Genomic DNA, 57,671 nt, shown 5'->3' on the forward strand with positions numbered 1-57,671 from the left:
CTCTCCCTGGTCGGTTTTCACCGGCACGCCCGAAGCGACGTTTGCGGCGCTGAACCGCTATATCCGCCCGCTGGTTTTGGGCGCGCGGGTGGCGGATCGCGCGGCGATCATGGCAAAGACGGCCAATGCGGTTGCCCATTGCACCGAAGCAAAGGCCGCGCTTGAAAGTGCGCTGCTTGACCTGACCGGGCGCATCAGCGGCCTGCCGGTCTGGGCGCTGATGGGCGGTAAGTGCCGCGACACGATCCCGCTGAGCTGTTCCATCGCCAACCCCGACTTTCAGCAGGACATCGCGCTGCTGGAACGGCTAAAGGACGACGGCGTTCAGATCGTCAAACTGAAAACCGGGTTCAAGGACCACGCGTTTGACATCATGCGGCTGGAACATCTGGCGCACCACTACCCCAAGTTCTCGGTACGTGTTGATTACAATCAGGGCCTGTCGATTGAGGACGCCCCGGCACAGGTCCGGGATGTTGCGCAGTTCGAACCGGATTTTATCGAACAACCCGTACGGGCACATCACTTCGCGATGATGGCCAGGCTGCGAAATCAGATCGACATCCCCCTGCTGGCCGATGAAAGCGTGTTTGGCCCCGAAGACATGGTGCGCGCCGCGCGCGAAGGCATTTGTGACGGTGTCTCGGTCAAGATCATGAAATCCGGCGGGCTTAGCCGTGCTCAAACCATGGCGCGTATCGCTGCCGCCCATGGGCTTAGCGCTTATGGAGGTGATATGTTCGAGGCCGGGCTGGCCCATCTGGCCGGAACCCACATGATCGCCGCGACCCCTGAAATCACCCTGGGGTGCGAATTTTATCAGGCTTCCTACTTTCTGAAACAGGACATTCTCGAAGACCCCTTTCCCGTACAGAACGGGCAGGTGATCGTACCGGACACACCCGGTTTGGGCGGTCGCCCGGATCGCGACAGGCTGAACCACTATGCCGTAGTCAAGGCGGTGGCGGCATGAGTGAGCGGAAAACCATCGCCATCATCGGTGCTGGTATCGTGGGGGTTTCAACCGCGATCTGGCTGCAACGCGATGGGCACAACGTGATCCTGATTGACAAAGCCGGACCCGGCGAAGGGGCCTCGCACGGGAATGGAGGGGTTCTGGCGTCCTGTTCGATTATTCCCGTCACCGTTCCAGGGTTGCTGAAAAAAGCGCCCGGGATGCTGTTCAACCCGACCCAGCCGCTGTTCCTGAAATGGGGCTACCTTCCCAAGCTGCTGCCCTGGCTGCTGCGTTACATGAAACATGCCAACGCAAGCGACGTTGAACGCATCGCCGCCGCCCTGACCCCGATCGTGGGCGACAGCCTGAACGATCATCGGGCGCTGGCTGCTGGCACCGGTGCCGAGAAATGGATCATACCGTCGGATTACCTGTTCCTATATGAGAGCCGAAAGCACTTTGAAGGCGACGCGCTGGGCTGGGATATCCGCCGTAAACAGGGGTTCACGTGGGAGGAGCTCGAAGGGCAGGCTTTTCACGATTATGACCCGGTTTTCAGCAAGGATATCGGCTTTGCCGCAAAGCTGGGCGACCACGGTCACATCACCGATCCGGGGCGGTATGTCAAAGACCTGGCCGCGCATGTCCAGGCCAGCGGTGGCCAGTTCATCCGTGCCGCAGTTGATGACGTGGTGCGCGAAAACGGCAAGGTGACCGGCATACGCGCAGGCGGTGAAACCATCGCCTGCGACACCGCGATTGTGACGGCAGGCGTCTGGTCCGGCCCTTTGGCACAGAAATTGGGTGTTTCTGTTCCTCTGGAAAGCGAACGTGGATATCATCTTGAATTGGTGGAACCTTCTGCGATGCCCAAAAGCCCGGTTATGGTAGCTTCGGGTAAATTCGTCGCCACCCCGATGGATGGCCGCATACGTCTGGCCGGGATTGTCGAGTTCGGCGGGCTGGACGCGCCGCCCTCGCGGGGGCCATTCGAGTTGATGCGCAAAAACGCCCGGGCGGCCTTTCCGGGCGTGACGTGGAAAGACGAAGTGGAGTGGATGGGACACCGGCCCGCGCCCGCAGATTCGATCCCCGTGATCGGAGAGGTGCCGGGGATCAACGGGGCCTACATGGGATTTGGCCACCATCACATCGGCCTGACAGGCGGGCCAAAAACAGGGCGCCTTTTGGCGCAGATGATCGCGGGCAGAACCCCGAACACGGATATAGGGGTCTACGCCCCTTCGCGATATACAACATAACCAAGCCGGTGAAAAACACCGGCACAGCAATCAACAACTGGGAGAATACGATGAAAAAGCTGACACGCCTTCTGGCGGCAACCGCGCTGACCGCCGCTGCGACCCTTCCGGCAACGGCCGAAAAATGGGACATGCCGATGGCCTATTCGGCGTCGAACTTTCATTCGGCCACCGGTGCCGAGTTCGCCAAATGCGTGACCACCGGCACAGGCGGCGAGATCGAAATTGTCACCCACCCGTCCGGCTCGCTGTTCAAAGGTGCCGACATCAAGCGCGCCATCCAGACCGGTCAGGCCCCGATTGGCGAGCGTCTGCTGTCCGGCCATCAGAATGAAAACGCACTGTTCGGGTTCGATTCGATCCCGTTTCTGGCCACGTCCTTTGACGACAGCGCAAAACTGTGGGAGGCCGCAAAACCATCCATCGAAAAACTGCTGGCCGAACAGAACCTGACCCTGCTGTACGCCGTGCCTTGGCCGCCGCAGGGGCTGTATTTCAAGAATGAGGTGAACTCGGTCGCTGAGATGAAGGGCATCAAGTTCCGCTCGTACAACAACGCCACATCACGTCTGGCCGAACTGACAGGTATGCTGCCGGTTACCATCGAAGCCGCCGAAATCAGCCAGGCTTTTGCCACCGGCGTTGCCGATTCCATGGTCTCGTCCGGATCAACGGGGTATGACCGCAAGGTATGGGAAAGCCTGGATTATTTCTACGAAGTCGACGCCTGGCTGCCGCGCAACTATGTGTTGGTCAACTCGGATATCTGGGCAGGCACCTCGGACGCCAACAAGAACGTCATCAGTGCCTGCGCTGAACTGGCTGAATATGCGGGCAACTGGCGGGCCAAGGAATACACCGGGTTCACCTTGCAGGGGTTGCGCGATGGCGGCATGACCGTTGGCCCGGCGTCTGAGCAGATGACGAACGAGCTGAAAGAGATCGGCGTCACCATGACCAACGAGTGGCTGGAAGCCGCCGGAGACGAAGGCAAAGCCATCGTCGATGGTTTCAACGCGGCCCAATAACCTTTTGGGCACGGGCGGCAGTCAGAATTGCCGCCCGTTTACAATTCAATCAAAAACACAGCGGGGACAGTATGGCGGTTTTGCGAGGGCTTCGGTCCGTACTGGATTTCATTTATCTTGCGGCAGGTGTGCTGGCGGCGCTCAGCCTCATTGCCATTCTGGTTCTGATCGTGGTGCAGATGCTGGCCCGCTGGACCGGCGAGGTCTTTCCCGGCGCGCCCGATTATGCCGGATACGCGATGGCCGCCGCCTCGTTCCTGGCTTTTGCCAACGCGCTGAACCGTGGCAGCCATATCCGTGTTTCCATCCTGCTCAACACGGTGCCCGACAAGTTCCGGCGCGTGCTGGAAATCTGGTGTTTTGGCATCGGAACCGCAGTGATGTGGTACTTCTGCTGGTACGCCTATCGCTTTGTTTTTTGGAGCTGGAAGTTCAACGACATCAGTCAGGGGCAGGACAAAACCCCCTTGTGGATTCCGCAGTCCGCCATGCTGATCGGCGCGATCATTCTGGCCATCGCCCTGACCGATCATCTGATCCACGTTCTGTTCCGGGGCGATCACCGCATCACCCGCGATCTGGCTGACCAAAGCCACGGAGAGTAAGAGCATGGAAAACGCATCAATCATCATCCTCTTTCTCTTTGTTCTGTTCACCCTGCTGGGCTCCGGCGTCTGGGTCGGCCTTGCCCTGATGGGCGTCGCCTGGGTGGGGATGGAGCTGTTCACCACCCGCCCCGTCGGCGACGTCATGATCACCACGATCTGGTCGGCTTCGTCCTCATGGACGCTGACGGCGCTGCCGATGTTTATCTGGATGGGTGAAATTCTGTATCGAACGCGATTGTCCGAGGACATGTTCAAGGGGCTTTCCCCGTGGATGGCGCCCCTGCCCGGCGGGCTGGTACACACCAATATCGTCGGCTGCACGGTCTTTGCCGCCGTGTCCGGATCATCCGCCGCAACCCTGACCACGGTCGGCAAGATGTCGATCCCCGAACTGCGCAAGCGCAACTATCCCGAGCGGATGATCATCGGCACACTGACAGGTGCTGCGACGCTGGGCCTGATGATCCCGCCTTCGCTGACGCTGATCGTCTATGGCGTCACCATCAATGAATCGATCACCAAGCTGTTTTTTGCGGGCATCCTGCCGGGGCTGTTTCTGGCCGCGATGTTCATGGGGTATGTGGCGATCTATTCCAAGCTTGGCAAAGACTGGAATCCGAACCAAGAGGGCAAGCTGAGTTTTTCCGAAAAGGTCAGGAACTCACGCTTTTTGCTGCCGGTGATCTTGCTGATTACGGTTGTGATCGGGTCGATGTATCTGGGCTATGCCACCGCGACCGAGGCCGCCGCCTTTGGCGTGATCGGAGGGCTTCTGCTGGCCGCCGGTCAGGGATCACTGACGTGGAAAACCTTTACGGCAAGCCTGATGGGCGCGACCCGCACCAGCGCCATGATTGCGCTGATTCTGGCGGGGGCGGCGTTTCTGTCCTTGTCGATGGGCTTTACCGGGCTGCCGCGTGGTCTGGCCGATCTGATCGCCGGATGGGATCTGACGCGGTTCGAACTGCTGATGGTGCTGCTGGTCTTTTACATCATTCTGGGGTGTTTTCTGGACGGTATCTCTTCGGTCGTGCTGACCATGGCCGTGGTCGAGCCGATGATCCGCGACGCCGGGATCGACCTGATCTGGTTCGGCATCTTCATTGTCGTCGTGGTTGAGATGGCGCAGATCACGCCCCCCATTGGGTTCAACCTGTTTGTCATGCAAGGCATGACCAACCACGAGATGGGCTATATCGCCCGTGCCGCGATTCCGATGTTCCTGATCATGGTGGTGATGGTGTTCGTGCTGATCTGGTTCCCGGAATTGGCCACATGGTTGCCGGAAAACCTGCGGCAAAGCCCGTCAGGGTAGCCCGGCCTTGAACCCGCTGCACCTCGCCGCCCGCCACGGGCCATATGTTCTGCTGGCGGGCCTTTTGGCAGGGTTGCTACTGCCAGGGTTGGCGCAACCGATGCGGCCCTTGCTGCCCCCGATGGTGGTTTTGTTGCTGTTCGTCACCGTCCTGCGGATGGACCCTGCGGGAATACTTGGCTCGCTAAAAGAACTGCGCCACGTTGTGGCGGTGGTTCTTGGATTGCAGTTTGCCCTGCCGCTGGTGGTTCTGGGGGTCGGAACTGCGGGCGGATGGTCTGACAGCCCTGCCCTGTTTGCCTTGCTGGTGATGACCGCCGCGCCCTCAATCGCCGGAAGCCCGAACCTGTGCCGGATGATGGGTCAGCCATCAGAATTCGCGCTGCGCCTTTTGGTGGTCGGCACTGCGCTTTTGCCGCTGACAATGGCCCCGGTATTCTGGCTGGCCCCACAACTGGGCGGATTGGGCGCGGTTCTTTGGGCGGCGGCAAAGTTGCTGGCGACAATTCTGTTGTCGACCCTTGCCGCAATCCTCATCCGCAAATCCCTGCTGCGGACCCCGTCGCCCGGTTCTGAACGCAATCTGGACGGCCTGGCCAACATCACCCTCGCAGTGTTCGTAATCGGGTTGATGCCATCGGTCAGCGAGGCCATCCTGCAAACCCCGAACCGCGCGTTTTTCTGGATTGCCTTCGCCTGTGCGGTCAATTTCGGCACGCAGATCATCTGTTTCAGGCTGACCCGGTTTCGCCTGCCCGCCGCCATGGCGACGGCAGTGTCTTTGATCGTGGCAAACCGCAATATCGCGCTGTTTTTCGTGGCCCTAGCGCCAGAGCTGACCGCGCCGATCATGGTGTTCATCGGGGCTTATCAGATCCCCATGTACCTGACCCCGCTGATGATGCGGCGCATGTACCGCGCGGCCCTTTAGCGACCGATGATGATATCGGCGCAGAGGCCGCCCAGACGCTCGCTTTTACCCAGACGCAGGACGCCACCATGCGCACGCGCGATATCGGCAACTATCGCAAGGCCCAAGCCCACGCCGCTGCCCTGATTCTGATTGCGGGCCGGATCAAGACGAGAGAAGGGCTTTACAGCTTCGGTTCGTTGCTCGGGCGGAATACCCGGCCCGTCGTCTTCCACACGGATGCGCAGCGACTTGGGCGTCACCGACAGGCTGACGTCCGCGCGATTGCCATATCTGACGGCATTGCCGATCAGGTTTTCCACGGCGCGACGAATGGCCGTGGGTCGCAACATCGCCGTCCCCTCACCCTCGACCCGGATCACATCCGCCGCATGTCCGGCCCGGCGCGCGTCCCTGACGATTTGGCGCAGCAGCACTTCGGGCTCGACCGGTTCCGGAGGGCCCTCGGCCGTGCCGCGCGAAAAATCAAGAAACGCGTCCAGCAGCAACTGCATTTCATCAACGTCCTGCAGCATCGGCGCGGCGTCGTCCTCGGGCAGCATCGACAAGCCCAGTTTCAGACGCGTCAACGGGGTTCTCAGGTCATGACTGACGCCTGACAGCATCAGCGTGCGCTGCTCCATCTGCCGTTCGATCCGGGCGCGCATGTCCAGAAACGCGCTGCCGGCTGCGCGAACCTCGATGGCGCCGCCAGGCGAATACGGAACGGCCCTGCCCCGGCCAAATGCCTGGGCAGCATCCGCCAAACGCGTAATCGGACGCAGCTGATTGCGCATGTACAGAAAGGAAATCGTGGTCATGATGACCGCAAAGAACACCATGGTCACGATCAACTGATGCGGCGCTGTCGCGGACAGACGCCGCCGATCAAAGGTCAGTTGCAACGTGCCCAGATCCGTCTCGAGGTAAAGCCGCGCCTCGTGCCCGCTGGGCAGGGCAACAGCGACCAATTCAGGCAAACGCGCGCGCAGGTTCGCCTCGACCTGTGGCGCGATAAAATCATACCACCTGCGTGAACCGACCATCGGTTCTTCGTTTATTCCCAGAAACCGGACCTTCATCTCCAGTGCTACCAAGTCGGGCCGCACGGCCGCCAACGCCTGTTGCTGGGTTTCGGCCCCTTCCATAACCTCAACCACCAGGGCCACTTCGCGCGATGCCGCTTGGGTCATTTGCGCCGTGACGTCCTCAAGGTGCTTTTGAAGGAATGCGACCCCCACAACCAAAAGCAGGGCGATCACTGGCAGAACCAGAATCAAAGCCGCCCGGGCATACAGGCTGCGCGGCATATAGGGTTTGAGCCATTGCGTGGACATGCGCTAAACCTAACGGGCTGTTACGACAAGAGAAAGAGCACAGAATGCAGGCCCCCGACAATTTCAACCCAACGCCCGGCAAAGCCGTTGAACTGCAACCCGGCCTTCGTCGTATTCTGGCCCCGAATCCGTCGCCTATGACCTATCGCGGAACCAATACCTATCTGCTGGGTGAACGCGACCTTGCGGTAATAGATCCCGGCCCATTGCTGGACGATCATTTAAGCGCGATTCTGTCGGCGGTACAGCCCGGCCAGCGCATAAGCCATATCATCGTGACGCACAGCCATCTGGATCACTCGCCTCTGGCTGCGCCGCTGTCGAAACAAACCGGCGCACCGGTGCTGGCCTTTGGCGGCCCGATCGCAGGGCGCAGTGCCGTAATGACCACGCTGGCGCAACGGGGCCTTGCGGGGGGCGGCGAAGGCATCGATACGGCGTTTCGTCCCGATATCGAGGTCGCGGATGGAGAAATGATACCCGGTGACGACTGGCAGCTTGAGGTGATTCACACGCCCGGTCATCTGGGAAACCACATCGCTTTGGCATGGGATGACACATGTTTTACCGCAGATCACGTTATGGGCTGGGCAAGCTCGCTTGTGTCGCCGCCAGACGGCGACCTGACCGATTTCATGAACGCCTGCCACAGGCTGCGCGCGCGTGGTTGGTCAGTGTTTCACGCGGGCCATGGCGCGCCGATTACCGATCCTGCCGGGCGACTGGATTGGCTGATCAACCACCGCCTGACACGCGAAGCGCAGATTCTGGCCGCCCTTAGCGAAAAACCCGGCACGGCTCGAACTCTTGCCGAACGCATCTACACGGACACGCCCTCCGCCTTACTGCCCGCAGCCGAAAGAAACGTATTCGCGCATCTGGTTGATCTGACAGGAAAATCACAAGTCGGCTGCGACCGGGAACTGTCGGTGAACGCGCAATTTTTCCGGCTCTCCTAAAACGCAGGAACTTTTTTGCGAAAACGTTGCTTTCCCCTCTGGACGGCAAAAATACGGGTTGTTATACGCCCCTCAGTTCCGGCGTAGCTCAGCGGTAGAGCAGTTGACTGTTAATCAATTGGTCGTAGGTTCGATCCCTACCGCCGGAGCCAATTTTCCCTAAAATCACCACCTTACAGAAAGCTGATTTGCTTATCGCACGCGGCACGAGATTTTTCGTCGAAAAATCTTTTCTTCCTCTGGACGCCGCAGATTCAGGTTGCTATACGGCGCGAACCGTTCCGGCGTAGCTCAGCGGTAGAGCAGTTGACTGTTAATCAATTGGTCGTAGGTTCGATCCCTACCGCCGGAGCCATTTCCAACTTTTCCTTCGGGCCCGCGAAAACGTGAGCCTCTTTCCGCCCGAAATGGATGTGAAGCCCACCTATCCGCTTAGTATTTCATTAAAATCAGCCCGCAAGTTCCGCTTGAGGACTTTGCCCGTGGCGTTCAGCGGCAAGGCATCAATGAATACGACCTTGTCCGGAATTTGCCACTTGGCGATCTTACCTTCAAAGAACGCCAGCAACTCACCTTCGCTTGGGTTCTCACCCTCGGCCTTGACTGCGACCAAAAGCGGGCGTTCGTCCCATTTTGGATGCGGCACGCCAACCACGGCCGCCGAGGCCAGTTTGGGATGCGCGACAGCAATGTTCTCCAACTCGACCGAGCTGATCCACTCACCTCCGGACTTGATAATATCCTTGGATCGGTCACGGATGGTCATGTACCCATCCGGGTCCAGAGTGGCCACATCCCCGGTGGCGAACCAGCCGTCCTGCAAAATATCCTGTTCCTGCATCAGGAAATAGCGGTCCAATACCCAATGCCCCCGCACCATAAGATCACCCTGGGTTTCACCGTCGTGCGGCAAGTCGTTGCCATCGTCGTCGACGATTTTCAACTCTACCCCATAGCAGGGGCGTCCCTGACTTTCCCGTAACTTATGCTGATCTTCAAGCGGCAGCGCCCGATGTTTGGCCAGGGGATGATTTGCTGTTCCCAACGGGCTCATCTCGCTCATCCCCCAGGCGTGGACGGTATCGACGCCATAGGATTCGCGAAAGGTTTCAATCATCGAAGGCGGGCACGCCGCGCCGCCAATCACCGTACGTTGCAGGCTGGCAAGTTTGCTACCCGACGACGCGGCGTAGTTCAGCAAACCCTGCCAGATCGTCGGCACCCCCATGGCCAGGGTGACCCCATAAGTGTCGATCAGCTTGACCAACGCCTCGCCATGCAGATCCGGCCCCGGCAAAATCATGCGTGACCCCGACATAGGGCAAGCATAGGGCGATCCCCACGCGTTTACATGGAACATCGGAACCACCGGCATCACGACGTCCATGGCCGAAAACCCGATGACGTCCCGGCTGTTGGATGCGAAACTGTGCAGAACGGTTGAGCGATGGGAATACAACACGCCCTTGGGATTGCCCGTCGTGCCCGATGTGTAACACAGGCTTGAGGCGGTATTCTCATCGAAGCTGGGCCACTGGAACCCGGCGTCCCCGGTTTCAATCAGGTCATCAAAGAACTGCACACCCGGTATTTGCGAAACAGCATCGTCATTTCGGGGCCCCATCAGCACAAAATGCCGAACTTCTGTCAGATGTTCCTGCAGCGCCGCGACAAGCGGAATAAAGGTTGCGTCAAAAAACAGAACCCGATCCTGCGCATGGTTGATGATATATGTCAGCTGTTCAGGAAACAGGCGTGGATTGATTGTGTGGCATACAAAGCCTGCCCCCGAGGTGGCAAAGTAAATTTCAAGATGCCGCCTGTTGTTCCAGGCCAACGTGCCGATCCGGTCCTGCGGCTCTAACCCAAGTTTGGTCAGGGCAGACGCCAGCTTTCGCGCATTGCCTGCGATCTGCGACCAGTTGGTTTCTGTCACGAACCCATCGGTTTCGACCGAGATGATCTCGGTCTGGCCATGATAGCGATCGGCGTGTTCTATCAGCGACGAGATCAGCAGCGGCTGCGTCATCATCTGTCCCAGCATGGACATCCTCCTTTTGGCAGCACCGCCCGGGGTTGGCGGCACCATTCCTCAGGTCGAACCCTGCCAATCATTTAATTGTCTGACAATAAGAGAATGCGCCTTGCCCCTTCGGTAAGTCAGAATTTATTGCGGGCTTAGATTCGGTGGCGCATCACATAGGCGACCAGCGCCGCGGTCGAGCCATCCTTGGTATCGGCGCTAACCTCACCATCCACAATCGGACCAAGCGAGGTTGCCAGTTCCTTGCCCAGTTCAACACCCCATTGGTCAAACGAATTGATCCCCAGCAAGACACCTTCGACAAACACCCGATGTTCATAAAGGGCGATGATCTGCCCCAGAACAAACGGTGTGAGTTTGGGATAGATCAGGGTCGTGGACGGCCTATTGCCTGGGAACACACGGTGGCGTGCCTGGCGTTCCAATTCGTCCCTCTGCAAACCCTGATCAGCCATGCGCTGCCGCGCTTCGCTAAGGGAACGTCCCCGCATCAATGCCTCGGACTGGGCTAGACAGTTGGCCAGCAACAGGCGGTGGTGATGGGCCAGTTCGGGCTCGTGCCCCTCAGCCGCGACCAGGAATTCACAGGGGATCACATCTGTGCCCTGGTGGATCAGTTGGTAAAAGGCGTGCTGACCATTGGTGCCGGGTTCGCCCCAAACGACAGGGCCGGATGGATACGGCAGAGAGCTGCCATCCATCGCAACAGATTTGCCGTTCGATTCCATTTCCAGTTGCTGCAAATATGCAGGCAACCGCAACAACCGCTGATCATACGGCAGCACCGTGCGGCTGGACCGACCAAGAACCTGCCGATGCCAAATGCCAACCAGCGCCAACATAACTGGCATATTCTCAGACCATTCGGCGGCCCGGAAATGCACGTCCATCGCCTGCCCGCCGCGCAGAAACGCGTCAAAGGCATTTGATCCGACCGCGATCATGACCGGCAAACCCACCGGTCCCCAAACCGAATATCGCCCGCCGACCCAATTGGCGAAGCCAAAAACGCGATCCTCGGGGATGCCGAACGCCAGCGTCTTGTCCAGCGCGCTGGATACTGCGGCAAACTGCCTGGACGGATCACCACCGCCTTCTGTCATCCAGGCCCGCGCGGTCCGGGCATTGGTCATGGTTTCAATTGTTGTAAAGGTCTTGGATGCAACGATCACCAGCGTCCGCGTCGGATCAAGCGGGCGCAGAACGTCCGCGATATGCGCGCCATCCACATTCGAGACGAAATGCAGCCTTGGCCCGTCATGATAGGGTGCCAACGCGTGTGTTGCCATAACGGGGCCAAGATCAGACCCGCCGATGCCGATGTTCACCACATCGGTAAAGCTGCCCCCTGCCCCGGTGATCGCGCCGCCGCGCAATTCTTCGGCAAAAACCCGCATCCGTTGCAGCGTGTCCAGAACATCGGGCATGACGTCCAGCCCGTCGACCTCAACCCGGCCGCCATCCAGATTTCGCAGCGCGGTGTGCAAAACGGCGCGATTTTCGGTTTCGTTGATCTTGGCACCGTCAAACATCGCGGCGCGGCGCTCGTCCAATCCGACTTCGTCACACAGTTGGATCAGGGCATTGCGAACCCGCTGGTCGATTTGGGTTTTCGAGTAATCAAGCAGCAGATCCCCCGTCGAGGCTGAAAAACTCTGCGCCCGGTCGGGGGTGCTTTCGAACAGCTCCAGAATGCTTTGGTTTTGGCTGTCCGACGCCAAGGATTTGAGGGTTTCAAACCGCATAATCGTCATTCCGCCCAATGTACTGTCATGCCACTTAGAACGGCGGCGATTGGTGCCTCTTCGGGTGGCAGGGACATTGCGCGGTTCAGCGCGTCCCGTTTCGCTGCGCCATACACGATCAGATGTTTCGACAGCGCCCCGTCCAAGACCGGCGCGGTAAGGGTAATGCGCGCCTCGGGCTGAACCTCGGGCCGCGCGACCGCCAATGTCGGCGCGCGGGTGTCCAACGCAGCCGCCAGCCCCTGCATCCCCGGAAACAATGAGGCGGTGTGCATATCCTCACCCATCCCAAGCACCAGGACCGACAGCGGCAGGACCGGGTTGATCAGACTTTCGATTTCCGGCAGCACCTCGTCGGGGTCCTTACCCGGTGCATAAAGCGGGATATATTGCGCCACCGACGCCCGGCTTGTCAGCAAGCGTTCACGGATCAGACGTTCGTTTGAACGATCATGATCGCCCGGAACACAGCGTTCGTCGGTTGGCAATACACGCACCCGATCCCATTCCAGATCCGCAGCACACAGCCCGTCAAAGATCGGCCCCGGCGTGGTACCGCCCGGCACGGCCAGCGAGACCATGTCATGATGCAGCAAAGCGGATTCCAGATCGCCAGCAATTTCGTTTGCAACGTCGATGGCCAGCATGTCCCTGTCGGCGTATTCCTGAATGTTCATGGGTTTATTCCCTGCCAATGGCGACCGTCCCGTTTCATCAGCAGCTCGGCGTCGCCCGGGCCGGTGCTGCCACTGTCATATGGTTTGGGCACGTCGCCCCGTGCCTGCCAACCCGCAATGATCGGATCGGTCCAGGCCCAGGCGGCCTCGACCTCATCACCGCGCATGAACAAGGTCTGGTTGCCCCGGATCACATCCATCACCAGCCGCTCATAAGCGTCCGGCGGGTCCTGATTTCCCGGCCCCAGCGCCTCGGCAAAGCTCATGTCCAGCGGCACGTCGACCAGACGCATTCCACCCGGTCCCGGTTCCTTGATCGTGACCTTCAGCGTAATACCTTCGTTCGGTTGCAGGCGAATAGACAGCACGTTGGCGTGCCGACCGACCTCTTCGCCAAAGATCGAATGGGGCGCGTCCTTGAACATCACGTTGATTACCGAAGACCGCGCCACCAGCCGCTTGCCCGTTCGCAGGTAAAACGGCGTGCCTGCCCATCGCCAGTTGCTGACATGGGCCCGCAGGGCCACATAGCTTTCGGTCGTCGAGCGCGGATTGCCAACGGTGGCGCGATACCCTGGCCCGTTGGTCCCACCTTCGAACTGACCGCGAACGATATGGTGCGGTTTTACCGGATCAAGCGCGCGGATCACCTTGAGCTTTTCGTCCCGCACCGCGTCCGGGTCGAATTTCGCCGGCGGCTCCATCGCGATCAGGCACAGCAATTGCATCAGATGGTTCTGCATCATGTCACGCATCGCCCCGGCGCGGTCGTAATACTCTTCGCGCCCGTCAATACCGACGGATTCGGCGACGGTGATCTGGATGTGATCGACATATTGGCTGTTCCACAGCGGTTCGAACAGCATATTGCCGAACCGGACTGCCATCAGGTTCTGAACCGTTTCCTTGCCCAGATAATGGTCGATCCGATAAATCTGCCCTTCCGTAAAATGCTCGGCCAGTGTGGCGTTCAACGCGCGTGCGCTTTCCAGATCGTGACCAAATGGCTTTTCAACAACGATACGGGTGCGGGCCGTGGCCAAAGCGTGCGCCTTGATCCGATCCGCCAATGGCCCGAACAGGCGCGGACCGACCGAGAAATAGAAAGCGCGCACGCGATCAACACTCAGTTTTTCGGCAAGTTGATCCCACCCCTCACCCGTAGAGGCATCAAGCGGAACATAGTCGACCCGCTGCAAAAAGGCGGCCATTTTCCCGGCGTCCTGACAGTGCTTCGGCGCATGGCGGCGCATCGATTCGGCGACAACGTCGCGAAATCCATCCCGATCAAATCCGGCACGCGCCGCACCAATGATCTGCACGTCATCGGGCCATTGCCCGGCGCAAAACCGGCGAAACAGTGCGGGCAGGATCTTGCGCTGCGCAAGATCGCCCGTACCGCCGAAAACAACCAGATCGAAGGGTTCAACAGGTATGACGCGAGAAACCATGCGATTTCCTTACCTTGCCCCGCAGGACATGTCCAATGTTAGCGCCATCAATCAAGCGAATTTCCCCTCATCAAAACTCTGTCAGATCAGACATGTCGCACTTAACTATGCCTTGGTGAAAGGCTAAATCGGTTAGATAACTTCAAAGAACCGGATACCGGCATGAAAGACAACGCCCCTCAGACCGCCAATATAGGCAAGTTTCAGAACAAATTGGTGACAGCTGACGGGCAAACCCGGGCAAGCGTGGCGCTGAGCAACCCCGACACCCTGTGGTTCAACACCGGAACCCTGTGCAATATCGAATGCGTGAACTGTTATATCGCCAGCAGCCCCAGCAATGATGCGCTGGTTTATATCACTGCGGATGAGGTTCGGGATTACCTGGATCAGATCGAGGCCCGCAATTGGCCGATACGTGAAATCGGGTTCACCGGGGGCGAACCCTTCATGAACCCCGAGATGATCGACATGACCCGCGCCGCGCTTGAGCGTGGGTATGAAGTGCTGATCCTCACCAATGCGATGCTGCCCATGATGCGCCGCAAGACGCGCGAAGGGTTGCTGGAGTTGCAACGCGACTTTGGCGATAAGCTGACCCTGCGGATTTCGGTCGATCATTATCGCCCTGACCTACACGATGAAGAACGCGGAAAAGGCAGCTTCGACAAGACTGTGACCGGAATGGAATGGCTGCGTGACAATCAATTCAACATGGCCATCGCCGGGCGCACCGTATGGGGCGACAGCGACGCCGAAAGCCGCGCGGGATACGCCGCGTTTTTCGATCAGCACGGCTTTGACATTGATGCGCAGAATCCGGGGCAGACGGTTCTGTTCCCCGAGATGGACGAAACCGTCGAAGTCCCGGAAATCACCACCGCCTGCTGGGGCATTCTGAACAAATCACCGGGCGCGGTCATGTGTGCAAGCGCCCGAATGGTGGTCAAACGCAAGGGTGCTGACCGACCTGCCGTTCTGGCCTGCACCCTGCTGCCTTATGAGCCTGAATTTGAAATGGGGTCCACCCTGGCCGAGGCCGAGGCGGACGTGCACCTTAACCACCCCCACTGCGCCAAGTTCTGCGTTTTGGGCGGGGCAAGCTGTTCGGGCTGATCCTTAGTTCAGCTCGGGCGATTTCCAGTATTTCGTCCCCGAAGCCTCGGCCGAGACCCGCCAGCCTTTTTTGCTGAGCACAAAGAAGGACCGCCCATCAACGAACCGCAGGGTTTCGCCATTGTGGTCATCCCCAAACACGGCACCGGATTCTGCGGTGGCGTCGTAGCCCTGGGTGACGAACTTCTCAAGGTCTGCGGGGTGTTCGAACAGGATCACAAACTTGGTCTCAAACCCGCCGATGCCGATCGCGGCCCCGACCCCGCCGGTTCCCATGTTCATATAAGTGTGCTGCCCCGTTTCCTTGGAAACCGCGACACCGCGCCCATAGCCAGCAGAAACTGGAAACACGGAAATCTTGCGGGAATCAAACACCGCATAACCCGCGCTGACATCAAACAGCGCCTGTGCCTCGGGATTTTCGGCCATCAACTGCGCCAGCACATCATTCGCCATGACGTCCAGCTTGGCGCGGGTTTCTTCTGGGGTGGCCTCGTTTGTTACCAGATCGGTGGTTGAATCAATGGTATCACCCACTGCCGTTGCGCCTTTTTCGATGGTGCTCCCCACGCTTTCAGCGCCGTGGCCAATGGCGTCCACCGTGCCTTCGGCACCTTTTTTGATAGTCTCCAAAACACCGTCGGCAGCAACGGGGCCGCTCAGCAATACAGTTGTGGCGGCAAGAAACAGGGCTCTGGGCATAATAGATTCCGTATGTGACCAATGATTTGGCCGGCACCATACTCAATCCGCCCGGGATTGAAACGCACCTGAGCGCCAAAAGCCCGAAGAACACGTGCAAGTGTTCAGTTCACCCTGAACTCTCCGATCATGTTGCGCCATTCGCCGGGCGCGATCATTTTCCGATGCGTGTACCGGACCGAATGCAACGGCCCGTCAATCTCACGCTGCCAGAACTCGATAAAATCAAACAACTTCGGGTGATCCGGCGCCAGATCGTATTCTTGCCAGATGAACGTATTCAATACATGGATGTAGTCGGGCATGCGGTAGAAAAATTCCGCCGTCGTCAGCCCATACCCCTTGAGCATTAGTTCGGTTTCGCTTTGCTCCATTCTGACCTCCAATTTTCTTGTAAGGTCTCTTCAGAGTAACACGGAAATCTCTGATCCCTTATATAACAATATGTTACCCTCGTGTTACTGTGGATCTTTGCCGGAAACCATCAGCTTGCTTGCACCTTATGTGCTGGGTCTGATAAGATGAATCCACAAGATATAGACCCTGCACAAAGAACGGGCACTTACGTGAGCGATACGCCAGAAATTCCTGAAAACATGGATGAAACCCCGCCCGAGCGCCCCGTTTACGACGGCCCGACGGTGTCCATCGAATCTGAGATGCGCACGTCGTACCTCGATTATGCGATGTCGGTTATCGTCAGCCGCGCGATCCCGGATCTGCGCGACGGGCTGAAACCGGTGCATCGGCGTATTCTTTATGCCATGCATGAAACCGGGAATACGCACGAAAAATCGTACCGCAAATCGGCCCGCCCTGTCGGTGATGTGATGGGTAAATACCACCCGCACGGTGACAGCGCGATCTATGACGCGCTGGTGCGGATGGCGCAGGACTTCTCGATGTCGCTGCCGCTGCTGGATGGTCAGGGCAACTTTGGCTCGATGGACGGCGATAATCCGGCGGCCATGCGCTATACCGAAGTGCGCATGGACAAGCCTGCCGCGTCCCTGCTGGCCGATATCGAAAAAGACACGGTCGATTTTCAGGACAACTATGACGGTAAGGACAAGGAACCTACGGTCCTGCCCGCCCGTTTCCCGAACATGCTGGTCAACGGTGCCGGTGGTATCGCCGTGGGTATGGCGACCAATATCCCGCCGCACAACCTTGGCGAAGTGGTCGATGCCACGCTGGCATTGATCGACGATCCGGACCTGACGTCCGAGCAACTGATCGAATACGTCCCCGGCCCCGATTTCCCGACCGGTGGTGTAATGCTGGGCCGGTCCGGCGCGCGCAAAGCCTATCTGGAAGGTCGCGGCAGCGTCATCATTCGCTCCAAGACCCGGATCGAAGAGATCCGCAAGGATCGCTATGCCATTGTTGTGGATGAAATCCCCTATCAGGTAAACAAGGCCGCGATGATCGAAAAGATCGCCGAAGCCGTCCGCGAAAAACGCATCGAAGGCGTTGCTCACGTTCAGGACGAATCCGACCGCAACGGTGTGCGCGTTGTTGTGGAACTGAAACGCGACGCGACACCCGAAGTGGTACTGAACCAATTGTTCCGTTTCTCGCCGTTGCAGACCTATTTTGGCTGCAACATGCTGGCGCTGAACGGTGGTCGACCCGAACAATTGACCCTGCGCAGATTCCTGACCTCGTTCATCGACTTCCGCGAAGATGTCGTTGCCCGTCGCACTGCGCATCTGCTTCGCAAAGCCCGCGAACGCAGCCACATTCTGTGCGGTTTGGCCGTTGCAGTTACCAATATCGACGAAATCGTTGCGACCATCCGGCAATCTGCCGATGCGGCTGAGGCGCGTGAAAAACTGATGACACGGCGTTGGCCCGCTCAGCCGATTCTGGAATACATCGCGCTGATCGACGATCCGACCCATACGGCAAACGAGGACGGCACCTACAACCTGTCCGAAACTCAGGCCCGTGCCATTCTTGAGTTGCGCCTGCAGCGCCTGACCCAGATCGGCGTGAAAGAAGTCACCGACGAGTTGGAAGAACTGGCAGGCAAGATCAAGGAATACCTTGAGATTCTGTCCTCGCGCGAGCGTATCATGTCGATCATCGGGGATGAGCTGCGCGAGGTACGCGAACAATTCGCTGTGCCGCGCCGCACAGAAATCGTCGACTGGTCTGGCGATATGGACGACGAAGACCTGATCGAGCGGGAAGACATGGTCGTGACCGTCACCTCGGGCGGGTATATCAAACGCACCCCGCTGGCCGATTTCCGTGCGCAAAAACGCGGCGGCAAGGGCCTGTCGGGAATGCAGACCAAGGAAGAGGATGTTGTCACCAACCTCTTTGTGGCAAACACCCATACGCAGCTGCTGTTCTTCACCACTGACGGTATGGTCTACAAGCTCAAGACCTGGCGCTTGCCGCAATCGGGCCGTACCGGCAAAGGCAAGGCAATCGTCAATATTCTGCCAATTCCAACTGGCGTCTCTATCGCGGCAATCATGCCGGTTGATGTGCCGGATGAGGAATGGGAAAACCTGCAAATCATCTTTGCCACCAGTGCCGGTGACGTCCGCCGCAATGCGCTGAGCGATTTCACCAACGTCAAACGCAACGGCAAGATCGCGATGGACCTGCCCGAGGGTGTCGAACTGGTCAATGCGCGCATTTGCTCTGAGGATGACGACGTAATGCTGGTCACCAATTCGGGCCGTGCGATCCGTTTCCAGACCACTGCCGTGCGTGTCTTCAAGGGGCGGAAATCGACAGGTGTGCGTGGCATCAGGCTGACCAATGGCGACCGTGTCGTGTCCATGTCCGTGATCCGGCATTTCGAGGCCACTTCGGACGAGCGGGCCGCATACCTCAAGATGCGCCGCCTGATGGCCGGTGTCACTGACGATGCCGAAAGCGACGAGGACGAAGGCAACGCCGACAGCGTTCTGCCGCAAGAGCGTTATGCGGAAATGTCGGCGGCTGAAAACCTGATCCTGACGATCACGTCAGGGGGGGCGGGCAAGCTGAGTTCCAGCCACGATTACCCGGTTCGCGGTCGCGGTGGCATGGGCGTTGCCGCCATGGACAAGGCCATGCGCGGAGGAGAGCTGGTGGCGTCTTTCCCGGTTGAGATTGACGACCAGATCATGCTGGCCACGTCCAAGGGCCAGTCGATCCGGGTGCCGGTCGAGGGTATCTCGTTCCGCTCGCGCAGTGCAGGTGGCGTCAAGGTGTTCAACACCGGCAAGGGCGAAGTGGTCGTCAGCGTCGCCTGGATCGCCGATCAGGGCGAGGAAGACGGCGAAGAAGAATAACTTATCTTCAAGGGCTTCGCAGCACGTCCGCGAAGCCCTTGAAACTTGCTGAAGCACTTAACCAAAAAAGCGCCATTCACGCCCTGTTTTTGCTTACATCCTGCTTCATCAACTGGGCAATCTTTGCATCGGGAATCGCATTGGCCGCGTAATCAAATGTGCCAAGCAACCGCACTTCTTCAGCGGCCCGCATCAAAGCACCAAACGCAGCCCGGGCAAATGAACCGCCAACACTGATACGGCGAACACCGGCCTCGGAAAGCTCGGAAACACTGTGTGTATTCCCGCTAAGGCCCATCACCACATTCACCGGCTTGTCGACCTCGCTGCAGACTGTCCTTATCGCGTCGATGTCGGGCAAACCCGGTGCGAACAGCACATCAGCCCCCGCCTCTGAAAACGCTTGCAGACGCTTGATTGTGTCGCGCAAATCCTCGCGGCCCCAAAGAAAGTTTTCTGCGCGCGCCGTAAGGACGAACGGTAAATCACGCGCAGCATCGGCGGCGGCCTGGATACGGTCGACCGCCTTGGACATGTCATAAATTGGATCGTCTGGGTTGCCTGTTGCATCTTCGATACTGCCGCCCACAACGCCAATTGCACACCCTTTCAGAATTGTCTGCGCGCAGGTCTCAGGCTCGCCCCCAAAGCCGTCTTCCAAATCAGCGGAAACTGGTAGGTCGGTAGATTCGACAATTTCAGCGGCGTTTTGAAGAAGTTCGTCCCGACTTAACGCCGCGAATGAATCTCGCTTTCCTTTAGAGAAAGCATATCCCGCGCTGGTGGTGGCAAGTGCATCAAAGCCCAGACTGGCAAGCAACCGGGCAGAGCCCGCATCCCAGGCGTTGGGCATTACGAATGCGCCCGGCCCGGCGTGAAGGTTTTTGAGAACTTCAAATTTCTGTTTCTGATCCAACATCGACTTGTCCGCTCATTGATCTGCGACAAGCCTACGTCAGATGGAACAAAAATGAACAAAATATCAGACCGCTGGTTGGGTTCCTGCAAAGGGTATCCCAACCACCCCGGCATCGTTCAGAGAAATGGCTGACGAAAACCTATAATTGGTACAAGGCCCCGAATTTGGTTTCGAGATACTGCAACAGCGGCTCTGGTCCCGGCTCGATACCGCTGGCGCGTTGGATGATCTCACGCGGGGCGTACAGCCCGCCATGACGTTGCGCATTCTCTCGCAACCAGCCCGTCGCGCCCGAGGTATCGCCTTCGGCCAATTGCGCATCCAACCCCGGCACCGCGCTCTGCAATGCCTGATACAGACATCCCGCGTAGACATTGCCCAATGCGTAAGTTGGGAAATAGCCAAACAGCCCGACCGACCAATGCACATCCTGCAAGCACCCGTTCGATGGCTTGTCGACCGCATACCCGAAATCAGCTGCGAAACGATCGTTCCAAGCGGCCTCCAGGTCGGTGACCTGCAGATCACCCGCCATCAAGGCGCGTTCAAGATCGAACCGCAGCATGATGTGCAGGTTGTATTGCACCTCGTCCGCCTCAGTCCGGATATAGCCGTTGTGGACACGGTTGACGGTCGCATAGAACGCGTCGGCATCCGCGATACCGAAATCACCGAAGGCATCCACCATCTGTTCGAATAGCCACCCTGTAAAGGCGCGCGAGCGGCCCAGCTGGTTCTCGTAAATCCGGCTTTGGCTTTCATGCACGCCCATCGACACACCCTGCCCCAACGGCGTCAACGCATAGGCCGGGTCGATGCCTTGTTCATAGGCGGCGTGGCCGACCTCGTGGATGGTCGAATAAAAACAGTTGAACGGGTCCACCTCGCTGGTGCGGGTGGTGATCCGCACGTCCAGCCCACTGCCCGAGCTGAACGGATGCACCGCCTTGTCCACGCGTCCAGTGTTCAGGTCATAGCCAAAAGCCTCGGCCAGCTTCTGCGACAATTGCATCTGGCGCAGTTCGTCAAACGTGCCGGTCAGCGGTGCCGGTGCAGGCCTGTCCAAAAGGGCCGCGCGCAGGGCAACCAGACGCGGGCGCATCTGATCGAAAATCCCGGCGATCTGGGTGCCGGTGGTGTGGGGCTCATAATCTTCGACCATGGCGTCATAGATGTTTCCGCCCTGCGCAAGCGCCTCGCCTTCCTCGCGTTTCAGGGACACGACTTCTTGCAAAACGGGCAGAAAAGCTGCCACATCTTCGTTGGCGCGGGCCTGTGCCCACGTCCCCTGGGCCGCCGAAGTGACCCGCGCGATGGCTTTGGCCAGATCGGCCGGCACTTTGACCGTGCGCTCGTACGACCGACGGATTTCGCGCAGCTGGGCCTGACCTGCATCATCCTGCGGTTCGGCTTTTTCCAGCCATTCGGCCACACGCGGGTCCGAGCGGCGGGCGTGCAGAACCGCCTCGATCGCGGCCATTTCTTCGGCCCGCTGAGGGGCCGCGCCACGGGGCATCACCGTCTCCTGATCCCAGCCCAATCGCCCGGCAATCTGCCCAAGGGCCGAGGTCTCGCGCTGAAAGGCCATCAGGTCATCAAAAGCTGTCATCGGGGTCAGGCTCCGCGGATCGAAGTTGCGATTGGGTAAGCGGTCAGGAAACGCGCGCGCAGGATCAAGGTCCAGACGACAACCGCCATGAATTGGTGGAATATGGCGATCTGCCACGGAGCCGCGTAAACCACCGTCGCGATACCGATCAACACCTGCAGCGACAGCGCCGCAAAGGCCGCGTTGAAGGCGAACCGCGTCTGTGGGTGGGCACTACTGCTGCCGCGCCGCCAGACAATGATGGCAAAGATGAACAGCAGATAGCCCGCGCAGCGGTGAATGAACTGCACCAGACCCGGGCTTTCAAAGAAATTACGCCACATCGGCTCCAACATCGTGGCATCAGGCGGCAATAACTGCCCGCCGATCAACGGCCAGTCGGTATAGGACCGCCCGGCATCAATTCCGGCCACCAACGCGCCGATGAGTATTTGCAAAAAGGCGAAATGCATCAACCCGGTAGACAGCGAAAACAGCTTGGCCTCTTTCGCGCGCCGGGCCTGCATCAGGTCGCGTTCTTCGCGGCCCAATTCAAAGACGTACCAGGCCAGAAAACCCAGGATCACAAACGCCAGCCCCAGATGCAGCGCCAGACGATAGCTGGCAACGGCCGTCATCCCCTCACCCTGTGTGACGCCCGAGGCGACCATCCACCAGCCAACGGCCCCCTGAACACCACCCAGAATGCCGGGAACCAAAAGCTTACCGGTCCATCCGGTCGGGATTTTCCGCATGACAAGGAAGCCAAAGAAACCAAGTGCCCAGACCAGACCGATCACCCGGCCCAGTTGGCGATGGCCCCATTCCCACCAGTAGATTGATTTGAAATCGTCCAGCTCCATCCATTGATTTTGAATGCGCCACTGGTCGATCTGTTTGTACTTGTCGAACTCGGCCTGCCAGTCAACTTCGGTCATCGGTGGGATGGCCCCGGTGATCGGACGCCATTCGGTGATCGACAGCCCGCTGTCGGTCAGGCGGGTCAGACCGCCAACCGCGATCATCACCACGACCAACGCAAACAGGATCATCAGCCACGCGCGAATGCCTCGGCGCGCGCCGCCACGTCCCCGGTCGATCATACCCGGTTGAACGGCTTGTTGTTTTTCAATGTCTGAGACGTCTTCGAAGATGCTGCGCTTACCGCTCATGCTGTCCTCATGTGCCTTGGATTTCGTCGCAAGCTAGGGCGTAGTCGGGTCAAGGTCCAGCCTCGGCCGCCGACTAACCCCGATCCTTCCAGCGGACCATCTGACGCATGATGCCATGCAACATCTGCACATCCGCCCGCGTCATGCGCATCCGCGACCACAGATTGCGCAGGTTGACCTTCATGCCTTCGGCTTTTTCGGGCGGGTAAAAGAACCCGGCCTCTTCCAGCCGATCCTCGTAATGTTCGACCAGTTTTTCAACTTCGATGCCAGTGGCCCAGTCACCCCGGCCCAGATCGGTGGCCTCATGCACTACGTCACCGCTTTGGCGCATCCATTCGTACGCGGTCAGCAGCACGCATTGGCCCAGGTTCAACGAGGCGTACTCGGGGTTGACCGGGACCGAGATGATCGCATTGGCCTTGGCGATATCCTCATTCTCAAGCCCCGCGCGTTCGGGGCCAAACAACACGGCGACTTTTTCACCCGCCGCAACCTTTTCTGCCGCGATCTGCATGGCACGCTCGGGGCTGTAGACCGGCTTGGTCAACCCGCGCTGCCGTGCCGTGGTGGCAAAGACATAGGTGCTGTCGGCCAGCGCCCCGCCCAGATCGTCGTACAGATGTGCCGCATCCAACAACCGCCCGGCACCGCTGGACATGGCCACCGCCTTGGGGTTCGGCCAGCCGTCGCGCGGCGCTACGATCCGCATCCGGTCCAGCCCGAAATTCCACATCGCCCGCGCGGCGGCCCCGATGTTTTCGCCCATCTGCGGGCGCACAAGCACGAATGAAGGCTGAGATTTGTCGCTGGGCATGGCTGTCTCCGAAAACTTGGTCTGCTGTAATCGGCGCGTCGGCGCAGGGCAAGGCACCCAGGCGGCCAAATGCCCCACAAATCGGCATAAAAGTTTGCTTCCCCGCCGCAATCCGCTAAACCGCGCCAAAGACTGAAAGCGAAGGACGCGGCGATGGACACCCCCGAGCAGCCACAGATTTATCTGATCACACCGCCAACGATCACGTTGAGCACTTTCCCCGACCAGTTGGCCCGCGTGTTGGATGGGGCCGAAATCGCCTGTATCCGCCTTGCCCTGGCCGGTGGGGACGAAGACGCCATCGCCCGCGCCGCCGATGCCTGCCGCGAGGTGGCCCATTCCCGCGACGTGGCGCTGGTGATCTCGAACCATGTGTTGCTGGCACAGCGGCTGGGATTGGACGGTGTGCATCTGGACGACGCCGCACGATCCGTGCGGGCCGCGCGCAAGGAACTGGGCACCGACGCCATCGTCGGCAGCTTTTGCGGCATCTCCAATCATGATGGCATGTCCTCGGGCGAGGCCGGTGCAGATTACGTGGCCTTTGGACCGGTCGGCGCGTCGACGCTGGGCGACGGCTCCACGGCGGAACATGACCTGTTCCAGTGGTGGTCCGAAGTGATCGAGGTTCCGGTCGTGGCCGAAGGCGGGCTGACCCCCGATCTGATCCGCGACCTGTCCCCTTGCGTCGATTTCTTCGGCATCGGGGATGAGATCTGGTCGCAGGACGACCCGCTGACAGCGCTGAAAGCCCTGACCGACGCGATGTGAGCGTTAACCCTTGCACCCGCGCCGGGGCTGCGGCATGTGTTCGACATGACTCAGAACAGTGAAATCCTGTGTATCGGCTCGGTCCTGTGGGACGTGATCGGACGTTCGGCCAGCGCCATGCGGCAGGGCTCGGACGTGCCGGGGCGGATCACCCGCCTGCCCGGCGGTGTGGCCATGAACATTGCCATGACATTGGTGCGGTTCGGCATGACCCCCACCCTGCTGACTGCAATTGGCCGTGATCCTGAAGGCGACGAGTTGATCAATGCCTGTGCCCGGCTGGGGATGGTGACGGACCATATCTATCGTTCGCAGGACTTGCCGACGGATCGTTACATGGCCGTCGAAGGTGCCAACGGTCTGATCGCCGCCATTGCCGACGCGCATTCGCTTGAGGCCGCAGGGGCCAAAATCTTGCGCCCGCTGATGCACGGGCCGCTTGGGTATGAAAACACGCCGTTCGAAGGCCCCATTGCGCTGGACGGCAACCTGACCCAGACCCTGCTTGAGGAAATCGCCCAAAGCCCCGCCTTTGCGAAGGCTGACCTGCGTGTGGCCCCGGCCTCACCCGGCAAGGCCGAACGTCTGCTGCCGTTTTTGAAACATGCGCGCGCGACGCTTTATGTGAACCTCGAAGAGGCGGGCATCCTGTGTCAGCGCGAATTCACCGATTCTGAGGTCGCCGCCAAAGGTCTGCTGGACCGCGGCGCGCTGCGGGTGCTGGTCACCGATGGCGGCAACTCGGCCACCGTTGGCAGCCCCGATGAAATCCTGACCCAAAAACCCCCGTCCGTTCTGGTCACCCGCGTGACCGGCGCGGGGGACACTTTCATGGCGGCCCATATCGCGTCCGAGGCCAGTGGCGCATCAAACGATGAGGCCCTGGCCCGCGCCCTGCACGCCGCCGCAACTTACGTTTCCGGAGAAACCCCACTGTGATCGACATCCAATATTCCGCCGAGGTCCGCGCCGCCAAAGACGCAGGCCAGCCCATTGTTGCGCTGGAAAGCACCATCATCACCCACGGGATGCCCTACCCGCAGAACATCGAAGTGGCGGCGCAGGTCGAACAGGACATCCGCGACGCGGGTGCCGTGCCTGCCACGATTGCAGTCATAAATGGCCAATTGCATGTCGGGCTGGAAGCGGACGAACTGGCTTCGCTGGGCCAGGCGCAAGGTGTGGCCAAACTGTCCCGCGCTGACATGGCCGCCTGCATCGCCACCGGCGGCACCGGTGCCACCACCGTCGCCGCCACCATGATCGCCGCGCATTACGCCGGGATCGAAGTTTTCGCCACCGGCGGCATCGGCGGCGTGCATCAGGGTGCCGAAACCTCATTCGACATATCGGCCGACCTGCACGAACTGGCCCAGACGCCGGTTACGGTTGTGGCTGCGGGCGCAAAAGCTATTCTGGACTTGGCCAAAACGCTTGAGGTTCTGGAAACACTGGGTGTTCCCGTCATCGCGCATGGTCAGGACGAATTTCCCGCATTCTGGTCGGCCAAATCGTCTTATGCCGCCCCGTTGCGCATGGACCGTGCCGAAGACATCGCCCGCGCCCACGCCACCCGCCGCGCCCTTGGCCTGCCCGGAGGCCAGTTGATCGCCAATCCGATCCCAACAGCGGATCAGATTCCGGCCGAGGAACTGGCCCCCATCATCGCCTCGGCGCAGGCTGATGCGGAAACCCACCGGATCACGGGCAAGGGCGTCACACCCTACCTGTTGCAACGGATCTATGAACAGACCGATGGCCGCTCGCTGACGGCCAATATCGCGCTGGTGCGCAACAACGCGCGGCTGGCGGCTGGCATTGCGCGCGCCCTGTCCGCGTAACCTGAATGAACTAGACCTATTGCACCAAGGCCCCGGGCTGCTTACTTAAATTCGCAAACCATTCAGGACGACAATGAACACACCGTTTGACGAAGAACCGCATCGACGCCCGGGCCTGTTTTCACGACTGCGCGCATCGTTCCTGACGGGCATCGTTGTCATTGCGCCTGTATGGCTGACCATCTGGCTGATCTGGTCCGTCGTGGGCTGGATCGACAGCGCGGTTCTGCCGTTGGTGCCGCAACGCTTTCAGCCGCAGGAATATGTAGGCGTCAATCTGCGCGGCGTCGGCGTTGTCATCTTTTTGATCTTTACGGTCCTTGTGGGCTGGATCGCCAAAGGCATTCTGGGTCGGTCTCTGATCCATTTCGCCGAACGCCTCGTCAACCGGATGCCGGTTGTCCGCTCTGTCTATTCCGGGATCAAGCAAATCTCGGAAACGGTCTTTGCGCAGACCGAGCGGTCGTTCGAAAAGGCCTGTCTGATCCAGTACCCGCGCCGTGGCATCTGGGCCATTGGTTTCGTTTCGACGGCGGCCAGAGGCGAGGTCAGCGAACGGGCGGAAACCTCTGACCAAATGCTCAGCGTGTTTGTTCCGACCACGCCCAACCCGACGTCGGGGTTTTTGTTATTCTTCCCGGCCGAAGACGTGATCCTTTTGGACATGTCCATCGAAGACGCAGCAAAGCTGGTGATTTCAGCGGGCCTTGTCTATCCAAACGACAAAGACCCAACTCAGCAGCCCAAGTGATCAACTGAACATCTCGGGCAGGTCCACAGTGCTGTTATTGCCTATATCGGCCTTGTTTGTTGCCAAAAACTGATCCGCGGCCGCGCGCCCGGCTTCTTTCAGCTTATGCAGGACAACCGGGTTCGGCACCGTTTTGGTCGCCACCGACAAATCGTTCATCAGCGCATCATCCGCAATCATATGCACCAGAACCCTGCTCATCTCGCCTGACTTCAGCTTGCCGTCTGCCAGCAGACGTTGAACAAAGTTGATCGCGCGCAATTCGCGAAACAGGGACGAGTTAAAGCCGATCTCGTTGATCCGGTTCTGAATCTGCTGCGGTGTCTTCGGCACCTCATCGCGTTCCAGCGGGTTGATATTCACGATCACAACATCATCGGGCAGATCAGTGTTGAACAGGGGGTACAGCGCCGGATTGCCGGTGTAGCCGCCATCCCAATACGCCTCGGTCCGGTCGGTTTTAGGATCATAAATCTCAACCGCCTGAAACAGACTTGGTAAACAGGCCGAAGCCAGAATGGCATCCGTCGACACCTCATCGCCCGTAAACACCCGGATTTTGCCGCTGCGCACGCAGGTCGCGCAGACAAACAACTGTGGGCCTTCATCGGCGCAAATCTCATCAAAATTGAATTGATCCACCACCGGTTCCAGCGGATTGCGATAGAACGGCCCATAGGCATAAGGCGAGACCAACCGCGACCAGGCATCGCCAATGGAAAACGGCAGGGAATACTCCATCGCATGGGCGATCTGCGCCGGTTCGATGGCTTGCATCCAGTTGGCAAGGCGCATGTCACCAACGGCCCCCATGCGCGCCCACAGCCGGTCCAGGCTGTCCCGCGCCCCGTCACGGCCATTGTGCACCATCCCTGACTTGAACGCGGCGCCGTTCAGCGCCCCGGCCGAGGTTCCGGTGATTGCCGCAACCTCGATATCGTCTTCGTCCAACAGGCGATCCAGAACGCCCCAGGTAAAGGCGCCATGTGCGCCGCCGCCCTGCAAGGCCAGATTGATCCGTTTCATTGCACGCCCTCCCGGACTAAAGCGCGGTCCAGCCGCCATCCACGGAAATCGTCGTTCCGGTGATCTGCGTCGCTGCATCCGAGCACAGAAAGATCGTCGTGCCGCCCAGTTGTTCGACCGTGGCGAATTCTTTCGAAGGTTGACGTTCCAGCATGACGTTCTTGATCACGTCCTCGCGGCTCATGCTGTATTCTTTCATCGTGTTTGGGATCTGCGCCTCGACCAGCGGGGTCAACACGTAACCCGGACAGATGGCGTTGCAGGTGATCGGTTCCTGCGCGGTCTCCAGAGCCACGGATTTGGTCATGCCCACGACCCCGTGTTTCGCTGCGATATAGGCCGACTTATACGGGGACGCCGTCAGGCCATGGGCCGAGGCGATGTTGACGATCCGCCCCCAACCCGCCTGCCGCATCATCGGCAGCGCCGCCGCCATGGTGTGATAGGCCGAATTCATGTTGATCGCGATGATCGCATCCCATTTATCGGTCGGGAACTGATCAATCGGCGCAACGTGCTGAATACCCGCGTTGTTCACGAGAATGTCACAAGCGCCCGCTTTTTCGATCAGAGCGCGGCATTCATCCCCCTTGGACATATCCGCCTTGATGTAACGCGAATTTGTTCCGGTCTCTTTGGCGATCTCTGCCGCCAGGGCGTGATCCTCATCCCGGTCGGTAAAGGAATTCAACACCACATCCGCCCCAGCCTTGGCCAGTTCCCACGCCACGCCCAATCCGATTCCGGAGTTCGACCCCGTAATGATCGCAGTTTTTCCTGACAGGCTCATGACCAATCTCCCTCAAAAAAATCCGTTTCGGCAGGACAGTGCCATGCTGCATCTGCAAAAGAAACGGGGAAAGATTCTGCCAGTGTATCCGGGTGAAAACTGCGCGAAAAAAAACGCCCGCACGAAGCGGGCGTTAAGTTATTGAGGCAGGTTTCATACAGGCAAGAAACCTATCGAGCAGTGCACCCTTTATAAGCAATTCCACGCCTTGGTCCAAGCTAAAAGTTTGATAATAAGAAAAATCATCGCTACGGTGAATCCCAACAAAATAAGGCCAGAGCAGGATTGTTTCCAAAATGCGCCCCAATTTTCTACGCTTCTCCGGTCCCGTAATCGCGGGAATCGCCGCCTTTTTTGCAACCACAGCAGCGCATGCAGAATCGGCTCATGGCATAGCTATGTACGGGGACCCTGCCTTACCACCGGATTTTGTGTCGCTGCCCTACGCCAACCCCGAGGCACCAAAAGGCGGCAAGGTCGTTTTCGGAAACACCGGCGGCTACAACAGTTTGAACCCGTTCATTCAAAAAGGCACCTCTCCGTGGCAGCTGCGGTTTTGGACACATGAAAGCCTGATGGGCCGGTCCTGGGACGAACCTTTCTCGCTTTACGGGTTGTTAGCCGAATCAGTTGAAACCGCGCCGGACCGATCCTGGGTCGAATTCACGATTCGCGAAGGCGCGAAATTCTCGGATGGAAGCCCTGTTTCTGTCGAAGATGTGATCTGGTCTTATGAAACTCTGGGCACCGAAGGGCATCTGCGTTACCGCGGGCTGTGGGGCAAGATCGGCAGCATCGAGAAAACTGGCCCACGTTCGGTTCGGATCACTTTTAACGAACCAGACCGGGAACTTGCCCTGATCGCCGCGCTGCGCCCGATCCTGCAAAAAGCGCAGTGGGAGGGGAAGGATTTCGCCAACGCCGCGCTGCAAGACGTTCCCATCGGGTCGGGGCCTTATGTGGTCGACGATTATGAGGCCGGGCGTTACGTGACCCTGCGCCGCAATCCCGATTACTGGGGCAAGGACGTTCCGTTCCGGCGCGGCACTATGAATCTGGATGAGATGCGGATCGAATTCTACGGCGATGGCACGGTTCTGTTCGAGGCGTTCAAAGCCGGTGAACTGACCGCCGTTCGCGAATTCAACGCCGACAAATGGGATACCCAATACAACTTTCCCGCCGTTCAGCGCGGCGATGTCGTGAAAACGGAAATCCCACACAGCAAACCGTCGGGCATGACCGGTTTCGTCATGAACACCCGCAAGGCACCCTTTGATGACTGGCGCGTACGCGAGGCAATGTTGCTGGCGTTCAATTTCGAATTCATCAACGATACCATTACCGGGGGCGCACAGCCCCGGATCACCTCGTATTTTTCGGGCTCTGATCTGGGTATGCAGCCCGGCACCGCCGCAGGCCGGGTCGACGACTTGTTGCAGCCTTTCGCCGCTGACCTGCCGCCCGGCACGCTTGAGGGTTATACCCTGCCCCAAAGCGACGGTTCGGCCCGCAACCGCGCCAATATCCGTGAGGCGAACAAGCTGCTGACCGACGCAGGCTGGACCATTCAGGATGGCGTGTTGCGCAATCAGGCCGGAGAAGACTTTGCCATCACCGTGCTGCTGCAACAGGGCGACAGCGAAGGGCAAACGGCCATCGAAATCTATACCCGCGCGCTTGAACGCCTTGGCGTTCAGGTCACCGTTGAACAGGTGGACAGCGCACAATTCACCGGCCGCAATGCCGAGCTGGATTTTGACATGACCTTCTTCCGCCGCGCCCTGTCCCTGTCGCCCGGCAATGAACAGCGCCTGTATTGGGGCAGCGAAAATGCCGACACGCCGGGCACGCGTAACCTGATGGGTGTCGCCTCACCCGCTGTGGACGGGATGATTGACGCGATGCTGGCCTCGGAAAGCCGAGAGGATTTTGTGGCCGCCACCCGCGCCCTGGACCGTGTTCTGACCTCAGGGCGTTATGTCATTCCGATCTGGAATTTCGATGTCGGGCGTATCGCTCATGCAAAAGAACTCAAGCAGCCTCAGGTCGTACCGATTTATGGCGACGGCCCAGAGTACATGCCGCAGGTGTGGTGGTACGAAGAGTGATCCTTTAGCACCGGAACAGGCACCGTTTCACTGGCCAAAAAAGCCGCGCCCACAAACCTGTGATCGCTAACGACTACGTTCGCGATCCTGAGATGCCTATCTTGACGATGCATCAGACCAGCTGTTTTCGGCCTTCGGCGGAATTCGGCACATGCGTTCAGTATACAGTATATTGTGGGAGAACCGGATTGTTTCCGCCACAAATAGTTAATGCCTCTAATTTCAGTCAGAAGCCAAAAAACTGCTACAAGGGTCTTTACGGAAGGCCGTCACGAGTTATAGCCTGCGAAACATAACGCGACGTGAAGAACCAAATTATTACTTTGAATTTCGTTAGATAGCCCGTCTTCCGGCGCACAGGACAAAGTTTTACGGACCAGCCTCCACTCACTCTAAACTCCGGTCCGTCGGCCCGTTGCAGCTTAGCTGCAGCGGGCCTTTTGGTTTTTGCTCAGGTCAAATTTGGGTGCGACATTTTGTCATGCGCGCGGGTCACACACTGGTTCGTACCCTGAACAAAGGGGCGAGAATTTGTGAAACCTGAAACCGGAAAGCCAGCAGATGTTAAAATGGACTGATCTGACGCAAGACTGGGATGCCATGTATGCGCGCGCCAAGCGGCGATTTCCGAACCTGCGTAATCGCGACATGGGGCAGCTAAGCAAAGATCGCAAAAGGTTCGAGGCCTATTTGGCCGAACGCCACCACCTGACCGTAAATGAAGCGCACGAAGAGCTTGAGGACTTTTTGTTTACAGAAGGTCTGAACCGCGAATTCAGCCGCTCATTAGGTAAGTGACGTCACCCAAAGGATCGTTGCGTCTTCTTCGCTGACAGAGATGACGTTGTGCCCCATGCTTCCGTCATAATATGCGCTGTCACCGCGGCGCATCTCGACCGGTTCGTAGAATTCGGTAAACAGACGGACGACACCGGTCAGAACGTATAGAAACTCTTCGCCGTCATGTCGGACCCAGCCTTCGAATTCGTCCATCGAACGGGCGCGTACACGGGCACGATAGGGCAGCATCTGCTTTTTCGTCAGCGTTTCGGCCAGCAACTCGTGTTCATAGGTCACAGTCGGATGGGCCGCACCTTCGCCCATACGGGTTACGGCCATTCGGCCAATCACCTGATCGCGCTGTGGCGCGGTGAATAGCTGCGGGACGGAAATCTCCAACCCGGTCGCCAGCTTTTTCAGCGCGTCATAGGTTGGCGACATCTGGCCGTTTTCAATTTTGCTTAACGTTGATCGCGCAAGGCCCGCTTGATTGGCGGCCTGCTCGAGCGTCCAGTTGCGCGCCTTGCGCAATTCGCGCACGCGCGCGCCAAGGTCCAGCGGTTCGAGTTCCGTGTGGTCACCCGAATCTCGGGCGATGCGGATCAGGGATGTCTGGTCTTGGGTGCTCATGCGCAATTCTATAGGGCCGTCTCGTCCCGCTTGCAACGCACCATACGTCACGTTAGCCAGACGATATGCTATCTGTATTCGATCAAGGCCCTGCCCGGGCCTGCCCCGCCCCGTTCAATCTGGCTGCACATGTCTTGCGCTGCGCCGGTCAGATGCCCGACAAAACGGCCTTGTCGGTCTTGCGGGCGGACGGCGCCGAGGATTGGACCTATCGCGCCCTGCAATCCGCCATTATGGGAACCGGAACCGGATTGCTGCAAGCGGGCCTGAAACCGGGTGATATCGCCTTGATGCGGCTGGGAAATACGGTCGATTTTCCCATTGCCTATCTCGGGGCGATTGCCGTGGGGATCGTGCCGGTGCCCACCTCGTCGCAACTGACCCAGCCAGAAACGGCGCGGATGATCAAAGACCTTAACCCTGCGGTGATACTACGAGACCCTGATGTCGCCTGTGCCAACCATCCGTTTCAGATCACATTGGACCAGTTGCAGTCTATGCGTGATCTGCCCCCGGCCGATTTCATGTACGGCAACCCGGATCGGATGGCTTATGTCGTCTACACCTCGGGCACATCCGGCAAGCCGCGCGCCGTGGCCCACGCGCATCGCGCCATTTGGGCGCGGCAGATGATGGTGGATGGCTGGTACGGGCTGCGGGATACGGATCGCCTGTGCCATGCCGGGGCGTTCAACTGGACCTATACGCTGGGCACCGGATTGATGGACCCCTGGACCATCGGCGCAACCGCCCTGATCCCAGAACCGGGCACAGACCCGAATGCCCTGCCCGAATTGCTGCGCCGACACCGGGCGACCATCTTTGCCGCAGCCCCCGGCGTTTTTCGCAAGATCGTAAAGGACAACACTCCGCTGCATCTGCCAGACTTGCGCCATGGCCTGTGCGCCGGGGAAAAGCTGTCGCGGCACCTTCATGAACAGTGGCTCTCCCTGACCGGCACCGAACTGTACGAAGCTTACGGCATGTCCGAATGTTCCACCTTCATCTCATCCAGCCCGGCCCATCCGGCGCGGGGCGAGGCGTTGGGGCAGCCACAACCGGGCCGCCGGGTGGCGATCCTTGGGCCGAACGGGCCGGTGCCGCACGGGGACGAAGGCACCATCGCCATTCATCGCTCGGACCCCGGCCTGATGCTGACCTATCTGAACGCCCCGCACGAGGCCGCCGCCCGGATGCAAGGCGACTGGTTTCTGACCGGGGATCAGGGGGCCATGGCCACCGACGGGCAAATCACCTATCTGGGCCGCGACGATGACATGATGAATGCCGGTGGCTATCGCGTCTCACCGGTCGAGATCGAGGCCGCGCTGTCCAAACACCCCGGCATCACGCAGGTCGGTGCCGCCGCGGTTGAGGTCAAACAGGACACATATGTGATCGCGGCCTTCTATACTGGTCCGGAAAAACTGGACGATGCCGCCCTGCGCGCCTATGTCGAAGAAAATCTGGCGCGCTATAAACAGCCGCGCGCGTTCCTTCACCTGCCCGAACTGCCAACCGGCGGCAACGGCAAACTCCTGCGCCGGGCGCTGCCGGCCTATTTCAAGGCGACCACACCATGACCCAGACCGTCAAACTTGACATCATGTCCGACCCGATCTGCCCGTGGTGCTATATCGGCAAAACCCATCTGGACAAAGCGCTGGCCGCCATACCGGATCATCCGTTCGTCATCGAATGGCATCCCTTTCAGCTGAACCCCGATATGCCGGACGAAGGCATGGATCGTCGCGAATATCTGGAACGAAAGTTCGGCGGCAAGGACGGCGCGGTGCGTGCCTATGCGCCCGTGGTCGAACACGCCGGAAACGCCGGGCTGAGCATTGATTTCGAAGGCATGAAACGCACGCCGAACACATTGGATGCGCACCGCCTGATCCACTGGGCCGGGATCGAAAGCAAGCAGAACGCTATCGTTGACGCCCTGTTTGACGCCTATTTCGTGCAGGCCCGCGACATCGGAGATCACGAGGTTCTGGCCGATATTGCCGACGCCCAAGGCATGGACGCTGCCGTGGTCATGAAACTGTTGAAATCGGATTCCGACCGTGAGGATATCCGCAACCGCGACACGCATTCCCGCCAGATGGGTGTGAATTCGGTGCCGACCTTCATTGTCGCCAATCAACACGCGGTTCCCGGCGCGCAACCCCCTGAAATGTGGGAACAAGTAATCGCCGACATCATGTCTCAACTTGAGGCATCCCCTGCTGATTAACACGGTGCTTTGTACGCGTTGATGTCTAGCGCCCCCTGATCTGCCGTGATAGCGCAGTCAGGTCAGGAGGGCGACATGGCCAATCAAATGTCTCGGGGGGAATTTGTCGCGCTGATCGCGATGATGGTTGCGACGATCGCGTTTTCGATCGACTCGATGTTGCCCGCCCTTCCCACCATCGGCGCGCAGCTTAGTCCGGGTGACGCCAACAAGGCGCAGCTGATCCTGACGTCCTTTGTACTTGGCCTGGGCATCGGCACCTTCTTTACCGGCCCGCTATCTGACGCCTATGGGCGCAAACCGGTGATCTATGTCGGCTCCGCAGTGTATATTCTGGCCGCCGCTGTTGCGTGGGCCAGTTCTTCGATTGAATTGCTGCTGGTCGCCCGCGTCGTTCAGGGCATCGGCTGCGCGGCCCCGCGCATCGTCGCCATTGCGATTATCCGGGATCTTTATTCGGGCCGTGAAATGGCGCGCATTGTGTCAATCGCCATGATGATTTTTACCCTAGTGCCCGCAATCGCACCGATGCTGGGGGCCGGGGTTATCGCAATCACCGGTTGGCGCGGGGTCTTCGCGACATTCATAGTGTTCTCGGCAATCACCGTAATCTGGATGGGTCTGCGACTGCCCGAGCCGTTGAAGCCCGAAAACCGCAGACCGCTGCGCCTGCCCCTGATGGCCGCAGCCGCACGCGAGATGTTCAGTCATCCGACTGTCCGGGTTTCGATCCTGGTGCAAACCCTGTGTCTGGGAATGCTGTTTACCATGCTGACCATGGTGCAACCGGTCTATGATGTGATCTTTGACAGCGCCGACAGCTTTCCATTCTGGTTCGGTTTTGTGGCCCTGATGGCCGGGTCCGCCAGCCTGCTGAACGCCGCGCTGGTCATTCGCGTGGGTATGCGGCGGCTGGTGACCTGTGCCCTGGGCGCGCAGATTGTCATCACCCTTGGCGTCGTCATCTTTAGCATGATGCCCCTGTCGCCAAACTTGTCCTTTGCGATGTTCGTCTTCTGGCAAACGTCGATCTTTTTCATGGCGGGCATGACCCTGGGCAACCTGAACGCCATTTCGATGGAGCCGATGGGCCATATCGCCGGGATGGCGGCCTCGGTCATCGGTGCGTTTTCAACCATTCTGGCCGCTGCTGTTGCCGCCCCAATAGGGCAACTTTTCGACGGGACATTGACCCCGATGAGCACCGCCGTTCTGATCATGAGCGTGATCGGCTTTGGCCTGATGCTGCATATGGGCCGGATCGAAAACAGACTGCCTGCCTGATCTGTGCAGCCCTGGTGAATCGCGCTAACCTCTCTTTGATCCGAGGGGGAGATTTTCAATGAGCGGTTATTACGATCTGGGAACGCACACCTGCCCGGTCACAACATCCTCATCCGAGGCACAACTGTGGTTCGACCGGGGCCTGAACTGGACCTACGGCTATAACCATGATGAGGCCGTCGCCTGCTTCCAACGCGCTGCGGACCATGATCCGGGCTGCGCCATGGCGCATTGGGGCGTGGCCTATGCAGCCGGGCCGAATTACAATCTGCCGTGGGATTTGCGCGATGATCGCGGGCAGCGAAAGGCGCTGGCGCAGGCTTATGATGCTACGCAGCGGGTACTGGCACTGCAGGAAGGTTGCACCCCCGTCGAACAGGCGCTGATCCGGGCGTTACCCGCCCGCTATCCGCAGCGCGATCCGATCCCCGACATGAATGGATGGAACCACGATTTCGCCGATGCCATGCGCGCCGCCTTTGCCGAACATCCCGGTCAACTGGACCTGCGCACCATCTATGTCGAGGCTTTGCTGAACCTTACTCCCTGGCAAATGTGGGACCTCAGAACAGGTCAACCCGCCGAAGGCGCGGCAACGCCTGAGGCGCAGAAGGCGCTGGAAGACGCCATGGCCAATGACCCGGCGGCCATGTCCCATCCGGGCCTGCTGCATCTGTATGTCCATTTGATGGAGATGTCGCCAACCCCGGAAAAGGCGCTGAAGGCCGGGGATGTGCTGCGGACGCTTGTGCCCGATGCGGGCCATCTGGTGCATATGCCCACCCATATCGACGTGCTGTGCGGTCATTACCACAACGTCGTCCACTGGAATGAAAAGGCGACCGAGGCAGATCTGAAATACTATGAACGCGAAGGCGCGTTCAACATCTACACCGGCTACCGGCAGCACGATTACCATTTCACCATCTATGGTGCGCTGTTTCTGGGTCAGATGGAACCGGCCCTGCGCGCCAATCAGGGCCTGTGGGACACCACCCCCGAAGAGATGCTGCGTATCGAAAGCCCGCCCATGGCGGATTACTTCGAAAGCTACATGTCGATGGGACCGCATATCCTGATCCGTTTTGGCCGGTGGGAGGAAGCAAAGGCGCTGGAACTGCCCGCTGACCGCGATCTGTACCGGACGCTAACCGCAACAACGCATTACGCCCGTGCCATTGCCTTTGCCGCCACCGGACAAGTGGCCGAGGCTGAAGCCGAGGAACAGCTTTTCCGTGCCGCCAAGGCCCGCGTGCCGGAAACCCGGCTGATGCACAATAACCGCGTCGTCGATCTACTTGAAATCGCCCGCGAAATGCTGCGCGGAGAGATCGAGTATCGAAAGGAAAACTACGACGCGGCCTATGCGCATCTGCGCCGCTCGGTCGAGTTGGACGATACGTTGCCCTATGACGAACCCTGGGGCTGGATGCAGCCCACCCGCCACGCACTGGGGGCGTTGCTGTTCGAACAGGGCCACGTGGCCGAGGCCGAAGAGGTCTATCGCGAGGATCTTGGTCTGGGCGGCACCCTTAGCCGCGCCTCGATCCACCCGGACAATGTCTGGAGCCTCAAGGGGTTGCACGATTGCCTGAAAGCGCGCGGCGACACGATCGAGGTCAGGCTGATCAAACAACGCCTTGATCTGGCGCTGGCACGCGCCGACCGGGCCGTCAGCGCATCGTGTTTCTGCGCACAGGCCGCGATGCGGGCCGCCGAATGAAATACGCTGCGATATTCGCCTTGCTCTGCACCCCTGCTTTGGCGGATCGTCAATCCTTTCCACCGGTCGATCAGGCCGACCGCGACCCGTCGCTGGTTGCGTTTCGGGATTCTTTGCAGGCCAGCGTGGCAGCGCGGAACATCGACGCCGTCATCGCGGCGGCCTGCCCCGATATCTACCTCAGCCACGGTGGTGACGGCGGCCCGGACGAACTGCGCGCCAATCTGACCGTCGATCCCGACAACCTGTCCGAAGAATACCGTGATCAGGCCGATGAATTGCAAAAGGCTTATTGGGCCGATCTGGAAAACACCCTGTCCCAACCCGGCTATTTCGATGACGAAGGCGAATTCTGGATGCCGCATCAGTGGCAGATCACCCTGCCCGCCGCGCTGAATCCGTTCCTCGCCTACTTTGTGACCGGCGAGAAGGTATCATTGCGCGACAGCCCGTCCCAAGACGGAATTGTTCTCGCGGCGATCAGCCATGAGGTCGTGATCATCCCCGATTTTCAGCCCGAGGCCGAGTATCAAAGTGTGCTTCTGACCGACGGGACACAAGGATACATGCACAGCGACTTTCTATGGTCCATGGTCGGCCATCGCGCCGCGCTGGTGAAATCCGACGCGGGCGAATGGCAGCTGTGTACCTTTGTCAGCGGTGACTAGGCCTTGGCCTTTTTCTTTTCCGCCATGACCTTTTCCGCCAGATCGCGCGCGATGGAGAACGCCCCTTTGATCTTGTCGCTGTCTTTCTTCCAGTCACGGCGCACAACGATCTTGTTATCTTTCACCTTGGCCAGCCCGCGCTGGTTCTGGATAAATTCCACCAACCCCTGGGGCGAGGCGAACTTGTCCTTGTGGAACTGGATCGTCGCACCCTTTGGCCCGCCGTCCAGCTTGGCAATCCCCGCGCGTTTGCACATCGCCTTGATGCGCACGACCAGCATCAGGGTGTTTACCTCTTTCGGCAACGACCCGAAACGGTCGATCAGTTCGGCGGCGAACCCTTCCAGTTCTACCTTGGTCGTAAGCGACGACAGACGACGATAGAGGCCCAGACGTACGTCCAGATCGGGCACATAATCCTCGGGGATCAGAACCGGCACACCCAGATTGATCTGCGGTGCCCATTGATCGTCGGCATCCGACAGCCCCTCCATCTCACCGGCTTTGATCTTGGCAATCGCTTCTTCCAGCATCGACTGGTACAGTTCATACCCCACGTCGCGCATCTGGCCTGACTGTTCCTCGCCCAGCAGGTTGCCCGCGCCGCGAATGTCCAGATCCTGTGACGCCAGCGTGAACCCGGCCCCCAGCGTATCCAGCGACCCCAGAACGCGCAGACGTTTTTCCGCCGTTGCGGTCAGGCGCGCGCGCGGCTTGGTCGTCAGATAGGCATAGGCGCGGGTTTTCGACCGCCCCACCCGACCCCGTATCTGATAGAGCTGCGACAGGCCAAACATATCAGCCCGGTGCACAACCATCGTGTTCGCGGTAGGAATATCCAGCCCGCTTTCCACAATCGTCGTGGCCAGCAGCACATCGTATTTGCCGTCGTAAAAGGCGTTCATCCGATCATCAAGCTCACCCGCGGCCATCTGTCCATGGGCAACCATATAGGTGAGTTCTGGCAGCTGTTCCTTCAGGAATTCCTCGATCTCAGGCAGGTCCGAGATGCGAGGCACCACATAGAAACTCTGCCCGCCGCGATAATGTTCACGCAGCAGCGCCTCGCGGATGGTGACGGCGTCGAACTCGCTGACATAGGTGCGGATCGCCAGCCGGTCGATGGGTGGCGTTCCGATGATCGACAGATCGCGCACGCCGGTCAGCGACAGTTGCAGTGTTCGCGGGATCGGCGTTGCCGTCAGTGTCAGCACGTGAATATCGGATCGCAGCTGTTTCAGGCGTTCCTTGTGCCCGACGCCAAAGTGCTGTTCTTCGTCGATGATCAACAGGCCCAGATTGTTGAACCGAACCCCTTTGGCCAACAGCGCATGGGTGCCGATCACGATGTCCACCGTGCCACGCGCCAGCCCGTCGCGGGTCTGCTGCGCCTCTTTGGCCGAGACAAAGCGCGACAGTTGCCGGACCTCCAACGGAAAACCCCGGAACCGTTCGCGGAACGACGCGGCGTGTTGCCGGGCAAGCAATGTAGTCGGGGCAACAACGGCCACCTGAACACCGGACATGGCGGCGACAAAGGCGGCACGCATCGCAACCTCGGTCTTGCCAAAGCCTACATCGCCACAGATCAGGCGATCCATCGGCGCGCCGGAATGCATATCCTCCATCACTTCGGATATGGCGCGCAACTGGTCGTCGGTTTCCTGATAGGGGAACCGCGCGCTGAACTCCTCCCACGCGTGGGGCGGCGGGTCCATGACCGGGGCCTTGCGCAACGCCCGCTCGGCGGCGATACGGATCAGCTTGTCCGCCATCTCGCGGATGCGTTCCTTGAGCTTGGCTTTCTTCGCCTGCCATGCGCCACCGCCCAGACGGTCCAGCAACCCTTCGTCATGGCCGTACTTCGACAGCAGTTCGATGTTTTCGACCGGCAGGTACAGTTTGGACCGTTCCGCGTATTCCAGCAGCAGGCACTCATGAGCGGCCCCTGCGGCGGTAACCACCTCCATCCCCATATAGCGGCCGATCCCGTGATCGACATGCACCACCAGATCGCCAGGGCTGAGAGATTGGGTTTCGGTCAGGAAATTTGCAGCTTTGCGGCGCTTCTTGGGCTGGCGGATCAGGCGGTCGCCCAGAACGTCCTGTTCGGCGATGACGGTCAGACCCGGGGTTTCAAACCCATGTTCCAACGCCCAAACCGCCAGATGCAGCCCGCGCTTGCCAACACGGGTGCCATCGGTCACGGGGATCGCCTCGGCCAGACCTTCGTCTTCGATCAACCCGGTCAGACGTTCCCGCGCCCCTTCCGAGTAGGAGGCGATCAGAACCGGCCCCTTGGCCATCTTGTCGGTGATATGACTGGCCAGCGCACCAAACAGGCTGATGCTTTCCTGCTGGCGCTCAGGCGCAAAGTTGCGCCCGATCCGCCCGCCCGTATCAATCACGCCGGGGCCGCTGGCCTGCGGCAGCGGGCTGAACTGCATCACCCGACGCTCGCCCACGGCCTGCTCCCACGCCGCATCGTCCAGATACAGCAACCCGGGCGGTGTGGGTTTATAGACCGTATCCATCCGGGCGCGGTTTTCCAGCGCCAGACGGCGCGTTTCGTATTGATCCGCGATACTGTCCCAACGGGCCAAACGCGTCGGCGTCACCTGATCATCCATCGAGATCGTGGCGCCGGGCAGATAGTCGAACAGCGTCTCAAGTTTTTCATGAAAGAACGGCAGCCAGTGTTCAACGCCTTGGTGCTTGCGCCCGGCGCTCACGGCCTCATACAGCGGATCATCGGTGCCTGCGGCCCCGAACTCGATCCGGTAGTTCTGACGAAACCGGGTAATGGCGGCCTCATCCAGAATGACCTCGGACACAGGGGCCAGCTCAATCACATCCAACTTTTCAGTCGTGCGCTGTGACACCGGATCAAACCGGCGCGCGCCGTCCAGAACATCGCCGAACAGGTCCAACCTGACGGGCCCGGATTCACCCGGGGGAAAGATGTCGATAATGCCGCCCCGAACCGCATAGTCGCCAGGCTCCATCACTGTCGGGCTTTGGGTGAACCCCATGCGCACCAGAAAATTCCGCAGTGCGGTTTCATCAATGCGTCGATTGACGTGCGCAGTGAACGCAGCCTCTTGCAGAACCACACGCGCGGGGACCCGCTGTGTTGCGGCGTTCAGCGTCGTCAGCAACACGAACCGATCGGGCATCTGATGCACCAGCGCCGCCAGCGTGGCCACCCGGGCCGCCGCAATATCCGAATTGGGCGATACCCGGTCATAAGGCAGGCAATCCCAGCCGGGGAAGATAAACACCGGCATGTCCGGCGCAAAAAAGGCCAACGCAGCGCGCATCGCCTCCATCCGCTTGTCGTCGCGTGCGACATGGCAGACCGGGCCGCCCGAACGCGCGATCTCGTTCAGGATTAGCTGTGCGTCAAACCCCTCGGGGGCGCCGCCGACTGTTACGTGGTTCGGAGCCTTCATCGTCAAGCCTTTCCGATTTTCCTACCCCAGAGCACCGATCGAGAAATTCTGGTACATGCCCCAAAGCGACGTGATCAGAATTGAGATCATGCCAATGATTTGTGTGTAAATTCGACAGCGGATCAAAGACTTGCCAACGATGTCCAACGAGGTGTCGCCCTGCCGTAGTTTGCGTGCAGTCGAAATGTTGATGAGCATCACAAAACACACCGGAAACAAAAGCAGAAACACCGCCTGGGCGAATTCGACGCTATAGTAAAAGCCCAACATAGCCAGACCGCTGAAAAAGAAACAGCTAAAGCCCAGAATGGCCAGACCCGAAACCTCGGTTATATAAAGCAACCGGTTCCTGTTGATCCGTACGATGTCCAGCAGGTCCTGTTCGGCCTGCCCTCCGGCCCGACGCGCACGCACCAGCAGATCATAGGGTACACCCATCGCCCAGTGGCTTGCCGACGACCACACCACGGCCAGAACGATCCAATACCACAGATTCGAAAAGCTGCGCATGTCGATGATTTCGAAAATCGTTGAGTATAAGTCCAAGCGTCAGCCCTTTGTTCCCGGCCCTAAGGGGTTTTCGCGCAGGCGCGTCAATCGTAACCCTTGAGACCACAGGGAATTCATGCCACCCAATGCGGGAATATTCAAGGAGAGCGCGACATGAAACCCACCATCGCCCCCTATCCCCTGACCCGGTTCCGCCGGGCGCGCCAATCGCAGTCTGTCCGGGGTCTGGTTCGGGAAAATACGTTGACCACAGATGATCTGATCTGGCCGGTTTTCGTGCGCGATGGCGAAGGCGTGGAGGAACCCGTGCCGTCAATGCCCGGCGTCATGCGTCGCTCGGTCGATCTGATTGCCAAGGCAGCGGTTGAGGCGCAGGCGTTGGGAATCCCGGCGATTTGCATCTTTCCCTACACCGACGCCAGCCTGAAAACCGAAGATTGCGCGGAGGCCTGGAGCCCCGACAACCTGTCCAATCGCGCCATCCGCGCGATCAAGGCCGCAGCCCCGGATATCGCGGTGATGACTGACGTGGCGCTGGACCCCTATAACATCAACGGCCACGATGGCTTTGTCGTTGATGGCGAAATTGTGAATGACCAGACGGTCGAGGCGCTGGTGAAAATGACGCTGGCGCAGGCCGATTCCGGTGCCGACATCATCGGCCCGTCCGACATGATGGACGGCCGGATCGGTGCGATGCGCCAGGCGCTGGAGGCCGCGGGGCATCACAATGTGATGATCCTCAGCTATGCCGCGAAATACGCCAGCGCATTTTACGGCCCGTTCCGCGATGCAGTAGGCGCATCCGGCGCGCTGACCGGTGATAAAAAGACCTATCAGATGGACCCGGCAAACTCGAACGAGGCGCTGCGCCTGATCGAACGCGATCTGACCGAAGGGGCCGACATGGTGATGATCAAGCCCGGGATGCCGTATCTGGACATCTGCCGCCGCGTGAAAGATGCCTTTGGTGCGCCGACTTACGCCTATCAGGTATCAGGTGAATACGCGATGGTTCAGGCAGCGGCGCAAAACGGCTGGATTGACGGTGAAAAGGTAATGCTGGAAAGCCTGATGGCGTTCAAGCGCGCAGGCTGTGATGGCATCCTGACCTACTTTGCCCCGCAGGTCGCGCGCATCCTTCAGGGTTAAATCCCAATAAAGTCGCAATTTTTCGCCGATTGCGCGCTGTGTTTACACAGCTTTCCCGTGACACGCGGACGCAATCGGCGTATTCTTGCACATAAGATCGGGATTACCCGACACTTCAGGCAGTTATACAGAGAACAAAAAACATGAGCAGTTCCAACTCTCCTCGACTGAACCGTCGTGGCTTTGCTTTTGGCATGGCCGGGCTGACCGTGACCGCAGCCTGCGGCAACGGTGTGGGCAATTCGAATGCGACCGCGATCGACGCGCGCGTCGACGCCACGCTGAACGAAATGTACACGCGTTATCCCAACACGGTGGAAATCGCGAACAAGGCAAACGGTATGCTTGTCATGCCCCTGATCACCGAGGCCGGGTTTATCTTTGGCGGTGGGTTCGGTCAGGGAGCGCTGCGCATTCAGGGCGCCACGGTCGATTATTATTCCGCCGTAAAAGGCACCGCCGGGTTGCAGATCGGCGCGCAGCAATATGCGCATGTTCTGTTCTTCATGACCGAAGACGCGCTGAATGATTTCCGCCGCTCGACCGGTTGGACCGCAGGGGCCGACGTCGGTTATGTGGTCGATGCAACCGGCAACACCTTGTCGACGACAACCACTACGTTGCGCACCCCTGTCATCGCGGCAATCTTTGGCCAGGCTGGCCTGCTGTTCGGGGCAACCGTCGAAGGCATCAAATACACAAGAATCATTCCGTAACCTCATACCACCCCCCCCCTCAAAGAACCCCGCCATCAGCTTTTGCCCGTGGCGGGGTTTTTCGTTTAAAGGGCTGTAATCACGATATTCCCGGGCTGTCCCTCTTTCAGTCGGCGCAGGCATCCACTAGTCTTGGCGCAATCCGGGATTGATCAGGAATGTGGGCCACAAATGGGATTTGTTTTTCGCTGGCTTGTGCGTATTGCCTCGGGTCTTGTCCTGCTTGCTCTGGCCGCCGTCGTGCTGGTTTACTTTCTGGCCAGCCAATCCCTGCCGGACTACGACCAGACGGTCGAAGTCAGCGGCCTGAGCGCCCCGGTCGAGATTGTCCGCGACACCGCCAATGTTCCCCATGTCCTGGCCGCAAACGACCCGGATGTATTCTACGGGTTGGGCTATGCCCACGCACAGGACCGCCTGTGGCAGATGACCATCATGCGCCGTACCGCGCAGGGTCGCCTGTCCGAAGTTTTCGGCCCCCGCACGGTGCATATCGACAAGCTGTTGCGCCGGTTGGATCTGTACGGGTTGGCCCATCGGTCAGTTGACGCGCAGGATGATTATACCAAAGCTGCATTGCGTGCCTATTCCGCCGGAGTGAACGCGCGGCTGAATGAAATCAATGAGAAAGCACTGGGACGCGGCGCGCCCGAGATGTTCTTGTTCAACGCGCCGGTCTCTCCCTGGCAACCCGGTGACAGCATCGCGGTGATCAAGTTGATGAGCCTGCAATTGTCCGGCCATCTGAAAGACGAAGTTCTGCGCGCCCGAACCTCGCTGATGCTGAACGATACCGCGCGGCTGTCCGATATTCTGCCCGATGTTCCGGGTGCAGGGATTGCAGCGCTGCCCGAATATGCAGCGTTGTTTCCCAACCTGCCGCAATATGCCAGGGGCACAGCAATGCCCGACACCCCACTGTCGCCTTTCCCGAAACGCGGGCTGGCCGGGGCATCGAACGCATGGACGGCCGCCCCCACGCGGTCAGCCAGCGGTGGCACTCTGTTGGCCAATGATCCGCATCTGGGATTTACCGCGCCCGGTGTCTGGTATCTGGCCCGGCTGGAACTGGCCAAAGGCGGCGTCATCGGCGCGACCATCCCCGGCATCCCTGCCGTCATGACCGGGCGCAGCGATCGTTTGGGATGGGGGCTGACGTCATCCTATCTGGACGATCAGGATGTGCACATCGAACAGCTGAACCCCGACAACCCCGAAGAATACCTGACCCCCGATGGGTACAAGACATTCCGCACGCGCCCCTCGATCATCGAAATCAAGGACGAAGCACCCATCACACTGACCCTGCGCTGGACTGAAAATGGCCCCGTCCTGCCCGGCAGTCACTATGATCTGGAAACCATCACCCCACCCGGGCATGTTGCGTCGCTGTCCTGGACAGCACTCAGCCCGCAGGACACGTCGATGTCGGCGTCGATGGCGCTGATGAATTCGGACAACGTCCGCCAGGCCATTGACGTGGCCGAAGGGTTCATCGCGCCCTCGCAAAACCTGTCTCTGGTGGACAAGGACACCATCGGCCTAAAACTGATCGGCGCCATGCCCCGACGCGACTTGCGAAACCAAAGCCAGGGTCGCATCCCGACGCCCGGCTGGCTGGCCGAGAACCTTTGGCAAGGGCGCCTGCCCTATGCCAACAATCCGGAATTCGTGTCCCCTGCGGGCGGAATTCTGGGCAATACGAACAACAAGATTATCGACCGGCCCTTTCCGGACCACGTGTCGTATGAATGGGGCGATTCCCAACGCGTCCATCGTTGGGAACGCCTGATGCAATCGCGTGAAGTTCACACGCGCGACAGCTTTATCGAGGCGCAACTGGATACCGTCAGCTTTACCGCCCGTTCGCTGCTGCCGTTGATCGGCGCGGACCTGTGGTTCACCGGCGCATCCGCACCCGAAGGCACGCCCGAGCGACAACGCCAAATCGCTCTGTCGCTGCTGGCCGAGTGGAATGGCGAGATGAACGAGCATCTGCCTGAACCTCTGATCTATGCCGCTTGGGTGCGCGCCCTGCAGATTCGGCTGATCTCGGACGAGCTGGGGCCATTGGCCGCCGAATACAAACATGTGGAGCCGCTGTTCATTGAACGCGTGTATCGCAACATTGACGGGGCATCGGTCTGGTGCGACGTCCGCCAAAGCGCACCCACTGAAACCTGCACCGACATGGCGCGGCTGGCTTTGGACGATGCGCTGATCTGGATCGCCGAGAATTACGGCAGCGCGCTGCAATCCCTGCGCTGGGGCGATGCCCATGAGGCCACTCATGACCATCCGGTTCTGGGCTCAGTCCCGGTGCTGCGGTATTTCGTCAACATCCGGCAATCGACCAGCGGCGGGGACAACACCCTGCTGCGCGGGCGAACGTCGGGCGAAGGGCCTGATCCCTTCCAGAACGTGCATGGTGCGGGATATCGCGGGGTTTATGATTTTGCCGACCCGGACAGCTCGGTCTTTATCACGGCTACGGGTCAGTCGGGCCATTTCCTGTCGCGCTATTATGACGATCAGGCGCAGCTGTGGCGGCGGGGGGAATACATCCCGATGTCCCTGGACATTGACCTGGCCCGTGCGGCCGCCGTTGGGGTGACAAATCTAATCCCGCGCTGATTTCTGCCTTTTCGGCAGGACCTTGCCCCTTTTTTACCCCACCGTGGACGCCGACCCGTGTTTTCGCCTACGATCTGTAGGCCAACTTTATTGGAACCGGGGGTTTAGATGGCTAGTATTCGCGACAGGCTGAACAATCTCGCGCGGGATTACGCCATCGCCTGGAGCTCGGGCGAGCCCGAGGCGGTGGCCAGTTTTTTTGCACCTGACGGGCAAATCACGATCAATCGGGGCGAACCGATTGTCGGGCGCGCAGCATTGGTTGACATGGTGCGCGGGTTCTACGCCGACTTCCCCGATCTTGAGGTGCGCTGCGATATGCTGCGCTGGGCCGGAACCCATGCCATCTTTGTCTGGACGCTGGAAGGGCATCATTCTGAAACCGGCAACCACGTCGTCACACGCGGCTGGGAAGAGTGGGAGATGACCACGAACAACAAGATTCAATCGTCCCTGGGTTGGTTCGATGCGGATGACTATCAGCGGCAAATTGACGGCGGCTGACACGGTACCAACGCTGCGCTATTTGATTGTCACCGAGTAATCCCGAGGGATGCCCTGCGTGATCCGGAACCATTCAGAGTTTTTCGTCCGGTACTGATGCGCGTCGAAAGCGGCCTGATTTTCGAAAACCTCGGACACGTTAAAATGCCCGGGGCGCGCCGCGTCCTCGGTGACGTCGAAAGACACGCATCCCGGCTCTGCCCGTGTCAGGGCAATGTGGTCAGGCAGCGCTTTTCGCACCTGCGTCAGCCTGTCTTCGGGCACGGTGATGTGACCGTCCAGATGTACTTTGGCCTCTGCACCGCTCATCGTGAAATCCCCCGTTGGCTGGCCCACAAGATCAAAGCGCGGAATACTGCGACGCCTGTTTGTCCGTCCAAAACACGGTTATTTCGAACCCGTCTTCGGTCTGCTGTTCAGATTTCACGACATCCTGCCGAAACAGCCAGGCCCGCTTGTTGCCTTCGGCAAATCCCAACGTCAGCGTCACCTCGTGCCGCGCGCCTTGCAGCTTTGTCGCAACTTCGGATAGCAGGGGGTCAACTCCCTCACCCGTGACCGCCGAGATGGCAAAGATCGAAGGGTCGCGGTCCGCGCGTGCCAACGCAGCTTCGCGTTCGTCCGGATTCAGCAGGTCAATCTTGTTCCAGACCTCAAGCCGCGGGCGATCGTCGTCAACACCCAGCGACGTCAGGATCGTTTCCACATCCCGCGCCTGAGCTTCGGAATCCTCGTGACTGATGTCGCGCACATGCACGACCAGATCAGCGCCAAGCACTTCTTCCAGCGTTGCCCGAAAGGCCGCGACCAATTCGGTCGGCAGGTTCGAGATGAAGCCCACCGTGTCCGACAGGATCACCTCGGGGCCGTCCGGCAGCTCGACCCGGCGCATGGTCGGGTCCAGCGTGGCAAACAGCATGTCCTTGGCCATCACCTCGGCCCCGGTCAAGCGGTTGAACAAGGTCGACTTTCCGGCGTTCGTATAGCCCACCAGCGCAACAATCGGATACGGCACCTTGGCACGCGCGGCGCGGTGCAGCGTGCGAGTCTTGATGACCTTTTGCAATTGGCGACGCAGCCGCACAAGCTGGTCGTCGATGGCGCGGCGGTCAGCCTCGATCTGGGTTTCGCCGGGGCCGCCGACAAATCCCAATCCGCCCCGCTGACGTTCAAGGTGGGTCCAGGCGCGCACCAGACGCGTGCGTTGATAGCTGAGCGCGGCCATCTCGACCTGCAACACACCTTCGCGGGTGCGCGCGCGGTCGCTGAAAATCTCAAGGATCAGGCCGGTCCGGTCCAGAATTTTGACCTTCCACGCCTTTTCCAGATTGCGCTGCTGTACCGGGGTCACGGGACCGTCGATCAAAACCAGTTCGACCTCATTGTCATGAAACCGTTCGCCCAGTTCTTCGATCTTGCCGCTGCCGAAAAGATATCCCGCCTGCGCGCGTGGCAGGCGCACGATTTCGGACCCGATCACATCCAGATCGGGCAAAGCGGCGGCCAGTGCCACCGCTTCCTCTAACGCCGGTTCGGGGACACGGCGTTGTTCGTCTGATTTGATATCCGGATGCAGCACCCAAGCCCGGGTGCGCACCCTGTCATGTTCCATCAAGAGGCGTCTTCGCCCTCATACAGGTTGATCGGTTGCGACGGCATGATCGTCGAAATCGCGTGCTTATACACAAGCTGCGACTGTCCGTCGCGCCGCAACAGGACGCAGAAATTGTCGAACCAGGTGATCACACCCTGCAATTTCACACCGTTGATCAGGAATATTGTGACCGGGACCTTTGCCTTGCGTACATTATTCAGGAACGCGTCCTGCAGATTCTGTCTGTCCGAAGCCATATTTTTATAATCTCGCCATTGTTCTTGCTACGCGCTGCGGACCAACGCGCTCCCTCCGAGTGAGTATGGAGTGGAGTTAACCGATATTCCAGATCAAAAATCAGCCAAGATCATGGGCGTTGTTTCTCAGTCTCGCCAGAGTGTTGGTGTGATCAGGGCAATGATTGCCAGGGTTTCCAACCGACCGATCACCATCGCCGCGCACATGGTCAGCTTGGCGCCACCCGACAGATCAACCAGCCGGATCGGCACATCCGTTGCCAGTTCGATCAGCGGTCCTGTTGTGCTCAGCGCGGCGACGGTTAGCACCATTGCCTGCTCAAACCCTGCGCCGGTGATCGAAAGCAAGACGTTGAACACCGCCGCCGTCAACGCGAACATCATCAGAAATATCCACGCAATAAAGGCACCATCGCTTTGAATGCGCCGGTTGCCGCCGCCGACCCCGCTGACGGACGAAGGGTAGATCAGGCGATCAATCTCGCGCGCGCCGTTCAGATACAGGGCGAAGACGCGCAGCAGTTTGACCCCACCCGCAGTTGTCGCAACCCCGCCCCCGATCAACGCCAACCCCATCAGGATCAACCCCGGGGTACCCAACCCCGAAAGCTGCTGCGCGTCGTTCCAATTGGCGCTTTCAAACCCCGCCGTCGTCAGGAAAGACAGAACCGTGAACAACATGCCCCAGATCACATGCAGCGCCTGCATCGGTGCCATCTGATTACCGATCTCGTTCACGCCAGCCAGAACCCGAAAGAACAACAACACAGCGACACTGCCAACGATAATCAGGCCGATCCGAAATTCGGGGTCCTGATCCAGCCGGGAGTATCCAGAAGTGGCCGTATCCGTCGAAAAGGTCAGGCGCGACAGGGCGAAAAACAGAAAAAGGAACAAAATGACCTCGCCTGTTATGCCGGCCTCAGCCCCCTCCATCCCACCGACCGGAGATATTCCGGAGGTCGCCATCGTCGACATCGCATGACAGATGGCCGTCAGTCCCTGTTCACCCGCAACCAACAGCAGCAGCCAGATGACGGCCGTCAAGCCCGCATAGATCGGTGTCAGCGTCCGTGTGACACGGATCAGGCGCCCGCGTGGGTCGACCTTTTCGTTCTGGGCCACACCGGAAACCGGCCGGCCGGGCTGCCCGCGCGCGGTGATTTCGAACCCGCCCAACGAAAGCGGAGCCAATATGGCAGCGGCTGAAATCCACATCAGCAAGCCACCCATCCATCCTACCAACGCACGCCACAGATGCAGTGGCGCGGTCAAACGATCCGGGTCGGGGAAAATGTCCGCCCCGGTCGTGGTCAGGGCGCTGACCATATCGAAATAGGCGTTCAGAAACGTCGTGTTCCCAAGGGCATCGTGCAACGGGATCGCAAGAAACAATGGCAGGACGGTAAAACACCCCAACAACACCGCCAACTGTCCCAACGTGCCTCGGCGCGGCACCCGGTTCGACGACGCCACCGAGATCGTGGCCACCACAAAAAGACCCAGCAACCCGGAATAAAAGAAGGACCGGGACGTTTCGTGATCATCCAGTGCAAGCGCGTAAATCGCGGGTATCCACATGGAAAATGAAACAATACCCCAGATCAGCAGGAACAGCGGCAAGCGCCGCAAAAGCCCGATCTTTTGTATCCGCACACGCCCCATCAGAAGAAATCAATCGAGACCTGCATCAAGCGTTCGACCTCGGGCACGTCCTTGGCCATGGCAAAGATCGCGACCACGTCTTTCTCTTCGATCCTCAGGCTACCGGTCGGGCGCAGCAGCTCATCCCCCTTGAGGACAGCGCCGACCAGCACACCTTCGGGGAAATCTATGTCGCGCAGCCGTTGACCGGCCATTGGCGAGGTTGAAAGGACTTCGGCCTCGATCACTTCGGCCTCGGCATCGCCGATGGAATAGACCTGGCGCACCCGCCCATGACGGATGTGCCGCAGGATCGAGCTGACGGTGGTCGCCCGCGGGTTGATATAGGCGTCGATGCCCAAAGGCCCCATCAGCGCCACCATGCTGGGGTCGTTGATCAGCGCAATCGCCAGCGCACAGCCTTCGGCCTTGGCGCGCACAGCGGCCAGCATATTGGCCCGGTCGTCGTCGGTAACAGCCAGCATCGCATCCGCCCGGTCGATCCCGGCCTCACGCAGCAAGGCCGCGTCCAGCCCGTCGCCATTCAGAACGATTGTCCGCTCAAGCGCTTCGGCGGCCAGTTCCGCACATTTCCGGTCCCGTTCGATGACCTTGGCCCGAACGCGGCTTTCGCGTTCTTCCAGCGTGCGCGCGACCTCAAGCCCGACGTTGCCGCCGCCGACAATAACCACGCGGTCCTGTTTCTTTTGCGTCTTGCCAAAGACCTCCATCGTGCGGTCCACGTCTTTGACGTTGGTAAAGACGTAACATTCGTCACCCACAAACAGTTGATCCTCGGATTCCGGAGCGAACAGCGTACCTTCGCGCCGCACCCCGACAACGATCGAGCTGAGAGTTGAAAACAGGTCTGTCAGTTGCCGCAGTGGGGTGTTCACGATCGGGCAGTCTTCGTCGATGCGGATACCCAGTAACTGAGCCTTGCCGTCCATGAACGTTTCAGTATCAAACGCGGATGGGGCGGACAGGCGGCGCATGGCGGCGGCGGCCACCTCACGCTCGGGGCTGATCACCACGTCGATGGGCAGATGGTCGCGGCGGTACAGGTCCGAGTGGATTGCCTCAAGATAGGATTTGGACCGCAGGCGGGCGATCTTGCGCTGGATCGAAAACACGGAATGCGCCATCTGGCAGGTGACCATGTTCACCTCGTCCGAATGGGTCGCCGCGATGATCATGTCAGCGTCACGCGCCCCGGCCCGGTCCAGCACATCCGGGTAGCTGGCGAACCCTGCAATCCCCTGCACGTCCAGCGTTTCGGTCGCGCGGCGCACCAGATCGGGGTTGTTGTCCACCACCGTCACGTCATTCAGCTCGCCCGACAGGTGCCGTGCAATCTGCCAGCCAACCTGACCGGCACCGCATATGATGACCTTCATGTTTTTGGCCCCTCTGCCTGAAATGTTTGAATGACAGATGCCCTGATAGTGGTCAATTGAATTGTCATGACCGTAAAGCTGAGGCAAGATAAGTGCATGAAATCAGTGCTTCGTTTGCTACTTCCTGTGATGGTCCTGTCCTCTTGCGGTCCACTCTCGCTGTATTACCGCGAGGGTGAAAGCGTGTCGCGCATGCAGACCGAGACCACGCAATGCCAGGTTCAGGCCCTCAAGGATGCCCCTGTTGCCAATCAGGTACGGCAAGGCGCGCCAACATATTGGCCCGGCCGGACCTATTGCGACAGTCAGGGGCGATGCCATCGCTCGCCCGGCTGGTGGCAGCCGGGACAGGTCTATACCGTTGACGTCAACAAAGGTCTGCGCAACACGGTCGAGGCGCAATGCATGGCCCAAAAAGGCTATCGCCCGGTCAGCCTGCCGCCTTGCAAACAGGGTGTGAAATCCCGCGTGCCCGCCGTGCCAACGACGACATTGCCGCCGCTCAGCACCCAATCGTGTTTCGTGAAATTCGACAACGGGTCATTCCAGATCATAACCCCCGGTCAGGCCGGGTAGCCGCCCCGGCGGATCAGTCCGCCGGTTCCGGTTCATCCACCTGCGCCACCCGTGCGCCGGATTTGTTCGAGGTCACAACCCCCAGCGACTTCAGCTTGCGGTGCAGCGCACTGCGCTCCATCCCGACAAAGCTTGCCGTACGGCTGATATTGCCGCCAAACCGGTTGATCTGGGTCAGCAGGTATTCCCGCTCGAACGCTTCGCGTGCCTCGCGCAGGGGCAAGGTCGCCAATGCACCCGACAAGACAACGCGGCCGGAATCATCAGCCTTTTCTTCTTCGGTCGGCAGTTCCTTGGCCTCGATCGGCCCGGCCCCGTCGCCAAGGATCAAGACACGCTCGATCAGGTTCTTAAGTTGCCGCACATTCCCCGGCCAGGTCATCGTCTGCAACAACGCAACGGCCTCCTCCGAGATTTCGCGCGCAGTAAGACCTTGGGATTCGTTGCACATTTCGATGAAATGCTGCGCCAGCACAGGGATATCCTCGCGCCGTTCCTCCAGCGACGGCACCGCAATCGGCACGACATTCAGGCGGTGATACAGCTCTTCGCGAAAACGGTCTGCCTCAATCTCGGCGTCCAGATTTCGGTTGGTCGAGGATATGACCCGCAGATCAACCCTCACCTTGTCCGAGCCGCCAACTCGCTGAAACTGCTGGTCCACCAGAACGCGCAGGATCTTGGACTGCGTGCCCATCGGCATATCCGCCACCTCATCGAAATAGACCACGCCGCCATGGGCCTCTTCCAGAAGTCCGGATTCTATTCCGCGTTCCGATGATTCCCGCCCGAACAGCACCTCTTCGACGCGCTCGGGTTCGATCCCGGCGCAGTTCACTGTCACAAACGGTGCATTGGCCCGATTGGAATGGGCGTGGATATAGCGCGCGGCGATTTCCTTGCCGGACCCTGCGGGGCCGCTCAGCATCACGCGGCCGTTCGATTTTGTGACCTTGTCCAATTGGCTTTGCATTGCCCGAAACGACGCCGATTTGCCGATCATGTCCGAGCTCGTGACCTCTTTGCGTTTCAACGAGGCATTCTCGCGGCGCAGGCGCGAGGTTTCCATCGCGCGGCGGATCACCACCATAAGCTGGTCGATGTTAAAGGGCTTTTCGATAAAATCATACGCCCCCTGCTTGATCGCAGCTACCGCGATTTCAATGTTACCGTGGCCGGAAATGATCACCACCGGCACATCCGGGTTGTCGCGTTTCACCGCCTTCAGGATGTCGATCCCGTCCATGCGGCTGTCTTTCAGCCAGATATCCAGAATCAGCAGCCCCGGCGGCTCGGAATTGATTTCGGCCATGCACTCGTCCGAGTTGCCGGCGCGCCGGGTTGAATAGCCTTCGTCCTCCAGAATGTCGGACACCAGTTCGCGAATATCGCGTTCGTCATCTACGATCAGAATGTCGCTCATCTTTGGCCTGCTTTCAGTTTGTTGGTTTTAATCGCCTGCTTTTGCGGCGCTGCTTTCGGGGGTAAATTGCCCCCCGGCAAACGGATCACGGCCATCGCGCCAAAATGGTCCTGTCCGTCAAACACAGGGGCGTCTTCCAAAGTAAGCGCACCGCCATGTTCTTCGATAATCTTCTTGACGATGGGCAAGCCCAGCCCAGTGCCTTCGTCGCGTGTCGTCACATAGGGCTCGAACAGCCGCGCCCGGTCTTCGGGCAAGCCAATGCCGTTGTCCGCAATTGTGATAACCGTACCCGCATCGTCGCTGGTAACATCCACTTTGATTTGTGGTTTCAGATTTTCCGGCGCGTCCTTTTGCTCAAGCGTTGCAATAGCTTCGCCCGCGTTCTTGATCAAATTCGTCAACGCCTGATGCAGCATCGTCGCGTCCACATCCGCCAGAACCGGCCGGTCCGGCAGCGTCGCGTCAATCTGAACATCCGGCTGCCCCGCCTGCTGCAAAAGCACCGCTTCCCGCACCAAACCCACGATGTTTTCCTCGCGCCGGTCCGGTTCAGGCATCCGCGCGAATTTTGAGAACTCATCCACGATCCGCCGCAGATCGTTGGTCTGGCGCACAATGACATCGGTCATGGATTCCAGGCTGTCGCAATCAGCCTCGTCCAGTTTGCGCGAGAATTTGCGCTTGATCCGCTCGGCGCTTAGCTGGATTGGGGTCAGAGGGTTCTTGATCTCATGCGCGATGCGGCGGGCCACATCGCCCCAGGCCGCCATCCGTTGCGCGCTGACCAGATCGGTTACATCGTCAAAGGCAACAACATAGCCTTCCAGATGCCCATCCTCGCCCCGCCGGGTCGCCATGCGAACCAACAGATTTTCCAACTGGCCTTTGCGGGTCACCTTGACCTCACCCTGAACCGCCTCTTGTCCGCTGCCCTTCAGGTTTTCGAAAAGGGGCAGAAACTCTGGCACGGCGATGCCGATGGCCAGATGCTCTTCGCCGCGCGACCAATCCAGCAGACGCTCCGCAGAGCGGTTCACAAAGGTAACGCAGCCTTCGGCATCCACGCCAACCACGCCCGAGGTCACCGACGTCAGCACCGAATCGAACAGCCGCCGCCGACGTTCGATCTGACGGGTGTTTTCCAGCAGCGTGTCGCGTTGTCCTTTAAGTTGCCGGGTCATCTGATTGAAATAACGGCCCAGCATTGCGATTTCGTCATCGCTGGCCTCTTCGATCACCTGCACGCTGAGGTCCCCGGCCCCCACGCGCTGTGCCGCAGTGGTCAAACGCCCCACCGGGCGCGACAGGCGTTCCGCGAACCACATACCCAGTGACATCGCCGCCAGAATAAGGATGACCGCAAAGCCCAGATACAACAGCCCGAATTCAAACAGCACCCTGCCCCGTTCGCTTTCGAGCTGTTGATAGAATTGAACCGTTTCCTTGGTGTCATCCAGCAATGTCAGCAACTGGCCATCCACATCGCGGCTGACATACAGGTATCGGTCAAGGTAGGCATTCAACGGCACCAGGGCGCGGAATTCGCTGTTTTGCCAATCGGCAATGATCAGCAAACCCTGATCTGCGGCTTCGACCATCTGATCGGGCGTTGGTTGTTCATAGTTGAACAGGTAGGACCGATCCCCGCGCGATTTGATTTCGCCACTGCCATCAATGACATATGCCTCGCGCAGGCCGCGCTGAATTTGCGACTGCCCCTGTGCCAGAACTTCGCGCAGTTCTGCGTCTGATATGTAGAAATCCAACGTCCGCGCATTGTCCAGAAAACGCGCCAGAACGGTGGCGTCCTGCGTCAGGCCCTGCCGGTGCTCTTGCTCATAAGCTTCGGCCGCTGTCAGGGACGAGCCGACAACCTCGCGCACACGATCGGAAAACCAGCCCTCAAGCCCGATGTTCACAGTCAGCCCTGCAAAGATCGCGACCGTTACAGTGGGCACCAGCGCCAGCAGCGTGAAGGCCCCGATCAGTCGCAGGTGCAGCCGCGACCCCGCTGATTTTGCTCGGCGCGCGGCGATAAGGTTGCCCACCTGACTAAGAACAAGCGCAGCAACCACCAGCACATAAACCAGATCGGCAAGAAGGATCAGACGCAATGTCGGGGCTGTTGTGCCAAGGTCAAAAGGACCAATGACAAGATAGGTTGCCAACGCCAGCACGGGACCCAGAAGAACAAGCCCCAAGGTGCTGAAATTGCGCAGCTTTCGTGATTTCCGCCATCGATTAATCGATAGGATCATCCCGCTCTGTGCTCGGGTTGCCACCGTCTGCCCTCATCCTGATGTGTCGCCTGCGCGACTGACCGCCATATGTCGTGGTCTTTGCCGGGGGAAAACCCGGATGCCACGCTTTGTGTGGCGATATTACATCAGTTTGCGGCGTCGTGTCACCTGAATATCGAGGTCTGTAATCTTTTTGCGCAGCGTATTTCGGTTAATCCCAAGTAAGTCCGCACATTTTGCCTGATTTCCACCTGTTGCATCCAGTGCCTGTTCGATCAATGGCACCTCAACCTCGCGCAAAATGCGCTGATACAGGCCCGGAGGCGGCAACAAGTTTCCGTGAAGGTCAAAGTACCGGCGCAGATGGCGGGCAACCGAAGCCGACAGTTTTTCGCGATCCCCATCCCCCAAAACCGGTTCAGCTTCGGGCTGGCTGCCCAGAACCATTTCAACCTCGGCCCGGGAAATCTCGTCCGACTGGCTGGTCAGGCTAAGGCGACGAATGGCGTTTTCCAACTGCCGTACGTTTCCCGGCCAGGAATAGCGCCGTACCAATTCGACCGCATCCGCACTGAGCCAACGTTTCGCACCGTGCTCGCGTTCTTCTCGTGCCAGAAAATGGTCGGCCAGCAAGGTAATGTCATCGACCCGCCCGCGCAGGGCCGGAACATGCACCGTCGCGCCGCACAGGCGATAGTAAAGGTCCTGACGTACGCGCCCGCTTTCCATGGCTTCGGTCAGGTCCGACTGACTGGTGGCCATGAACCGCGGAGTGAGGTCGCCGGGGGTGTCCATCATACGCACGATACGGGCCTGAAGCTCATCTTCGATATCGCTGATTTCATCTATCAACAGCGTACCGCCGCGCACACGCGCCATCACGCGCGCCGGGCCTTCAAGGTCGCGCAGGTCGGTGGCGGTAACGGTGATGAATGGCAAGGTACGGCGATCCGAGAAGTCGTGAATTGCGCGGGAGATCAATGACTTGCCCGTCCCACTTTCACCAGAGATCATAACCGAAAGATCAGTATTCATAACCCGCGCCACCAGT

Annotated in this window: 50 protein-coding genes and 2 tRNA genes (2 of these 52 cut by a window edge); 28 read left to right on the forward strand and 24 right to left on the reverse strand. The window is 59.4% G+C overall.

Annotated elements, in window-relative coordinates; genetic code table 11:
• The 6 genes from JT51_RS17485 to JT51_RS17510 all read left to right on the forward strand — a co-directional run.
• On the forward strand, nt 1-973 hold the 3' portion of the coding sequence (locus tag JT51_RS17485) for an enolase C-terminal domain-like protein (protein ID WP_037315784.1). It extends 161 nt beyond the left edge of the window; only the last 973 of its 1,134 coding nucleotides appear in the window; its start codon lies off the left edge, out of view; the stop codon is at nt 971-973.
• The gene (locus tag JT51_RS17490; RefSeq protein WP_037315787.1) at nt 970-2,220 is read left to right on the forward strand and encodes an NAD(P)/FAD-dependent oxidoreductase; all 1,251 of its coding nucleotides are present in this window, start codon (nt 970-972) and stop codon (nt 2,218-2,220) included. The genes JT51_RS17485 and JT51_RS17490 overlap by 4 nt, the downstream gene beginning before the upstream one ends.
• A gap of 50 nt (nt 2,221-2,270) precedes the next feature.
• Nucleotides 2,271-3,248 (forward strand): TRAP transporter substrate-binding protein, encoded by a 978-nt coding sequence (locus tag JT51_RS17495; RefSeq protein WP_037316332.1) that lies wholly within the window; start codon nt 2,271-2,273, stop codon nt 3,246-3,248.
• 71 nt (nt 3,249-3,319) lie between these two features.
• Nucleotides 3,320-3,853, forward strand: a complete 534-nt coding sequence (locus JT51_RS17500) for a TRAP transporter small permease (protein ID WP_037315790.1) — start codon at nt 3,320-3,322, stop codon at nt 3,851-3,853.
• Nucleotides 3,854-3,857: 4 nt separating this feature from the next.
• Nucleotides 3,858-5,171, forward strand: coding sequence for a TRAP transporter large permease (locus JT51_RS17505; RefSeq protein ID WP_037315793.1), 1,314 nt, complete (start codon nt 3,858-3,860; stop codon nt 5,169-5,171).
• A gap of 7 nt (nt 5,172-5,178) precedes the next feature.
• On the forward strand, nt 5,179-6,102 hold the full coding sequence (locus JT51_RS17510) for a hypothetical protein (protein ID WP_037315796.1): 924 nt from the start codon (nt 5,179-5,181) through the stop codon (nt 6,100-6,102).
• On the opposite strand, the gene JT51_RS17515 is transcribed toward JT51_RS17510, so the two are convergent.
• On the reverse strand, nt 6,099-7,418 hold the full coding sequence (locus JT51_RS17515; protein WP_037315799.1) for an ATP-binding protein: 1,320 nt from the start codon (nt 7,416-7,418) through the stop codon (nt 6,099-6,101). The two genes, JT51_RS17510 and JT51_RS17515, sit on opposite strands and share 4 nt — an antisense overlap.
• Nucleotides 7,419-7,462: 44 nt before the next feature.
• Here JT51_RS17515 and JT51_RS17520 point away from each other — a divergent pair, with 44 nt between their 5' ends.
• The 3 genes from JT51_RS17520 (at nt 7,463) to JT51_RS17530 (ending at nt 8,732) form a co-directional block, all read left to right on the forward strand.
• Entirely contained in the window at nt 7,463-8,377 is a 915-nt protein-coding gene (locus JT51_RS17520; RefSeq protein WP_037315803.1) for an MBL fold metallo-hydrolase, read from the forward strand.
• A 77-nt stretch (nt 8,378-8,454) separates the two neighbouring features.
• Nucleotides 8,455-8,529 (forward strand) — tRNA-Asn (locus JT51_RS17525).
• Nucleotides 8,530-8,657: 128 nt separating this feature from the next.
• A tRNA-Asn gene (locus JT51_RS17530) sits at nt 8,658-8,732 on the forward strand.
• A 69-nt stretch (nt 8,733-8,801) separates the two neighbouring features.
• Here JT51_RS17530 and JT51_RS17535 read toward each other — a convergent pair.
• From JT51_RS17535 to zwf, 4 genes are all read right to left on the reverse strand, one after another.
• A complete protein-coding gene (locus JT51_RS17535) occupies nt 8,802-10,421 on the reverse strand; it encodes a long-chain-fatty-acid--CoA ligase (protein WP_037315806.1) in 1,620 nt (539 codons plus the stop codon).
• A gap of 134 nt (nt 10,422-10,555) precedes the next feature.
• Entirely contained in the window at nt 10,556-12,166 is a 1,611-nt protein-coding gene (gene pgi / locus JT51_RS17540; RefSeq protein WP_200876104.1) for a glucose-6-phosphate isomerase, read from the reverse strand.
• Nucleotides 12,167-12,171: 5 nt separating this feature from the next.
• A complete protein-coding gene (gene pgl / locus JT51_RS17545; protein ID WP_037315808.1) occupies nt 12,172-12,843 on the reverse strand; it encodes a 6-phosphogluconolactonase in 672 nt (223 codons plus the stop codon).
• The gene (zwf, locus tag JT51_RS17550) at nt 12,840-14,294 is read right to left on the reverse strand and encodes a glucose-6-phosphate dehydrogenase (protein ID WP_037315811.1); all 1,455 of its coding nucleotides are present in this window, start codon (nt 14,292-14,294) and stop codon (nt 12,840-12,842) included. Before zwf ends, pgl begins: the two co-directional genes overlap by 4 nt.
• A gap of 162 nt (nt 14,295-14,456) precedes the next feature.
• Between zwf and JT51_RS17555 the strand changes: the two genes are divergently transcribed.
• Nucleotides 14,457-15,410, forward strand: coding sequence for a radical SAM protein (locus JT51_RS17555; protein ID WP_037315813.1), 954 nt, complete (start codon nt 14,457-14,459; stop codon nt 15,408-15,410).
• Between the two features lie 3 nt (nt 15,411-15,413).
• Here the strand turns inward: JT51_RS17555 and JT51_RS17560 are convergent, their stop codons facing one another.
• Nucleotides 15,414-16,112, reverse strand: a complete 699-nt coding sequence (locus JT51_RS17560) for a hypothetical protein (RefSeq protein WP_037315815.1) — start codon at nt 16,110-16,112, stop codon at nt 15,414-15,416.
• Between the two features lie 104 nt (nt 16,113-16,216).
• Complete coding sequence (locus JT51_RS17565) at nt 16,217-16,486, reverse strand: usg protein (protein ID WP_037315818.1); 270 nt, start codon at nt 16,484-16,486, stop codon at nt 16,217-16,219.
• Nucleotides 16,487-16,708: 222 nt separating this feature from the next.
• On the opposite strand from JT51_RS17565, the gene gyrA reads away from it, so the two are divergent.
• Entirely contained in the window at nt 16,709-19,408 is a 2,700-nt protein-coding gene (gene gyrA, locus JT51_RS17570; RefSeq protein ID WP_200876115.1) for a DNA gyrase subunit A, read from the forward strand.
• A 76-nt stretch (nt 19,409-19,484) separates the two neighbouring features.
• Here the strand turns inward: gyrA and JT51_RS17575 are convergent, their stop codons facing one another.
• The 4 genes from JT51_RS17575 to JT51_RS17590 form a co-directional block, all read right to left on the reverse strand.
• A complete protein-coding gene (locus JT51_RS17575; RefSeq protein WP_037315824.1) occupies nt 19,485-20,327 on the reverse strand; it encodes an isocitrate lyase/PEP mutase family protein in 843 nt (280 codons plus the stop codon).
• A 139-nt stretch (nt 20,328-20,466) separates the two neighbouring features.
• Entirely contained in the window at nt 20,467-21,936 is a 1,470-nt protein-coding gene (locus JT51_RS17580; protein WP_037315826.1) for a carboxypeptidase M32, read from the reverse strand.
• Nucleotides 21,937-21,941: 5 nt separating this feature from the next.
• Nucleotides 21,942-23,087 carry a heme A synthase gene (ctaA, locus tag JT51_RS17585; RefSeq protein ID WP_037315830.1) on the reverse strand — a complete coding sequence of 382 codons (1,146 nt, stop codon included), beginning with the start codon at nt 23,085-23,087 and terminating at the stop codon, nt 21,942-21,944.
• Between the two features lie 73 nt (nt 23,088-23,160).
• Nucleotides 23,161-23,904 (reverse strand): RNA methyltransferase, encoded by a 744-nt coding sequence (locus tag JT51_RS17590; RefSeq protein WP_037315833.1) that lies wholly within the window; start codon nt 23,902-23,904, stop codon nt 23,161-23,163.
• 153 nt (nt 23,905-24,057) lie between these two features.
• Between JT51_RS17590 and JT51_RS17595 the strand changes: the two genes are divergently transcribed.
• The 4 genes from JT51_RS17595 to JT51_RS17610 all read left to right on the forward strand — a co-directional run bounded on the left by JT51_RS17595 (nt 24,058) and on the right by JT51_RS17610 (nt 27,267).
• Complete coding sequence (locus tag JT51_RS17595) at nt 24,058-24,675, forward strand: thiamine phosphate synthase (RefSeq protein WP_037315836.1); 618 nt, start codon at nt 24,058-24,060, stop codon at nt 24,673-24,675.
• A gap of 45 nt (nt 24,676-24,720) precedes the next feature.
• Complete coding sequence (locus JT51_RS17600) at nt 24,721-25,614, forward strand: PfkB family carbohydrate kinase (RefSeq protein WP_037315838.1); 894 nt, start codon at nt 24,721-24,723, stop codon at nt 25,612-25,614.
• Nucleotides 25,611-26,516: a pseudouridine-5'-phosphate glycosidase gene (locus JT51_RS17605; protein WP_037315841.1), complete on the forward strand. Its 906-nt coding sequence runs from the start codon at nt 25,611-25,613 to the stop codon at nt 26,514-26,516. Before JT51_RS17600 ends, JT51_RS17605 begins: the two co-directional genes overlap by 4 nt.
• 73 nt (nt 26,517-26,589) lie before the next feature.
• Nucleotides 26,590-27,267: a DUF502 domain-containing protein gene (locus JT51_RS17610; RefSeq protein ID WP_037315844.1), complete on the forward strand. Its 678-nt coding sequence runs from the start codon at nt 26,590-26,592 to the stop codon at nt 27,265-27,267.
• Here JT51_RS17610 and JT51_RS17615 read toward each other — a convergent pair whose 3' ends face one another.
• Together JT51_RS17615 and JT51_RS17620 are read right to left on the reverse strand one after the other, a co-directional pair.
• Nucleotides 27,268-28,293 (reverse strand): patatin-like phospholipase family protein, encoded by a 1,026-nt coding sequence (locus JT51_RS17615; protein ID WP_037315847.1) that lies wholly within the window; start codon nt 28,291-28,293, stop codon nt 27,268-27,270.
• 16 nt (nt 28,294-28,309) lie between these two features.
• Nucleotides 28,310-29,083, reverse strand: a complete 774-nt coding sequence (locus tag JT51_RS17620) for a 3-hydroxybutyrate dehydrogenase (protein WP_037315850.1) — start codon at nt 29,081-29,083, stop codon at nt 28,310-28,312.
• Between JT51_RS17620 and JT51_RS22000 the strand changes: the two genes are divergently transcribed.
• The 3 genes from JT51_RS22000 to JT51_RS17630 all read left to right on the forward strand — a co-directional run bounded on the left by JT51_RS22000 (nt 29,082) and on the right by JT51_RS17630 (nt 31,992).
• Nucleotides 29,082-29,228 (forward strand): hypothetical protein, encoded by a 147-nt coding sequence (locus JT51_RS22000; RefSeq protein ID WP_160175198.1) that lies wholly within the window; start codon nt 29,082-29,084, stop codon nt 29,226-29,228. The two genes, JT51_RS17620 and JT51_RS22000, sit on opposite strands and share 2 nt — an antisense overlap.
• 151 nt (nt 29,229-29,379) lie before the next feature.
• The gene (locus JT51_RS17625) at nt 29,380-31,194 is read left to right on the forward strand and encodes an extracellular solute-binding protein (RefSeq protein ID WP_081894733.1); all 1,815 of its coding nucleotides are present in this window, start codon (nt 29,380-29,382) and stop codon (nt 31,192-31,194) included.
• A gap of 561 nt (nt 31,195-31,755) precedes the next feature.
• Nucleotides 31,756-31,992, forward strand: a complete 237-nt coding sequence (locus JT51_RS17630; protein ID WP_051927629.1) for a hypothetical protein — start codon at nt 31,756-31,758, stop codon at nt 31,990-31,992.
• On the opposite strand, the gene JT51_RS17635 is transcribed toward JT51_RS17630, so the two are convergent.
• Nucleotides 31,981-32,604 (reverse strand): helix-turn-helix domain-containing protein, encoded by a 624-nt coding sequence (locus tag JT51_RS17635; protein ID WP_037315856.1) that lies wholly within the window; start codon nt 32,602-32,604, stop codon nt 31,981-31,983. The two genes, JT51_RS17630 and JT51_RS17635, sit on opposite strands and share 12 nt — an antisense overlap.
• Nucleotides 32,605-32,669: 65 nt before the next feature.
• Between JT51_RS17635 and JT51_RS17640 the strand changes: the two genes are divergently transcribed.
• The 5 genes from JT51_RS17640 (at nt 32,670) to JT51_RS17660 (ending at nt 38,518) form a co-directional block, all read left to right on the forward strand.
• Nucleotides 32,670-34,187 carry a class I adenylate-forming enzyme family protein gene (locus JT51_RS17640; protein ID WP_037315859.1) on the forward strand — a complete coding sequence of 506 codons (1,518 nt, stop codon included), beginning with the start codon at nt 32,670-32,672 and terminating at the stop codon, nt 34,185-34,187.
• On the forward strand, nt 34,184-34,843 hold the full coding sequence (locus JT51_RS17645) for a DsbA family oxidoreductase (RefSeq protein ID WP_037315862.1): 660 nt from the start codon (nt 34,184-34,186) through the stop codon (nt 34,841-34,843). The genes JT51_RS17640 and JT51_RS17645 overlap by 4 nt, the downstream gene beginning before the upstream one ends.
• Nucleotides 34,844-34,918: 75 nt before the next feature.
• Nucleotides 34,919-36,127, forward strand: a complete 1,209-nt coding sequence (locus JT51_RS17650; RefSeq protein ID WP_037316338.1) for a multidrug effflux MFS transporter — start codon at nt 34,919-34,921, stop codon at nt 36,125-36,127.
• A 58-nt stretch (nt 36,128-36,185) separates the two neighbouring features.
• Nucleotides 36,186-37,850, forward strand: a complete 1,665-nt coding sequence (locus JT51_RS17655) for a tetratricopeptide repeat protein (protein ID WP_037315865.1) — start codon at nt 36,186-36,188, stop codon at nt 37,848-37,850.
• Nucleotides 37,847-38,518: an SH3 domain-containing protein gene (locus JT51_RS17660; RefSeq protein WP_037315868.1), complete on the forward strand. Its 672-nt coding sequence runs from the start codon at nt 37,847-37,849 to the stop codon at nt 38,516-38,518. Before JT51_RS17655 ends, JT51_RS17660 begins: the two co-directional genes overlap by 4 nt.
• On the opposite strand, the gene mfd is transcribed toward JT51_RS17660, so the two are convergent.
• Nucleotides 38,515-41,970 carry a transcription-repair coupling factor gene (mfd, locus tag JT51_RS17665; RefSeq protein WP_037315871.1) on the reverse strand — a complete coding sequence of 1,152 codons (3,456 nt, stop codon included), beginning with the start codon at nt 41,968-41,970 and terminating at the stop codon, nt 38,515-38,517. The genes JT51_RS17660 and mfd overlap by 4 nt on opposite strands.
• A gap of 21 nt (nt 41,971-41,991) precedes the next feature.
• Complete coding sequence (locus JT51_RS17670) at nt 41,992-42,516, reverse strand: hypothetical protein (RefSeq protein WP_037315874.1); 525 nt, start codon at nt 42,514-42,516, stop codon at nt 41,992-41,994.
• A 117-nt stretch (nt 42,517-42,633) separates the two neighbouring features.
• On the opposite strand from JT51_RS17670, the gene hemB reads away from it, so the two are divergent.
• The 4 genes from hemB (at nt 42,634) to JT51_RS17690 (ending at nt 47,486) form a co-directional block, all read left to right on the forward strand.
• Complete coding sequence (hemB, locus tag JT51_RS17675) at nt 42,634-43,632, forward strand: porphobilinogen synthase (RefSeq protein WP_037315877.1); 999 nt, start codon at nt 42,634-42,636, stop codon at nt 43,630-43,632.
• A gap of 143 nt (nt 43,633-43,775) precedes the next feature.
• The gene (locus tag JT51_RS17680) at nt 43,776-44,348 is read left to right on the forward strand and encodes a YSC84-related protein (RefSeq protein WP_037315880.1); all 573 of its coding nucleotides are present in this window, start codon (nt 43,776-43,778) and stop codon (nt 44,346-44,348) included.
• Nucleotides 44,349-44,519: 171 nt separating this feature from the next.
• Nucleotides 44,520-46,982, forward strand: coding sequence for a penicillin acylase family protein (locus JT51_RS17685; RefSeq protein WP_037315882.1), 2,463 nt, complete (start codon nt 44,520-44,522; stop codon nt 46,980-46,982).
• A 108-nt stretch (nt 46,983-47,090) separates the two neighbouring features.
• On the forward strand, nt 47,091-47,486 hold the full coding sequence (locus JT51_RS17690; RefSeq protein WP_037315886.1) for a nuclear transport factor 2 family protein: 396 nt from the start codon (nt 47,091-47,093) through the stop codon (nt 47,484-47,486).
• A gap of 18 nt (nt 47,487-47,504) precedes the next feature.
• Here the strand turns inward: JT51_RS17690 and JT51_RS17695 are convergent, their stop codons facing one another.
• The 5 genes from JT51_RS17695 to trkA form a co-directional block, all read right to left on the reverse strand.
• Nucleotides 47,505-47,795, reverse strand: a complete 291-nt coding sequence (locus JT51_RS17695) for a putative quinol monooxygenase (protein WP_037315889.1) — start codon at nt 47,793-47,795, stop codon at nt 47,505-47,507.
• Between the two features lie 31 nt (nt 47,796-47,826).
• Nucleotides 47,827-49,098 (reverse strand): GTPase HflX, encoded by a 1,272-nt coding sequence (gene hflX / locus JT51_RS17700; RefSeq protein ID WP_037315892.1) that lies wholly within the window; start codon nt 49,096-49,098, stop codon nt 47,827-47,829.
• Nucleotides 49,098-49,337, reverse strand: a complete 240-nt coding sequence (gene hfq, locus JT51_RS17705) for an RNA chaperone Hfq (protein WP_005982826.1) — start codon at nt 49,335-49,337, stop codon at nt 49,098-49,100. Before hfq ends, hflX begins: the two co-directional genes overlap by 1 nt.
• A 126-nt stretch (nt 49,338-49,463) precedes the next feature.
• Nucleotides 49,464-51,002 carry a TrkH family potassium uptake protein gene (locus JT51_RS17710; RefSeq protein WP_037315896.1) on the reverse strand — a complete coding sequence of 513 codons (1,539 nt, stop codon included), beginning with the start codon at nt 51,000-51,002 and terminating at the stop codon, nt 49,464-49,466.
• Entirely contained in the window at nt 51,002-52,378 is a 1,377-nt protein-coding gene (gene trkA, locus JT51_RS17715; RefSeq protein ID WP_037315899.1) for a Trk system potassium transporter TrkA, read from the reverse strand. Before trkA ends, JT51_RS17710 begins: the two co-directional genes overlap by 1 nt.
• 96 nt (nt 52,379-52,474) lie before the next feature.
• Between trkA and JT51_RS17720 the strand changes: the two genes are divergently transcribed.
• Entirely contained in the window at nt 52,475-52,954 is a 480-nt protein-coding gene (locus JT51_RS17720; RefSeq protein ID WP_037315902.1) for a hypothetical protein, read from the forward strand.
• 13 nt (nt 52,955-52,967) lie between these two features.
• On the opposite strand, the gene JT51_RS17725 is transcribed toward JT51_RS17720, so the two are convergent.
• The 3 genes from JT51_RS17725 to JT51_RS17735 form a co-directional block, all read right to left on the reverse strand.
• A complete protein-coding gene (locus JT51_RS17725) occupies nt 52,968-54,377 on the reverse strand; it encodes a sigma-54-dependent transcriptional regulator (RefSeq protein ID WP_037315905.1) in 1,410 nt (469 codons plus the stop codon).
• Complete coding sequence (locus JT51_RS17730) at nt 54,374-56,638, reverse strand: sensor histidine kinase NtrY-like (RefSeq protein ID WP_051927630.1); 2,265 nt, start codon at nt 56,636-56,638, stop codon at nt 54,374-54,376. Before JT51_RS17730 ends, JT51_RS17725 begins: the two co-directional genes overlap by 4 nt.
• 123 nt (nt 56,639-56,761) lie before the next feature.
• Nucleotides 56,762-57,671, reverse strand: partial view of a sigma-54-dependent transcriptional regulator gene (locus JT51_RS17735; RefSeq protein ID WP_037315911.1) — the 3' portion only. It continues 458 nt past the right edge of the window; only the last 910 of its 1,368 coding nucleotides appear in the window; its start codon lies off the right edge, out of view; the stop codon is at nt 56,762-56,764.

The organism is Ruegeria halocynthiae (assembly GCF_000743705.1).
GTDB classification, from domain to species: Bacteria; Pseudomonadota; Alphaproteobacteria; order Rhodobacterales; family Rhodobacteraceae; genus Ruegeria; species Ruegeria halocynthiae_B.

What these genes read in the sequence shown, in the direction of transcription:
- JT51_RS22000 (WP_160175198.1), top strand. Translation starts at nt 29,082, where the DNA reads ATGACCAATCTCCCTCAAAAAAATCCGTTTCGGCAGGACAGTGCCATG.
- JT51_RS17500 (WP_037315790.1), top strand. Translation starts at nt 3,320, where the DNA reads ATGGCGGTTTTGCGAGGGCTTCGGTCCGTACTGGATTTCATTTATCTT.
- JT51_RS17695 (WP_037315889.1), bottom strand. Translation starts at nt 47,795, where the DNA reads ATGAGCGGTGCAGAGGCCAAAGTACATCTGGACGGTCACATCACCGTG.
- JT51_RS17595 (WP_037315836.1), top strand. Translation starts at nt 24,058, where the DNA reads ATGGACACCCCCGAGCAGCCACAGATTTATCTGATCACACCGCCAACG.
- zwf (WP_037315811.1), bottom strand. Translation starts at nt 14,294, where the DNA reads ATGGTTTCTCGCGTCATACCTGTTGAACCCTTCGATCTGGTTGTTTTC.
- JT51_RS17575 (WP_037315824.1), bottom strand. Translation starts at nt 20,327, where the DNA reads ATGTTGGATCAGAAACAGAAATTTGAAGTTCTCAAAAACCTTCACGCC.
- JT51_RS17515 (WP_037315799.1), bottom strand. Translation starts at nt 7,418, where the DNA reads ATGTCCACGCAATGGCTCAAACCCTATATGCCGCGCAGCCTGTATGCC.
- JT51_RS17680 (WP_037315880.1), top strand. Translation starts at nt 43,776, where the DNA reads ATGAGCAGTTCCAACTCTCCTCGACTGAACCGTCGTGGCTTTGCTTTT.
- JT51_RS17495 (WP_037316332.1), top strand. Translation starts at nt 2,271, where the DNA reads ATGAAAAAGCTGACACGCCTTCTGGCGGCAACCGCGCTGACCGCCGCT.
- gyrA (WP_200876115.1), top strand. Translation starts at nt 16,709, where the DNA reads ATGGATGAAACCCCGCCCGAGCGCCCCGTTTACGACGGCCCGACGGTG.
- JT51_RS17725 (WP_037315905.1), bottom strand. Translation starts at nt 54,377, where the DNA reads ATGAGCGACATTCTGATCGTAGATGACGAACGCGATATTCGCGAACTG.
- trkA (WP_037315899.1), bottom strand. Translation starts at nt 52,378, where the DNA reads ATGAAGGTCATCATATGCGGTGCCGGTCAGGTTGGCTGGCAGATTGCA.
- JT51_RS17490 (WP_037315787.1), top strand. Translation starts at nt 970, where the DNA reads ATGAGTGAGCGGAAAACCATCGCCATCATCGGTGCTGGTATCGTGGGG.
- JT51_RS17620 (WP_037315850.1), bottom strand. Translation starts at nt 29,083, where the DNA reads ATGAGCCTGTCAGGAAAAACTGCGATCATTACGGGGTCGAACTCCGGA.
- mfd (WP_037315871.1), bottom strand. Translation starts at nt 41,970, where the DNA reads ATGAAGGCTCCGAACCACGTAACAGTCGGCGGCGCCCCCGAGGGGTTT.
- JT51_RS17590 (WP_037315833.1), bottom strand. Translation starts at nt 23,904, where the DNA reads ATGCCCAGCGACAAATCTCAGCCTTCATTCGTGCTTGTGCGCCCGCAG.
- JT51_RS17535 (WP_037315806.1), bottom strand. Translation starts at nt 10,421, where the DNA reads ATGCTGGGACAGATGATGACGCAGCCGCTGCTGATCTCGTCGCTGATA.
- pgl (WP_037315808.1), bottom strand. Translation starts at nt 12,843, where the DNA reads ATGAACATTCAGGAATACGCCGACAGGGACATGCTGGCCATCGACGTT.
- JT51_RS17600 (WP_037315838.1), top strand. Translation starts at nt 24,721, where the DNA reads ATGACTCAGAACAGTGAAATCCTGTGTATCGGCTCGGTCCTGTGGGAC.
- ctaA (WP_037315830.1), bottom strand. Translation starts at nt 23,087, where the DNA reads ATGAGCGGTAAGCGCAGCATCTTCGAAGACGTCTCAGACATTGAAAAA.
- JT51_RS17690 (WP_037315886.1), top strand. Translation starts at nt 47,091, where the DNA reads ATGGCTAGTATTCGCGACAGGCTGAACAATCTCGCGCGGGATTACGCC.
- JT51_RS17730 (WP_051927630.1), bottom strand. Translation starts at nt 56,638, where the DNA reads ATGATCCTATCGATTAATCGATGGCGGAAATCACGAAAGCTGCGCAAT.
- pgi (WP_200876104.1), bottom strand. Translation starts at nt 12,166, where the DNA reads ATGCGGTTTGAAACCCTCAAATCCTTGGCGTCGGACAGCCAAAACCAA.
- hemB (WP_037315877.1), top strand. Translation starts at nt 42,634, where the DNA reads ATGAAACCCACCATCGCCCCCTATCCCCTGACCCGGTTCCGCCGGGCG.
- JT51_RS17660 (WP_037315868.1), top strand. Translation starts at nt 37,847, where the DNA reads ATGAAATACGCTGCGATATTCGCCTTGCTCTGCACCCCTGCTTTGGCG.
- JT51_RS17630 (WP_051927629.1), top strand. Translation starts at nt 31,756, where the DNA reads ATGTTAAAATGGACTGATCTGACGCAAGACTGGGATGCCATGTATGCG.
- hfq (WP_005982826.1), bottom strand. Translation starts at nt 49,337, where the DNA reads ATGGCTTCGGACAGACAGAATCTGCAGGACGCGTTCCTGAATAATGTA.
- JT51_RS17625 (WP_081894733.1), top strand. Translation starts at nt 29,380, where the DNA reads ATGCGCCCCAATTTTCTACGCTTCTCCGGTCCCGTAATCGCGGGAATC.
- JT51_RS17615 (WP_037315847.1), bottom strand. Translation starts at nt 28,293, where the DNA reads ATGAAACGGATCAATCTGGCCTTGCAGGGCGGCGGCGCACATGGCGCC.
- JT51_RS17655 (WP_037315865.1), top strand. Translation starts at nt 36,186, where the DNA reads ATGAGCGGTTATTACGATCTGGGAACGCACACCTGCCCGGTCACAACA.
- JT51_RS17685 (WP_037315882.1), top strand. Translation starts at nt 44,520, where the DNA reads ATGGGATTTGTTTTTCGCTGGCTTGTGCGTATTGCCTCGGGTCTTGTC.
- JT51_RS17645 (WP_037315862.1), top strand. Translation starts at nt 34,184, where the DNA reads ATGACCCAGACCGTCAAACTTGACATCATGTCCGACCCGATCTGCCCG.
- JT51_RS17560 (WP_037315815.1), bottom strand. Translation starts at nt 16,112, where the DNA reads ATGCCCAGAGCCCTGTTTCTTGCCGCCACAACTGTATTGCTGAGCGGC.
- JT51_RS17505 (WP_037315793.1), top strand. Translation starts at nt 3,858, where the DNA reads ATGGAAAACGCATCAATCATCATCCTCTTTCTCTTTGTTCTGTTCACC.
- JT51_RS17565 (WP_037315818.1), bottom strand. Translation starts at nt 16,486, where the DNA reads ATGGAGCAAAGCGAAACCGAACTAATGCTCAAGGGGTATGGGCTGACG.
- JT51_RS17555 (WP_037315813.1), top strand. Translation starts at nt 14,457, where the DNA reads ATGAAAGACAACGCCCCTCAGACCGCCAATATAGGCAAGTTTCAGAAC.
- JT51_RS17720 (WP_037315902.1), top strand. Translation starts at nt 52,475, where the DNA reads ATGAAATCAGTGCTTCGTTTGCTACTTCCTGTGATGGTCCTGTCCTCT.
- JT51_RS17640 (WP_037315859.1), top strand. Translation starts at nt 32,670, where the DNA reads ATGCTATCTGTATTCGATCAAGGCCCTGCCCGGGCCTGCCCCGCCCCG.
- JT51_RS17610 (WP_037315844.1), top strand. Translation starts at nt 26,590, where the DNA reads ATGAACACACCGTTTGACGAAGAACCGCATCGACGCCCGGGCCTGTTT.
- JT51_RS17635 (WP_037315856.1), bottom strand. Translation starts at nt 32,604, where the DNA reads ATGAGCACCCAAGACCAGACATCCCTGATCCGCATCGCCCGAGATTCG.
- JT51_RS17520 (WP_037315803.1), top strand. Translation starts at nt 7,463, where the DNA reads ATGCAGGCCCCCGACAATTTCAACCCAACGCCCGGCAAAGCCGTTGAA.
- hflX (WP_037315892.1), bottom strand. Translation starts at nt 49,098, where the DNA reads ATGGAACATGACAGGGTGCGCACCCGGGCTTGGGTGCTGCATCCGGAT.
- JT51_RS17710 (WP_037315896.1), bottom strand. Translation starts at nt 51,002, where the DNA reads ATGGGGCGTGTGCGGATACAAAAGATCGGGCTTTTGCGGCGCTTGCCG.
- JT51_RS17650 (WP_037316338.1), top strand. Translation starts at nt 34,919, where the DNA reads ATGGCCAATCAAATGTCTCGGGGGGAATTTGTCGCGCTGATCGCGATG.
- JT51_RS17580 (WP_037315826.1), bottom strand. Translation starts at nt 21,936, where the DNA reads ATGACAGCTTTTGATGACCTGATGGCCTTTCAGCGCGAGACCTCGGCC.